Annotated in this window: 36 protein-coding genes, 1 tRNA gene and 3 riboswitches; of the genes, 16 read left to right on the forward strand and 21 right to left on the reverse strand. The window is 36.8% G+C overall.

Annotated elements, in window-relative coordinates:
- Positions 1–409: 409 nt before the first annotated feature.
- From ELS83_RS18530 to ELS83_RS18540, 3 genes are all read right to left on the reverse strand, one after another.
- A complete protein-coding gene (locus ELS83_RS18530) occupies positions 410–700 on the reverse strand; it encodes a hypothetical protein (protein WP_171597035.1) in 291 nt (96 codons plus the stop codon).
- A 336-nt stretch (positions 701–1,036) separates the two neighbouring features.
- Entirely contained in the window at positions 1,037–2,254 is a 1,218-nt protein-coding gene (locus ELS83_RS18535) for a site-specific integrase (RefSeq protein WP_171597036.1), read from the reverse strand.
- 310 nt (positions 2,255–2,564) lie between these two features.
- Positions 2,565–2,638: transfer RNA gene (locus ELS83_RS18540), tRNA-Arg, on the reverse strand.
- Between the two features lie 253 nt (positions 2,639–2,891).
- Here ELS83_RS18540 and ELS83_RS18545 point away from each other — a divergent pair.
- The 3 genes from ELS83_RS18545 to ELS83_RS18555 all read left to right on the forward strand — a co-directional run bounded on the left by ELS83_RS18545 (position 2,892) and on the right by ELS83_RS18555 (position 8,374).
- Positions 2,892–5,372, forward strand: coding sequence for an AsmA family protein (locus ELS83_RS18545; RefSeq protein WP_171597037.1), 2,481 nt, complete (start codon positions 2,892–2,894; stop codon positions 5,370–5,372).
- 154 nt (positions 5,373–5,526) lie between these two features.
- Complete coding sequence (locus tag ELS83_RS18550) at positions 5,527–7,635, forward strand: LruC domain-containing protein (RefSeq protein WP_171597038.1); 2,109 nt, start codon at positions 5,527–5,529, stop codon at positions 7,633–7,635.
- 106 nt (positions 7,636–7,741) lie between these two features.
- Complete coding sequence (locus ELS83_RS18555) at positions 7,742–8,374, forward strand: hypothetical protein (protein ID WP_171597039.1); 633 nt, start codon at positions 7,742–7,744, stop codon at positions 8,372–8,374.
- 350 nt (positions 8,375–8,724) lie between these two features.
- Here the strand turns inward: ELS83_RS18555 and ELS83_RS18560 are convergent, their stop codons facing one another.
- From ELS83_RS18560 to ELS83_RS18590, 7 genes are all read right to left on the reverse strand, one after another.
- Positions 8,725–9,903 carry a TolC family protein gene (locus ELS83_RS18560; protein WP_171597040.1) on the reverse strand — a complete coding sequence of 393 codons (1,179 nt, stop codon included), beginning with the start codon at positions 9,901–9,903 and terminating at the stop codon, positions 8,725–8,727.
- On the reverse strand, positions 9,893–12,985 hold the full coding sequence (locus ELS83_RS18565; RefSeq protein ID WP_171597041.1) for an efflux RND transporter permease subunit: 3,093 nt from the start codon (positions 12,983–12,985) through the stop codon (positions 9,893–9,895). Before ELS83_RS18565 ends, ELS83_RS18560 begins: the two co-directional genes overlap by 11 nt.
- A 46-nt stretch (positions 12,986–13,031) precedes the next feature.
- Positions 13,032–14,570, reverse strand: coding sequence for an efflux RND transporter periplasmic adaptor subunit (locus ELS83_RS18570; RefSeq protein WP_171597042.1), 1,539 nt, complete (start codon positions 14,568–14,570; stop codon positions 13,032–13,034).
- A gap of 79 nt (positions 14,571–14,649) precedes the next feature.
- Positions 14,650–14,991, reverse strand: a complete 342-nt coding sequence (locus tag ELS83_RS18575) for a hypothetical protein (protein ID WP_171597034.1) — start codon at positions 14,989–14,991, stop codon at positions 14,650–14,652.
- A gap of 690 nt (positions 14,992–15,681) precedes the next feature.
- Positions 15,682–16,341 carry an acetyltransferase gene (locus tag ELS83_RS18580; RefSeq protein WP_171597043.1) on the reverse strand — a complete coding sequence of 220 codons (660 nt, stop codon included), beginning with the start codon at positions 16,339–16,341 and terminating at the stop codon, positions 15,682–15,684.
- Between the two features lie 240 nt (positions 16,342–16,581).
- Positions 16,582–16,914: a hypothetical protein gene (locus tag ELS83_RS18585; protein ID WP_171597044.1), complete on the reverse strand. Its 333-nt coding sequence runs from the start codon at positions 16,912–16,914 to the stop codon at positions 16,582–16,584.
- A gap of 258 nt (positions 16,915–17,172) precedes the next feature.
- Positions 17,173–17,772, reverse strand: coding sequence for a T9SS type A sorting domain-containing protein (locus tag ELS83_RS18590; protein ID WP_171597045.1), 600 nt, complete (start codon positions 17,770–17,772; stop codon positions 17,173–17,175).
- A 406-nt stretch (positions 17,773–18,178) separates the two neighbouring features.
- Between ELS83_RS18590 and ELS83_RS18595 the strand changes: the two genes are divergently transcribed.
- Positions 18,179–19,177: a sugar phosphate isomerase gene (locus tag ELS83_RS18595; RefSeq protein WP_171597046.1), complete on the forward strand. Its 999-nt coding sequence runs from the start codon at positions 18,179–18,181 to the stop codon at positions 19,175–19,177.
- A 24-nt stretch (positions 19,178–19,201) separates the two neighbouring features.
- On the opposite strand, the gene ELS83_RS18600 is transcribed toward ELS83_RS18595, so the two are convergent.
- Complete coding sequence (locus ELS83_RS18600) at positions 19,202–19,726, reverse strand: hypothetical protein (protein ID WP_171597047.1); 525 nt, start codon at positions 19,724–19,726, stop codon at positions 19,202–19,204.
- Positions 19,727–19,865: 139 nt separating this feature from the next.
- Here ELS83_RS18600 and ELS83_RS18605 point away from each other — a divergent pair, with 139 nt between their 5' ends.
- The 8 genes from ELS83_RS18605 to ELS83_RS18640 all read left to right on the forward strand — a co-directional run bounded on the left by ELS83_RS18605 (position 19,866) and on the right by ELS83_RS18640 (position 32,260).
- The gene (locus tag ELS83_RS18605; RefSeq protein WP_171597048.1) at positions 19,866–20,225 is read left to right on the forward strand and encodes a group I truncated hemoglobin; all 360 of its coding nucleotides are present in this window, start codon (positions 19,866–19,868) and stop codon (positions 20,223–20,225) included.
- Between the two features lie 174 nt (positions 20,226–20,399).
- Positions 20,400–20,532: riboswitch (cobalamin riboswitch) on the forward strand.
- 88 nt (positions 20,533–20,620) lie between these two features.
- Positions 20,621–21,802: an ABC transporter substrate-binding protein gene (locus tag ELS83_RS18610; RefSeq protein WP_171597049.1), complete on the forward strand. Its 1,182-nt coding sequence runs from the start codon at positions 20,621–20,623 to the stop codon at positions 21,800–21,802.
- A 7-nt stretch (positions 21,803–21,809) separates the two neighbouring features.
- Positions 21,810–22,862: an iron ABC transporter permease gene (locus tag ELS83_RS18615; RefSeq protein ID WP_171597050.1), complete on the forward strand. Its 1,053-nt coding sequence runs from the start codon at positions 21,810–21,812 to the stop codon at positions 22,860–22,862.
- Between the two features lie 18 nt (positions 22,863–22,880).
- Positions 22,881–23,894, forward strand: a complete 1,014-nt coding sequence (locus ELS83_RS18620) for an ABC transporter ATP-binding protein (protein ID WP_171597051.1) — start codon at positions 22,881–22,883, stop codon at positions 23,892–23,894.
- A gap of 65 nt (positions 23,895–23,959) precedes the next feature.
- A riboswitch (cobalamin riboswitch) is annotated at positions 23,960–24,165 on the forward strand.
- A 162-nt stretch (positions 24,166–24,327) separates the two neighbouring features.
- Positions 24,328–26,481 carry a TonB-dependent receptor plug domain-containing protein gene (locus ELS83_RS18625; protein ID WP_171597052.1) on the forward strand — a complete coding sequence of 718 codons (2,154 nt, stop codon included), beginning with the start codon at positions 24,328–24,330 and terminating at the stop codon, positions 26,479–26,481.
- Positions 26,482–26,621: 140 nt separating this feature from the next.
- Positions 26,622–26,826, forward strand: a riboswitch (cobalamin riboswitch).
- 121 nt (positions 26,827–26,947) lie between these two features.
- Positions 26,948–28,786 carry a TonB-dependent receptor gene (locus tag ELS83_RS18630; RefSeq protein WP_171597053.1) on the forward strand — a complete coding sequence of 613 codons (1,839 nt, stop codon included), beginning with the start codon at positions 26,948–26,950 and terminating at the stop codon, positions 28,784–28,786.
- Positions 28,787–28,799: 13 nt separating this feature from the next.
- Positions 28,800–30,200, forward strand: a complete 1,401-nt coding sequence (locus tag ELS83_RS18635; protein ID WP_171597054.1) for a cadherin-like domain-containing protein — start codon at positions 28,800–28,802, stop codon at positions 30,198–30,200.
- 554 nt (positions 30,201–30,754) lie between these two features.
- Entirely contained in the window at positions 30,755–32,260 is a 1,506-nt protein-coding gene (locus ELS83_RS18640; RefSeq protein ID WP_171597055.1) for a hypothetical protein, read from the forward strand.
- Positions 32,261–32,359: 99 nt separating this feature from the next.
- On the opposite strand, the gene ELS83_RS18645 is transcribed toward ELS83_RS18640, so the two are convergent.
- The 5 genes from ELS83_RS18645 to ELS83_RS18665 form a co-directional block, all read right to left on the reverse strand.
- Positions 32,360–32,995, reverse strand: coding sequence for a YgjV family protein (locus ELS83_RS18645; RefSeq protein WP_171597056.1), 636 nt, complete (start codon positions 32,993–32,995; stop codon positions 32,360–32,362).
- A gap of 205 nt (positions 32,996–33,200) precedes the next feature.
- Complete coding sequence (locus tag ELS83_RS18650) at positions 33,201–34,403, reverse strand: 6-phosphofructokinase (protein WP_171597057.1); 1,203 nt, start codon at positions 34,401–34,403, stop codon at positions 33,201–33,203.
- 231 nt (positions 34,404–34,634) lie between these two features.
- Positions 34,635–35,297 carry a DUF4159 domain-containing protein gene (locus ELS83_RS18655; RefSeq protein WP_171597058.1) on the reverse strand — a complete coding sequence of 221 codons (663 nt, stop codon included), beginning with the start codon at positions 35,295–35,297 and terminating at the stop codon, positions 34,635–34,637.
- A gap of 1 nt (position 35,298) precedes the next feature.
- Positions 35,299–36,000: a 16S rRNA (uracil(1498)-N(3))-methyltransferase gene (locus tag ELS83_RS18660; RefSeq protein ID WP_171597059.1), complete on the reverse strand. Its 702-nt coding sequence runs from the start codon at positions 35,998–36,000 to the stop codon at positions 35,299–35,301.
- Positions 36,001–36,050: 50 nt separating this feature from the next.
- Positions 36,051–37,244 (reverse strand): Pycsar system effector family protein, encoded by a 1,194-nt coding sequence (locus ELS83_RS18665; RefSeq protein WP_171597060.1) that lies wholly within the window; start codon positions 37,242–37,244, stop codon positions 36,051–36,053.
- A gap of 171 nt (positions 37,245–37,415) precedes the next feature.
- On the opposite strand from ELS83_RS18665, the gene ELS83_RS18670 reads away from it, so the two are divergent.
- From ELS83_RS18670 to ELS83_RS18680, 3 genes are read left to right on the forward strand one after another with little or no spacing between them, the layout of a single operon-like run.
- Positions 37,416–38,348: an SdiA-regulated domain-containing protein gene (locus ELS83_RS18670; protein ID WP_171597061.1), complete on the forward strand. Its 933-nt coding sequence runs from the start codon at positions 37,416–37,418 to the stop codon at positions 38,346–38,348.
- 41 nt (positions 38,349–38,389) lie between these two features.
- Positions 38,390–42,004 (forward strand): BamA/TamA family outer membrane protein, encoded by a 3,615-nt coding sequence (locus ELS83_RS18675; RefSeq protein WP_171597062.1) that lies wholly within the window; start codon positions 38,390–38,392, stop codon positions 42,002–42,004.
- 50 nt (positions 42,005–42,054) lie between these two features.
- Complete coding sequence (locus ELS83_RS18680) at positions 42,055–44,418, forward strand: type IA DNA topoisomerase (protein WP_171597063.1); 2,364 nt, start codon at positions 42,055–42,057, stop codon at positions 44,416–44,418.
- A gap of 18 nt (positions 44,419–44,436) precedes the next feature.
- On the opposite strand, the gene ELS83_RS18685 is transcribed toward ELS83_RS18680, so the two are convergent.
- The 4 genes from ELS83_RS18685 to ELS83_RS18700 form a co-directional block, all read right to left on the reverse strand.
- Positions 44,437–44,937, reverse strand: a complete 501-nt coding sequence (locus ELS83_RS18685) for a SixA phosphatase family protein (RefSeq protein WP_171597064.1) — start codon at positions 44,935–44,937, stop codon at positions 44,437–44,439.
- A 33-nt stretch (positions 44,938–44,970) separates the two neighbouring features.
- Positions 44,971–47,073, reverse strand: a complete 2,103-nt coding sequence (gene ppk1, locus ELS83_RS18690; RefSeq protein WP_171597065.1) for a polyphosphate kinase 1 — start codon at positions 47,071–47,073, stop codon at positions 44,971–44,973.
- 258 nt (positions 47,074–47,331) lie between these two features.
- On the reverse strand, positions 47,332–47,790 hold the full coding sequence (locus ELS83_RS18695; RefSeq protein ID WP_171597066.1) for a hypothetical protein: 459 nt from the start codon (positions 47,788–47,790) through the stop codon (positions 47,332–47,334).
- A gap of 4 nt (positions 47,791–47,794) precedes the next feature.
- On the reverse strand, positions 47,795–48,034 hold the full coding sequence (locus tag ELS83_RS18700; RefSeq protein ID WP_171597067.1) for a putative signal transducing protein: 240 nt from the start codon (positions 48,032–48,034) through the stop codon (positions 47,795–47,797).
- Positions 48,035–48,444: 410 nt separating this feature from the next.
- On the opposite strand from ELS83_RS18700, the gene ELS83_RS18705 reads away from it, so the two are divergent.
- On the forward strand, positions 48,445–48,642 hold the full coding sequence (locus ELS83_RS18705) for a YwbE family protein (protein WP_171597068.1): 198 nt from the start codon (positions 48,445–48,447) through the stop codon (positions 48,640–48,642).
- Positions 48,643–48,718: 76 nt separating this feature from the next.
- Here the strand turns inward: ELS83_RS18705 and ELS83_RS18710 are convergent.
- The coding region (locus ELS83_RS18710) for an IS3 family transposase (RefSeq protein WP_171595199.1) at positions 48,719–48,828 on the reverse strand (110 nt) is incomplete at its 5' end.

Genomic DNA, 48,828 nt, shown 5'->3' on the forward strand with positions numbered 1-48,828 from the left:
TCATGATCATGGCTAATTCTCTAAAATAAGTATCCAAAAAAAGGATGCATAAGCCAATAGCTTGTTGTAGTCATGAAGCTATTGTAAGATCAAAAAGTATCTCTTAATTTTAGGTATCGATTTGTCCAATTGGTTTTGACGTCATACATTCTCCAACCCCTGTTTCTATTGTAATTTTTGCAAAGAATAGCTTTGAGTTCCTTTTGCCCAAAGAGATGACATTTTTAATGTATTTCTCTATTGTCTTATTCTCTGTATCTTCCTTTACTTCTTTCAAAAAATCAAGAAGAGAATTGATGTCTTCGTCATTTTTGTACCTAGTGAGTTCAGATAAGAATTTATTGCCGTGATTGTTTTTATTTGTAACTAATAAGAAATCAGTTTTCTTTATAAAATTGAGGCTATTACTCTATGATTTTATAATCTCAGTCCAATTGCTTAAGGTTTTCCAAAGGTCTATATCCATAAGTGTAAGGTTCTGAGTTTCTCCTTCGGAATTCTTTAAAACACTATTTTTGGTCTGATAAAGTATTTGTCCACTCGGAGTATCAATATGAATGTCGTCTTTAACTTCAAAACCGATCTTCTGACCAGGAATCAGTTGTAGTGATAAGTACATGAAGTAGTAAAATTGATAATCAAAACCAATTGCTTGTGGACCTGCGGTGTGTTGTTCAATAACTTTGTTTTTTTTTGTCATTGGCTATTAGTTAAGTTGAAACTTTTATGGAAAAGTAGGCAGAAACTGTGCTTTTCAATACAAGTTAGAAGTGCATGTTTAACCTTATTCTTTAATCCCTCCAAAACTATTAGATCCATTATTCTGTTGCTTTGACAGAGAAGGTCAATAAAATTAATTAAATGATATACAAAGTACAATTGTAATATTTTGTTTAGAAATGTTCTAATTAATCATGTAGGTCACGTATTAATAATTTGCTAGAGTGGGTTAGGCTGGGCTGGGCTTGGTCTTTTGAGATGCGAATTGATAAATTCTATCTGAATAAATATCAATGAATTAGTTTGGAAATTGTATTTATCTGAGTTTTAATTTCAATTTATTCATATCTCTACTGACTTTTTCATTCACAACTTTAGAATAAATTTGAGTAGTTCGAATATTCTTATGTCCCAGCATCGAGCTTATAGATTCGATAGGAACACCATTGGCTAAAGTCACTGTTGTTGCGAATGTATGTCTGGCAATATAAAAAGTTAAGTTTTTAGTAATTCCAGTTAGGTCAGCTAGTTCTTTTAAATAAGCATTTAGTTTTTGATTGCTGAGGTGGGGAAGTATATGGTTCTCAGACTTTTTGCCTGGTGATGATTTATATTTTTTTATTAATTGTTCGGGAATAGGAAGTAATGGAATATTTGAAGGAACTTTGGTTTTCTGTCGTTGTGAAATAATCCAATTATTACCATCGATTCCTTTTCTGATGTTTTCTGTAGTAAGGTTGGTAACATCAATATATGCCAAGCCAGAATAACAAGAGAATAAAAAGATGTCTCTTACAAAATCTAAACGTGGGATTGATAGATTTAGGATTTCAAGTTTTTTAAGTTCTTCTTTAGTAAGGCACTCTCTTTTAACTTCTACCAAAGTAGATTTGTATTTTGTAAATGGATCTTTTTTTATCCATTCATTTTTAATAGCAAGAATAATTATCTTTTTAAAGTTTTTAATGTATCTATTCGTTGTGTTATTATTGCATTTACCAACTGTTTTCAAATAGTGTTCAAAATCTACAATAAAAGAATACTTAATTCGGTTTAGAGGGATGTCTTTAAGATTATATTGGTATTTAAGAAAATTCTTAACGTGACCTAAAGCTGTATTATACCTCCCTAAGGTGCCAGGAGCGTAAGAAACTCCAACCAAGTCTGAAATTTGTTTATTGTGATATTCAAATACTTCCAGAAGCATTTTTCTATCTTCATCAGTGCCAAGAAAACGAGCTTTAAGCTTTTTTGCATTGATTTCTTCATCATTCTTTACCATTTCGGTATGATGATCGTAAATTCGGTTTTTTATAGCGTCCAGAAATTGATTTATTTGGACTCCACCTTTCTTTTTAGAAAAGGCTTTGCTCAATTTGCTATTCCATTTTAAAGGATGAATATATCTTCCTGTAGCTATTTCAACACGTTCTTGCTCAATAGATATGCGCATGTAAATAGGGGCTTCGCCATACTTATTGCTACGGTTTTTTCGTATTAAGAAGCTGATATTTAAGGTGGAAAAATTGCTCATGCTCTGTTGATTTTACAACAATTGATATCGGTTTTTACCAAAAGTTGCGTAAATTGATGAATGATGTTTAGTACAATTTACGAAAAAACAAGCACTTATAAAAATGAAAAATTAAAGTTGGTGTCGTTTAATATGTTTTAATACAGATTGTTATGTGGGTTACGGTGAACAGTTTAGGAGTGGGTGTTTGTTCACCTGTGAGTTCCCTTTCCCAATGGTATTATTTGAAATAGAATGAATGAAGGAAAAACAAAAACACCTGTAAATCAATGGATTTACAGGTGTTTGATTCTAAATGAATCCTAAGTTGTGAACACGGAGGGAGTCGAACCCCCAACCTCCACAGCCGTAATGTGGTGCACTATCCAGTTATGCTACGCGTCCGTTTCGCCTTAAAGACGCTGCAAATATAGGGAAAATTAGAGACGTAATGCAAGTGTTTTTACGCTTTTTTTTAGAAAAAAATAATTCCAAAAGCCCTGTCAAATCTTAAAAAACTCTAAATCTTTCACATAGGCCTGAACAATACTTTAAAAAAGATTAATTTTACCAATAATTGATTTTCTGATCATCGAAAGATAGAATTGGAACAGTATTTTTCTATTTTTGTTATGTAAAACCAAAATTCACTTTATATATGAAGAAGTTTCTTAAAATTTTTGGAGGAATATTTGTTTTCCTTTTGGCTTTGTTAATTGTGTTGCCATACTTTTTTAAAGATCAGATATTTGAAAAAGTAAAGCAGGAAGTTGACAATACCCTCGATGCAAAGGTAGAAATTGGAGATCTGTCTCTATCGATGCTAAAAAACTTCCCGAACCTTTATATCGAATTGCAGAATGTAAGTGTGGTTGGAAAAAATGAGTTCGAATCAGACAGTCTTGCTTTCGTGAGTAGATTATATACTGCGGTTGATTTGTCGTCTGCTTTATCGGGGTCGAAAATTGAGGTTGGAGCAATTGTACTGGAAGACTCTAAGGTGCTGGCTAAAGTGTTGGAGAATGGAAAAGCCAATTGGGATATCGTGAAATCTTCGGGAGAAGAGGTAGTTGAAGAGGAGAGCGGAGAAGCATCTGACTTTAAAGTGATATTCGATGAGGTAAGAATAGAGAACTTTGCAGTAGTTTACGATGATGCAAGTTTGCAAACGCTTTTTGCCATTGAGGACCTGGATTTGAATTTAAGTGGGGATTTTTCTGCCAAAGAAACCAACCTGGATGTTCATACGACCTTAAGTGGAATCAGCCTGGATTATGAAGGAACGCGCTACTTAAATAGAGCCAATATGAATCTAACGGCTGATATTGCAGCTGATTTAGAAAATATGGTTTTTAAATTCATGGAAAATCAGTTGGGCATTAACGACCTTCATTTTGGAATAGATGGACAGGTAGGCATGTTGGATGATGGTTACAGTATGGATTTGAAATTAAAGGCTGATAAGACCGATTTTAAATCGCTCCTGGCTATGGTTCCAGATGTTTTTAAATCGGACCTGGAAGGATTGGAAACAACCGGACAGTTTGACTTAAGCGCATTTGCAAAAGGGGAATACAGAGAAGAATCTTACCCTGCCTTTGGTGCCAATTTAAAAGTTGATAAAGCAAGCTTAAAATATGCCGATTTGCCTGAATCTGTTGAAAATATTCAGATTGATGCAAAAGTGAATCACCCGGGAGGTGAACTGGATTTACTGACTACAGATGTTAATAAATTCCATTTCGAGGTAGCCAATAACCCTTTCAATGCCGAACTGCATGTGAAAAACCCGATTTCAGATCCACTTTTAAGTGGTTTCTTTAAAGGAGTAATCGATTTTGAAAAAATCAAACATGCCATTCCGATGGATAGCATTAAAATTGCTGGTAAGGTGAATTCTGATGTTGTATTCAATGGACGTTATTCAGTCATCGAAAAAGAGGAATACGAGAAGTTTATGGCCAAAGGAAGCGTGGTGTTGAACGATTTTGTGTTTACCACTCCAGATTTCCCTCAAGGTGTAAAAATCCTGAAATCTGTTCTTGATTTTACCCCTCGATATATTAGCCTGAACTCTTTTGACTCAAGAATCGGTAAATCCGATATCCAATTGAAGGGGAAGATTGAGAATTACATTCCTTATGCCATGAAAGGGAAGGTATTGAAAGGGAATTTCAATATGAGCTCTAATATGATGGATTTGAATGAGTTCATGACTGAAGAAGTGGAGGAAACCGAAACTCCTACCGATACAGTACCTTTATCGGTAATCGAGGTACCGGCAAATTTGGATTTACGATTAAGCTCGAACTTTAAGACCATCCGTTTCGATAAAATGGATATTAAAGATGTGAAAGGATTAATTGTAGTAAAAAACGCGGCTGCTAAACTTACCAACCTTTCCATGAATATGCTAAAAGGGCAGATGACCATGAACGGCATGTACAAAACGCTTGATGTTAGCAAACCAGAAATCGATTTTGGCTTGGATATCAACAACTTTGATATCAACGACGCTTACCATTCTTTGAGCATGATTAAGCAAATGATGCCAATTGCGATGAATTGTGAAGGAAAGGTTTCTTCGGATATGAGTATTACGGGTTTACTTGATGCAGAAATGAATCCAATTCCTTCAAGTTTAAACGGGAAAGGTTCACTACACTCCCGTAAAATCCTGATAAAGGAAAACAAAGCCTTTGATGCATTGGCCGCGGCCCTTAAAAATGACGAGTACAAGAGAATTTCGGTAACCCAATTTGATATGGAATTCGTGATTACCAATGGGAATGTAGAGGTAAAGCCATTTACTGCAAATGTTGCAGGTAATCCGGCTACGATTTACGGTACACAGTCGGTCGATGGCAAACTTAATTTTACAATGGATATGAAATTGCCTAAAGAGGATTTGGGTAGTGATATTAATGCGATGTTTGCCCAGGTTCCTGGATTAGATAATGTTCCTGCATTTGATGTAGCAGTTAAAATTACAGGAACTGTAGATAATCCTGTGGTGAAACCAGATTTGAGTAAAGCCATTAAGCAAGCTCAAAAAGCAGTAGCAAAAGAATTGGAACGTAAAGCCAAGAAAGAACTGGAGAAAAAAGGTAAAGATCTTTTAAAGAAACTGTTCAAGTAGAACGATTAAAATAAATTGTAAAGCGGATAGCCTTGGTGGTTATCCGCTTTTCGTTTGTAATGGTTCTAAGTAATCCGGGAACAGTAACAATTTTGCTTGCCTGACGTATCAAAAGACTATTACAGTTTAATTTTAATAAAACTACTATTGACTTATGAGACTACTTAAATTTACCCTATGGTATTTTTTTGCCATATGCGTAAGCATTGGCTTTTATGCATGTTCTGATGATGGAACAGACGATAATGGTACTGTTGACCCACCTGAACAGCCTGGCAAATACGCTGGTTTCGATTTTAAAACTACACAGGAATACGATATTCGCTTAACTGCCTCGAGTGCAACCAATACTGCTATCGATGGCGTGTATATTGAATTGTTCACAGAAAAACCAATTGATACAGCTGGTTTATTTGTTCCCAATTACGAGAAAGTCAGATTTTTTAAAGGTTTAACCAATCCAAATGGATACCTGGAGTGTAAATTAAATCCGCCAGCAAGCGCCGATAGTTTGTATGTGCTGACCTATCATATTGGTTTGCCACAGCTAACAACAGTGGCTCTTGAAAGCGAAATTATTAATATTGAACTTGGCGGTGATATTGCCAGCAAATCAACAACGAAAACAAGTGTAAAAGTTGATGAAATTCCAGATGTAGATGAAGATAATGGATACTATATCCTTGGTGACTGGGGCAAGAAAGGAAAACCGGAATACCTGGAAGCTGAAGATGATGAAATTACAAATGATTTTCTCGAAAGAGTGAATGCATCTGTTCCTGAAACCAAACCTTTGACCGAAACACATCCGGAATACCTGGAAAACAGTGATGATGGAAACATTGTGATGGTGGAAAATGGTGAAGTATGGGTAACCTTTGTGCACGAAGGAGCAGGCTGGAAAAATGCTTTGGGATACTACACTTATCCAACAGAAAATCCACCGGCAAGTGTCGATGATATTGAAGACATGACCATTATATTCCCTAATGTTTCGATGGGTAATAAAGATGAAATTCAATCGGGAAACAAAGTACAATTATTGTATTTGAATCAGGAAGAAGAGGAGTATGAAAAACTATTCCCAGCAGGCAGAACCATTGGTTGGTTCCTGGTTGCACATGGCTGGCAAGATGGAAAACGAGAAGTTGATGAAGGTGTATACACCCACTATTCTAATATTTATTTAAATATAGAAGAGACGGAAGATCTACAAAAACACAATATTGTTTTATTCGACGACGATACTGAGCGATTTGTGTTGGCCTTTGAAGATGTTGCCAGAAATTCATCAGCTTGTGATAATGATTTTAACGATGCAGTATTCTATGCTACTTTTAATCCAATTACAGCAGTGCAAAAGGAAGATTACCAGGCAATTGATGATGAAAATGATGATACGGATAATGATGGAACCAGCGATGAGTTCGACGAATATCCGGAAGATCCGACAAAGGCATTTAATAACTATTATGTAGCTGAAAACGAGTTTGGAACACTTGCGTTTGAAGATCTTTGGCCGGCAAAAGGTGATTATGATTTTAACGATTTGGTGGTTGCATATAACTTCAATCAAATTACAAATTCGGATAATAATGTAGTTGAAATACAAGCTAAAATGCAGGTACGTGCTATTGGTGCATCAAAGAAAAATGCTTTTGGATTTTCATTGGATGTAGCGCCAAATGCGGTTGCTTCTGTCACAGGTCAGCAAATTACAGGCAATTATCTGAATATTGCTTCCAATGGTACCGAAAATGGTCAATCAAAAGCAACAATTATCTGTTTCGATGATCCTTATAATATCATTGAGCATCCTGGAGGTGGAAGTGGCGTAAATACATCTCCTTCGGCACCTTACGCAACGCCTGAAACCATGGAAATGGTGATTGTAATGAGCGAACCGGTTCAAATGGATAATATTGGAACGCCTCCGTTTAACCCATTTATTATTGTGGATCAGGAGAGAGCAATGGAGGTTCATTTGCCAAATCATGAACCAACTGATCTTGCAGATCAAAACATGTTTGGCTCCTATGATGATGATAGTAATGCAGGTGCTGCAAAATATTACGTTTCGGATCAGTTTCTTCCTTGGGCGATCAATTTACCAGTAACTTTTGATTATCCTGCTGAGAAGAAGAGTATACTAAATACCTATAACCATTTTGACAGCTGGGCAAGCAGCAATGGTGAGCTAAATAAAGATTGGTATATGGACGAGAGCGGATATAGAAACTCAAGTAATATTTATTCCAAATAATCTCAAAGTAAATAGTTGCAAATGAGAGGCCTTTTCGAGGCCTCTTTTTTTTTGACCATCCTTATGAGTTTTAGTATCTTGATATCTAAACCTCTATCACACATTCATGAAACTTAAAATTTTAATTGCTGTTCTTGGTCTTATGCTTATTGCTCGAACCCTTAATGCACAGGAAAGTAAAACTTCAAGCGACAATTTTTATATCGATTTATCGGCAACATTGGGAAATTTTTATGGTGGTGATATCTCCTTAAATTACATTCACAACAACAAAGTTTCCTTCCAGTTTTTCTATAACAGATTTGAACGAAAAGATCCATCCGTGCCTGCGGATTACAGTGGTGGTTTGGTCGACCTGTTTACATTTGGCGGAAAGTACCCTAACGAGCGCTTAGAATCGATAGGTATATTGGGAGGCCTGGTTTTACCATACAAGGGAAGTAAAAAGGGAAGGTGGAACCTAAGAGCTGGTTTTGCATATTCCAAGTTTAGAAAACCTATGAACTATGAGAAGTTGGATGCTGGTATTGTTGGGAGTTTATTTGTTGGTAATTATAGCTGGTTGTTTGAGGAAAGTGAAAGCATGAGTCTTGTTCTAAAGCCCGAATTGGAGATTGCATTTTTCAAACATGTGGGAACTGGATTTCATGCCAATCTTATTTATAATAAGCATGCATTTATTGTAGGGTTGGGACTTAGTATAAAGTTTGGTTTTGTGAGAGGAAAACTAGCAAATTAAAGGCACAAAAAAGGACGGCAACCACTCCGTCCTTCTTCATATTCACTTTAAAACCTGAACTTTCCACGGAAAATTCGTTGACAATATATGAATAAAATTATAATGGAACAATAAAAAGGTTAATAAAAATTAAACAAAACTAATTAAATAGATTCATTATCAATTAAATAGGTGTTTGATTACGGGAAAATAACAGGAGGGTGTAAAATACAAAAGAGGATGGTAACCACTCCATCCTCTTCTATCTATTCACTTTAAACCTTAAAAACGGAAATCGTTTTGCTTGTTCTACGCCGCTTGTTTCAAAAAGGTTTTAAAAAAAGTGGTATTTTAACTCATTCCAAATAATATTACAGTTTATATTTCAGTAATTCGGTAATGGTTTTGTAATATTCATGCTCTACTTCAAGGTAAGTGTCAACACTTTCGTAATAATAAATATTTTCGGTAAGATATTCAATTACAGATATTTCGCTATGATTTAGTGCTTTTTGAAGAAGCGTGTCATATCTTTTTTCTGTAAAAATACTTTCATACTCTTTCAGGCTTTTTTCAAGATTTAAAAAGTTTCGAAAAAGTTTCAAAAATTTATTTTCGAGCTCCATTTTTCCAATTAAAAATTCTTCTTTGCTAAATTGTTCAAGAAGTTTGGCGCGTTTCACCTTGTTCTTATTTTCCCATAAAGGTATACTTAATCCAAGTTTCATACCGTTGGCTTGTTTCATGATATCTGAATTCAGGTAACGATAGCCGATACTTAATTTAGGAAGCGAGTTGCTTTTCACAAGCGAAGTCTCTTTCGCGGCAATTTTTTCATTGGCACTTAAAAGCTTCATTTGTGGATCAGCTTGTAAGGATTCTAAGAGCAATTCCTGCATTTGCTTATCAATACTCATTAGAGGATACTCTAGCAGCCTAAGATCTATTTCCTTTCCGCCGTTTAGTGTAATCAAATCATCAGTAAGATTCGAAGTTTTACTTTCAATCATTTTTAACTGATTGGCAGTGTTCAAACGAAGCATCTTAATTTTATTGGCCTCAAGTATGGTTGCATCGCCCTCCTCCAGTCGTTTTTGAAAAAGTTCATTTAACTTTTCAGCATTGTTCAAACGTGCATTCAGCTCAACTTGTTGCTTGTTGTAGTAAATTAAGCGTATGCAAAGTAATTTTGCCTCAAGTAGAATCTCCTGCCTCGATTTTGCCTTGTAATTTTCAGTATTGGCAATTTGCTCTTTTTTTAACTGATTTTTATACAAGTAGCTTGTCGGAAAATCAAAAGATTGGCTAAGAAGTATTTCATAAGGTTTTCCTTCTTCAGATGAAAAGCTCTTTTCCCACTCGAATTCAGGGTTGGCCAAATTCGTTTGAGCCTTGAATGCCAGTTTTTGGGCTTCAAAAAACTGTTCATTTGCTTTTAGTGCAGGATTGTTTTTTTCAATAGTTGAAAGCACTTCTTGAACCGTGTTTTGAGCCCTTGCTGAAAGGCTCAAAACCAATATCATGCTTAGGAGTATTATTTTATTCATCATCTTTCTTTTTCTTGTTTAATACCAGGTAAACGATCGGAATAACATAGATATTCAGAAGGGTAGAGGTTAGCAATCCTCCAAGAATTACAATCGCCATAGGGCTTTGAATTTCATTTCCAGGCTGATCGCTGGCCAGAGCCATAGGAATCAAAGCCAGGGCCGCTGTTAAGGCTGTCATCAAAATTGGGCTCAATCGATTCACCGAACCACTTAATATGATCTCCTTAAGCTGTAAACCTTTTTCCTGTAAACTCTGATAGTTTGATATCAGTAGAATTCCATTTCTGGTCGCAATGCCAAATAAGGTTATGAAACCAATAATTGCAGGAATACTTAGCATACCAGAAGTAAAGAAAATGGTAAACACACCTCCAATTAAAGCCAAGGGTAGATTGAGCATGATGATTCCTGCCAACTGAGAACTTCTAAATTCCTGGAGCAGGAGAAGGAAGATAATCAGTAAACTAAATATGGATGCAATCATTAGAATTCTGGAAGCTTTTGCCTCACTTTCGAATTGTCCGCCATATTCAATGCGGTATCCTTCTGGCAGCTTGATGTTATCGTCCACACTTTTTTGAATATCGGCAACAATACCACTCAAATCTCTATCGGCAACATTGGCCGATACAACCAATTTTCGTTGTACATTTTCACGACTTATGGTATTTGGTCCCGATAAAGACTGAATATCGGCAACATAGCTGAATGGAACTTTCTTTCCATCCCAGGTGTCGATTAAAGCATTCCTGATGGCTTCAATACTTCCTCGATTTTCTTCGTTGTATTTTACAACCAAATCGAAGGCCCTGATTCCTTCAAATACATCAGAAACTTTTGCACCCCCAAAAGCTACATGAATAAACTCCGAAAACTGTGAGATTGAGATGCCATATTTTGCCAGCATATCTCTTCTTGGAGTAATTCTTACCTGTGGAATTTCTACCTGCTGTTCAACGTTCACATCAACCACACCTTCTATGGTTGAGATGGAAGCTTTAATTTGATTGGCAGTTTGAAACATCAGGTTCAAGTCGTCGCCAAACATTTTAATGGCTATATTGGCTTTGGTACCCGAAAGAATATGGTCTATTCTATGACTTAATGGTTGTCCGATGGCAAAATTAACGCCCTGAATCTGGTTTAGTTTCTCCCTAACTTCCTGTAAAAATTCCGATTTACTTCGATCCGTCAATATGAAAGGAACCTCAATTTCTGACGTATTCACACCAAAGGAATGCTCATCCAGCTCTGAACGACCCGTTCTTCTGGCTGTGAGTTTAACTTCGGGAATGGTTAGCAGTGCCTCTTCGGCCAATACCTTGGTTTTATTCGATTCCTCGAGAGCAATACCTGGTTTTGTAATCGCAGTAATCGTTAAAGATCCTTCATTAAAATCGGGCAGGAAGTTACGCCCAAGACTTGTTAATGTAATAATGGATGCAATAAACAAAACAGCGGCTCCTCCTAAGATTAACTTTTTATGATTTAGTGCTGCTTGTAATGAATTTCCATACCATTTATTTAATCGGGAAACCAACCAGCTTTCCTTACTTTTTTTATCGAGCATTTTATCGCCGGTAAGCATAAAACTGCACAGCACAGGAGTTAGTGTTATGGCCACGATTAAGGAGGCAAATAACGCTACAATAAATGCAATACCAAGAGGTTGAAGCATTCTTCCTTCCATCCCGCTAAGGAAGAAAAGAGGCAAAAATGCCGCGATAATAATAAAGGTTGCATTAATAATGGACGACCTGATTTCGCAAGAAGCATCGTAAACCACTTTGATAGGATTTGTTCGCTTTTCTTTTGGCAGAAGATGATTTTGCCTTAAACGCTTGTACACATTTTCAACATCAATAATGGCATCATCTACCAAATCTCCAATGGCAATGGCCATACCGCCAAGTGTCATGGTATTAATGGTAATTCCTAAAAATTTTAATGTAATTACGGTTACCAGCAAAGAAATTGGAATGGCCAATAGTGAGATCATAGTGGTCCTGTAATTCATCAGGAACAGGAACAGAATTACGATCACAAATACCGAACCTTCCAACAAGGCTTTTTGCACATTTCCAATGGAAGAGTTAATAAAATCCGCTTGACGGAATATGTGTGTATTTACATTGATTCCCTCTGGCAATGATTTGGATAGCTCTTCGATTGAAGCATCCAGTTTTTCTGTTAGCTTTAGCGTATTTACACCGGGCTGCTTTTTCACAGTAAGCAATACCGATTGCTTGGCATTGATTGTTGCAGCACCAATTTTGGGAGCCGCGGCAGCTTTCACTTCTGCAATATCGCTAATGCGGATCGGAACGTTATTGTACATCTTAACAACAGAGTTGCCAAGTTCTTCGAAGTCTGAAGTTCGCGCAATTCCCCTAATGTTATACTGATTTCCATATTCGTTAATGAAACCTCCGGCAGAATTCTGATTGGTTGCTTCGGCAGCTTTCATCAGCTCATCGATACTTACATGATAGTATCGCATTTTTTGAGGGTTCGCAAGGATTTGGTACTGTTTGTAATCTCCACCAATTACCACCACCTGGGCAACCCCATTAATAGCTAACAATTGTGGCCTGATGGTCCAATCGGCAATGGTTCGCAACTCCATCGGATCAACAGTATCCGATTGTAAGCCAATCATTAATACCTCGCCCATGATCGACGACTGAGGAGCAAGGGTTGGATTTCCTGCACCTTCGGGCAATAATTCAGACAATGGCATTAGTTTTTCACTAACAATTTGCCTGGCTCGATAGATATCTGTTCCCCATTCAAACTCAATCCAAACAATGGAAAATCCTGCTGAAGATGAAGAACGTAACCTTCTCACATCGGTGGCTCCATTTACGGCAGTTTCGATGGGAAAAGTAACTAACTTTTCCACTTCTTCCGGTGCCATACCATGAGCCTCGGTCATAACAACTACGGTTGGAGCTGTTAAATCCGGAAACACATCCACATCCATATTTACTGTAGTGTAGCTACCGCCTATAATAAGTAGGGCAGAAACAAACATTACAAGAATGCGGTTGTGCAATGCATATTGTATGATTTTATTTAGCACAATGTATCTTTTTAAATTTTTAAAATCGGTAAATAATTTCGAACCATTAATGTTCGTGAGAATGAGCTGGTAAGGATCCTGCCAAAGAAGCAAGTTTCACAAAGTAAGCTCCTTGTGTAACAACTCTGTCACCCTCATTTAATCCGTTAAGGATTTCCACTTCACGACCATTATCGGCTCCAATTTTGATAAATCTTTTTTCAAAACTTTCGCCACCAGTTTGAACAAAAACGTATTTCAATCCTTGATCTTCAAGAATTGCCGATTTTTCAATGTGCAATACGTTTTTGGCATTTTCCGATTTCAAATAGACCTCGACAAATGAGCCTGCGTAAAGTTCTGGTGTTAAATCCAACTCAAAATACAATGGTGTGGTATAATCTTCCTCATGGATATCCTTTCCGTAGGCAATGATTCTACCATTTAATTCTTCGGTACTAAACACCTTATCGCGATAAGGAAGCTTAAAATTGGCCGATTTAATATGAGTCAGTTCCTGCAAGTGCTTTTGGTATACATCAGCTTTCAGCATTAATTTCGATCCTTGATCTACTTTCGCTAATACACTTCCTTTTTCAACATATTGTCCTTCGTTAACGTAGATGTTACAAACAAATCCGTTTACCGGAGAAAGAATGGAAAGTCCGTTGGCGGTAAAATTCTTGTTGATACTGTTGAATTGAACCTTAGCATTTTCATAGGCCGATTTGGCCTCAAGGAAAGCTTTTTCAGTAACAATTTTATCTTCTCGCAAGCTTTTTGCCCTTTCAAATTCAGCTTCTGTTTTTTCGAGCTTTAGTTTTGCTTCGGTGTATTGTGTTGATAAGTTGCTGCCAGCCAATTCTTTACCAGAAATGGTGAACAATGGAGCATTTTTACGAATGGTTTTTCCTGCCACAATATCGGTCGAACTAAAGTGTACAACACCACTTGTTTTAGCAACTACCTGCTTCTCCATGTTTACAGCTGGTTGTAGTGTGCCAGTTGTCTTGATAATGTTTTGGAAGTTAGAATTTTTAACTTCAGCGGTAGCAAAATCAATTTTCCATGCCTGTTCTTTCAGGAAACTGATCTCATTATCCGTTCCTGATTCCTGAACTGCTGCATTGTCAGCTTCTGTATGATCCTTATAAACAGGGATGTTTTTGGCAACAAACTTTTCCTTTCCATACTTCGAATTCACTTCAAATACCAATGTTGCCGAACCTGCTTTTTTAGGCATTAGCGCAGGTGTAAAAATGCCATTTCTGCTTGGTGCATTTACAGTGTTTGCGTAGCCTTTTCCTTCTACCATAAGAATGACTTTTACACTTCCTTCTGTATAAGGTTTGTAGGTTTTTAAGTTGGTTAAGTGTGTGGTAAATTTCGATACATGATCTAACATGAGTTTAGGAAACTCTACAAATAACTCTGTGTTTTCGTTGTATAAAGTAAGGCTCATTGTAGAATGATCTTCTTCGCCATGAGCTGCGTGAGTATCAGGGCCATGCGCATGTCCACCATGATCGTGTCCGTGCGAATTGGTATTTGGCTTACATGCCATTAATAATGATAAGGCAAAACTTATCCAGATATATCGTTTCATTTTATTCATTTCTTGAATTTATAACTCATAATTTCAATAGCCGAGCCGGAGTTTAGGTTCCCCGACTCAGCTAATTTTTTTAATGCTTGTGCCCGTGATCGTGATCGTGATCGTGATCGTGGTCGTGATCATGGTCATGATCATGTCCCTCTTCATGTTTGGTGCTATCTACTTCAAACTCTTCCTGGTGATGCGCACTGTCATGATCATGAGAGTGAGCTCCTTCGCCATGGTCGTGTCCGTGATCATGGTCGTGACCTTCATGAGAATGGATTTCTTCTTTTTTCTCAGATTTTTTACCTGAATTAGCACATGATGTAAATAGCAGTCCACAAATGGACAGAACAAATAATAATTTTTTCATTGGATTGAAATTTGAGTTAGGTTGCAGAAAAACAGGCAAATACATATTATAGTACACAGTGTTTATCTACAACACTTGTTATAAATGATATTAATAATGAGTTTAAATGTATTGTGTAGTATGTATCATAATGTTGTAATGTATGACACAATGATTGCATGAGAGCAATATAAATACTACAAGCATATTCTTTAAGCTAAGAATGAACTGGGCGGACCTCTCCTAGGAGGCGTAAACCTGAGTGGTTCGGGAGTTAATTGTTGGTTGCGTAATTTAAAGCTATGTAGCTTTTTACTTTCCTCACAATCCAGTTGGACATGATCGGCCTGAAGGAAAACCTTATAAATATTTTCCTTTTGAACTCTGTTGTGAGTAAGAACGCAGCATGTTTCACCACTGGCTTCATGACTGTGACTCCAGTGCACACCATTATGACGATGAGCATTAGCATGAGAGTGCGAATGTCCATGATGATGGCTTTTTATTACCGAGACATGATGGTGATTATCGAATTGATGAATGTGGTGGTCATGAGGAACAATATCGTGTGCCAGCAATACCAACATTGGTATTACCATACTCAAACACATCAGATAGTTTTTAATCTTCCTCATTTACGCAATTGTTTGCGACAAATATAAATTATCAAAAATAGAAATCCAATACCTAAGATATGTGATTAATATTTCTCTAACAAAAAATCCATGAAAATGTATTCATGGATTTTTATAATAAATTGATTAATAGTTAATACAGCTCGTGGCTGATTTTTCCTTCCAGTTTTTTTGCAGGGTTGCCTACATAAACGCCCCATTCTTCCGTTTTTTGTTTTGTTAAACTTGCACCCATGGCTAGCAGGGTGCCTTTGGCCAAATGAGAATAATCGCGAATGGTTGCATTCACTCCAAAAAAGCAGTAGGATTCTATGGTACAATGACCCGACATGACTACATGGGAGGTGAAAAAAACGTGGTCTTTAATTTCGCCATGATGCCCAATGTGATTGCCACTCCATAGAACCACATTATTGCCAATTTTAGTAAATGGCTGCAAGGTATTATCTTCCAGTATGAAACAGTTCTCACCAATCTCGTTCCCACAAACCGTAGCTTTTGAACTGATGTATGAAATGTAATCGTAACCTTTTTCTTTTCCAGCCAGGTATACTTTTTCTCTTAACTGGTTCATTTTTTTACCAGTCATAGGTGCAAATAGTTTGTATTGGCTTGGTGGGTATTCATTTTCCACGCTTTCAAAAGCCACCACTGGCAGTCCTTTGAAAGAATCTTCTTTAATGTATTCCTGATTTACCGTGAATGCCACAACTTCGTGCTCACTGTCGTTTTCGAGGTACCAATGAGCCAGTTCAGCAGTGTCTAAAATTCCGAAAATAATTACCTTAGCCATACCATAAATTTGTTTGTGCTTAAAAAAGATCCGATTGAGTATTTTCCAATTGTTCGTAGGAAGTGAGGTAGATGTGCTTGTCTATCTATAAGATAATCAAGATCATAATGAAAAACAAATTTAATTGTACTCTAGTTTTATTTTTGATAAATAGATTTTGATTGTAAGATTACACTAACAGGTACAAAAAAAGGCCGCTCCTAAATAGTGCGACCTTATCAATATCTTTTAAAAAAAGTCTTATGACTCTTTGCTGCATTCTTTTTTGCAATCACCTTTGCATTCAGTTGCTGCAGTAGCTTCTGTTTTTTCTTTCGAACAACAAGATTTATTAGCTTCGGCTTTTTTGTCTTCGCAACAAGATTTTTTAGTTTCAGCAGTAGCTTCCTTTGAACATTCAGTTTTTGTACCGTGAGTACATCCTTGTGAACATCCTTTTTCTAAATCTGCACTAGCTTCAGTTTTTTCTTTTGAACAACAAGCTTTTTCTTCAGCTGAAGCCGTTTTGGTTTTGTTTCCACAAGAGCTTAATACGAATCCGCAGATTGCGATAGCAAATAATAGTTTTTTCATTTTTCTGATCTATTTAAATAAAATTAATTACCCCTTTATTTTAGAATCGTGAATATATCCTTTATAGCTATTATTTGCAAATCAATTATTATGATATCTGGATAGATAAATTAAATATCGAAAGGGTTTGGGTAGGACTATGATTTGGGAATGAATATCTTCTAAAAAAAATAAGTGTATCTCTGTTTTTAAAGGGATACACTTATTAAAAAAATGTGATTCTTAAGAATCATCTGGTCACTCGACCCACATTGGTCATTACTTTCTGAAGGCATAATTGTAAACTTTTTCGTTTGATGTTAGACGAACTTTATAATTTCCTTCAGGCAATGCAGTAACATTGAATTTCTTCGAAAATGTTGGTGCAGATAAATATGACTCTTCAAACACCTCGTTTCCATAAGCATCGATAATCGATAGATTGAATTTTTTGTTTTCGAAAGACAGGTAGCTAACAAACAGACTGTTATCTTCAGATCTGAATAAAGTTTTTTCAGCTAATTTTTTAGCAGTTTCAACTTTTAGTTTGCTGTCTTCTACCGAAAATTCTTTTTCTACTTTGTTATCGGCTCCTACAAGAACAATTTTGTAAACACCATCTTCCAGGTATGAAAAATCGAATAACTTCTGGTCGGTTGTAGTACTGTTTACTTTTTTAGAGTAGTACAAATTACCTTCTGCATCGTAAATTTTCATTTTCAATACCGACTCGGTTGGATTGATAATTGATACAATGGATAAATCGGTATCCAAATAAGGGTTGATTTTGATGTTACCTGTTGCAAATGCCGAACTTGCTCCCAAGAAAAGTATTACTCCCAATACGAATCCTTTTAGATTTAAATTTGCTTTTTTCATTTGATAAAAATTTAATAATTAAATGTTAATAAAATCAGCTCTTGTTTTTTCTCTTATGCTGATGTTGTAAATCTATGTATTCTTGCTAGAAATGATCTAAATAAAATCTCCCAAAATCGAAGAAATAACGAAAAAATGAACTTATAACGGTTTCGGAAAGCCCCGAAATTGTTTGCGTTACGTAGATTTAATAAAGAATTTTGTCATTATTAACATGATTCTTGCATTTAAGAGGTTTATGATAACGTTTACGGAATTTTGGAAAAAGGGGCAAAACGTCATTTTTTGACTGAACTGGAAAAAAAGTGATCAAAAAATGATGGAATTTTGAGTTTGAAAATGGTCAATTAGGACTATTTTTGATGCCGAAAATAGATTGCTATATATATTAAAGAAGCTTTTATAAATGAAATATCAGAACCTGATTGATTTTTCGGTTCATCCAAGCGATGTGAATCGATTTGAAAATGCCTGGGAAGGGTTGTCGGAATATATTGAGCAGAAAGATTTGGATGGAATTGAATTGTTGATTGGCTATGAAGATCAGTCGGATGAAATTCCAAAGGAGATTGTAAAATCGGTACACTTGCCTTTTTGGGTTACCTGGTTGAATGTTTGGAGAAAGGGAGAGGAAGCTGTAAAAAGTTATTTCCCGGAAATGTCGGAAGAGTACTTGAAATTTTGCTGTGGTGGGAAGAATCAAAAGGAAATGGTGGCGGCTCAAAGAAAACTTTGGGAGAATGCGGCTGCTTATGAACCCGCACATGCCGTTTTACATGCTGCACATGTTGAGTTGGAACATTCCTTTACCAGGGATTTTACCTATAAGAGTACAGAGGTACTTTCAGCTTTTGCCGAATTATTGAATCAAACAACAAAGGAGTTTAATGGAAGCGAACCACCTGTAAAGTTGGCAATTGAAAATTTGTGGTGGCCAGGTTTGGATTTATTGTTTCCTGCAGTTGCTGATGATTTTGCAGCCCAGCTTCATTTTTCGAATTGGGATTTACTGCTCGATACAGGACATTTAATGAATACCAATCCTGCACTGCGTTGCGAAGATGAAGCCGTTGATTTTGTTTTGGATCGAATCAGTCGTTTATCGAAAGAGATGCAGCATAAAATAAACAGTTTGCATCTAAACTTAAGCTTATCGGGAGAATATCAGTTAAAACAAGTAATGAATGGTTTACCTGAAGACTGGAGTCAATTGAGTCATTTGGATAAATATACCTGTGCAAGAAAACATGTTTTGCAAATCGATCAGCACATGCCATTTCAAACAGAAAGAGTAAAAGAGATTATCTCTGAAGTGAATCCTGAAATTGTGGTACACGAATTTATTACAAAAGATATTCAGGAATTTTCACAGAAATTGGAGATACAAAGAAATAATTTAGCCTAGGACACGTCTTTACGTGTCCTTTTTTTATTTCACCCGATGCCATGTATTGTAAATGCATCCCGAATAATCTTTACCTGGAGCAGCTAGCTCAAATCCTTCCTTAAAGCTGTTTTCATCAATTATTTCAAAAGTGATTCTGGCTCTGAAGCCGGCTGGAACATTCTCTACAGCTTCGGTTTCAAAAACAAATACTCCTTCCTTTGGTGTTGATAGTACGTATTGGTTTACGTAGCCTTCAATATTGAACTGTCGATAGATGATTTTCTTTCTAAAGGCATCAAAACTAATATATCCTTTATCGATATGTAATTCTCCTTCCGGATGTTTTTCACTTGGTTCAAATTTGGTTTCAACATCTAAGCCAATGTATTGCCCATTCATTTCTGTTGTAAAGCTTTGTTTGCCAATGCCTTTTCCAGCCTTTCCAGTGGTCTGGCTTTCCCAATTACCCATAAAATATTCTAATGCTGCAAATTTTTGAGCTAGGGGAGTTTGCTGTGAGTATCCTAAAAAAGGGATAAAAACGAGCAATAGTAATAGGTTTTTCATAGGTGTAAATTCATCTTATTTAGAATGGGAAAGATACCATTTTATAGGCATTTCAGAAGTTTTTGCTTGTTTAATTAATTGACATTGCTTGTAAATCTCCGTAAATTCCTGATTATTTTAATTTTAGGAGGATTTAAAAATGGATTTATCACTTTATGAACGATTAGGTGGTAGCGAGGGAATTACAAAGATAGCCAGTGATGCTGTTGATTTGCATCTAAATAATCCTGCAATTTCACCTCGTTATTTGAAAAGCGACGTGGCAGTTTTGAAAAAAGGAGCTGCTAATTTCTTTATTATGGGTACCGGAGGACCAAATGTTTACGAAGGAAAAGACATGCTGGCAACTCACAAAGGAATGAATATCAGCGATGTAGAATTTAATGCTGTGATTGATGACATCTTACAGGCATTGGAAATGAACAATGTAGGTCAGAAAGAAAAGGAGGAAGTCCTTTTTGTTTTGTATGGCATGAAGAAAGAAATTGTTGCTGTCTGAAAAAAGTTACAAAGAGCTATGCAAGAGATTGAATCCACCATGATTTGATCTCTTTTTTTTGCAGTTAACTGCTGCAATTGCTTTTTTAATGCTTTGAAAATCCACTCTTCAAACTCATTTCGAATGATGTTGTATAACCCAAAGCCAAAACTTCTTGTATTTCCAAAATATTACATAGCTTTGCAACAATTGGGTTTCTTAATAAAGAATGAAAAGGGAATTTGGTGAGAATCCAAAGCTGTCCCCGCAGCCGTGATCCTATCGTAAATAGGTAAGTCGGAATACCTGCCTGGTGAATAAACTATTTCGTGACTTCGGGGAACTGAGTAACGAGAGTATAATTTTTTAAGAATTGTATTTTCTTATCGTCCTTCCCCACAATATTTGTGGAAGAAATGAACTTATTTAAATCTTATTATTTGGGATTGTGTGCAGCAAGCATCTTGCTGTTTTCGTCCTGTAATTCTACCAGCTCCAAATCGCAAACTGAACAGCAAGCGGTACATTCTCTTGCAGATTCTGCCTTTTATTACAAGGCCAATGTTAAGTATGCCAAAGGTTTTCAGATTACCCATTTGCAAAAGGGTTTGAAAGAACTGATAGTTTGGGATCCGTGGAATCCTGGTAAGGTGTTTCAAAAATACTACCTAAAAAACAGGGGAGAGGAAGTGAAGAATATTCCTGGAGACGCTTTACTGGTTGAAGTTCCTGTAAAGAGTATTGCCGCCTTATCGAGTACACAAGTTGGAATTCTAAAATTTCTGGGGGTTGAGGATAAAATTGTTGCTGTCTCCTTGCCCGATCGCATTTACGATGAGGAAATCGATCAGAAATTTAAGGAAGGAAAGATTCAGGCCGTTGGACATTCGGAAACTTTAAATTTCGAGAAGATCGTTGAGATTGATCCTGATTTGGTGATGGTGGCAGGTTTTATGAAGATAACAGATCGTGAAACGAAACTAATGCAAGCAGGTTTGCCAGTTGCTTACAATATTGAGTGGATGGAATCATCGCCACTGGCAAGAGCCGAATGGGCTAAATTTATTGCAGCATTTTTTAATAAAGAAGCCGAAGCCAACCAACATTTCGACGAGGTTGAAGCCAAATATATCGATTTAAAAAAATTGGTAAAAGATGTAAAAACTGGACCAAGCATTTTATCGGGTTATAACTTTAAAGGAACCTGGTACATGCCAGGTGGACAATCGTATTTGGCTCAATTTTTAAGAGATGGTAAGGCCGATTATTGTTGGTTTTCGGACAGCACAAGTGGCAGTATGCCCTTAAGTTTCGAAACTGTATTCGACAAACAACATGATGCTGATATTTGGTTTGGTCCCGGGCAGTGTAAAACGATAAAAGATCTGGAGAATCTGGATGAGAGATATACCTTATTCGAAGCTTATAAAACAAAGCAGGTGTATTGCTACACAAAACGAATGAAGGAGAGTGGTGCAAATGACTGGTTCGAATCGGGCGTAATGCAGCCAGATATTGTATTCAAGGACATCATCAAGATTTTGCATCCGGACTTGCTGCCTGATTATGAATTGCATTTTTATCAGAAATTGAAGTAAGAGTATGATGATTTCGAATAAGGGTAAAGTTGTAACCCTGCTTTTTAGTTGCCTGGGGCTGATTATCATTGGTCTTTTATTGCTGGACCTGATCTTTGGTTCGGTGAGCATTCCTTTTGAAAAGGTATTTGCCATTCTAACGGGGAGCGAGGTAAAGACCTCCTGGAACTATATCGTACTTAACTTTAGGTTGCCAAAAGCATTGACTGCCATTTTTGTGGGTGCAGGATTATCCGTTACCGGATTAATGATGCAAACGCTTTTTCGAAATCCATTGGCAGGACCTTTCGTTTTGGGGATTAGCTCGGGAGCAAGTTTAGGCGTTGCATTAATGGTAATGGCTTCGGCCATTGTACCCGCTTTTTTTGGTGCTGTTTCGGCAGCTCTGGGAAACTGGGCTTTGGTAGTTGCTGCGGTGGCAGGTGCATCCCTTGTTTTTTTATTGGTGGCGCTGGCATCAATTCGTATTTCCGATTCTGTATCCCTATTAATTATAGGAATCATGTTTGGAAGTATAACCGGAGCCATCGTAAATATTCTTCAATATTTTAGTGAACCAGAACAGATTCAAAGTTTCATTGTCTGGACTTTTGGATCGTTGGCAGGAGTGACCTGGATGGAAATGCAGGTAATGGGGCCTATCGTTTTATCAGGATTGATTTTATCATTTTTCCTGATTAAGCCCATGGATGCTTTGCTACTTGGAGAGAATTATGCACGTGGAGTTGGCATATCGGTAAACAGAACCAGGATAGCGGTAATTATTTGTACGGCTTTAATTGCAGGAACTTTAACCGCATTTACTGGTCCGATAGCTTTTGTTGGAGTAGCTGTGCCGCATATTGCCCGATCCATTTTCAGAACAGCAAGCCATAAGGTCTTAATGCCTGCTGTTGTGCTTATAGGAGCAGCAATCATGCTAATATGTGATATCTTTTCTCAGTTGCCGGGAAACCAAAGTACTTTGCCAATTAATTCGGTAACAGCACTCTTTGGAGGCCCGGTTGTAATTTGGGTGATTATCAGGAGTAGAAATGTTAAAGCATCCTTTGGAGGATAGATGGTGATGAAAGAGGAAATGAATCAAAATATATTGGTTACCAAGAATTTGTCGATTGGATATAAACAATCCAAAAAGGAAGTCTTGTGTTTACTTTCTGATATTAACCTTACCATTCGAAGAGGTGAAATGGTATGTTTATTGGGGCCTAACGGGGCTGGTAAATCTACATTAATGCGTACCATTGCCGGCATACAAGCTCCATTGGCTGGTCGAACTTTGGTTGAAGATATTCCCATTCGAGACAGAAATTTTAAGGAGATTGCCCAGCTTTTAAGTATCGTACTTACCGAACGAATTAATGTGGGGAACCTAACTGTGTATCATATCGTTTCCCTGGGACGTCATCCGTATACTTCTTGGATGGGCAAATTGTCTGATGCCGATAATGAGAAAATAAAATGGGCGCTCGAACAGGTTGGTTTGTTGCATTATGCCAATCATTTTATCAATCAGTTGAGCGATGGAGAACGTCAACGAGTAATGATTGCGAAAGCCCTGGCACAGGATACTCCTTTAATCATGCTCGATGAGCCAACTGCACATCTTGACCTGCCAAATCGTGTAGAAATTATGCGCTTGCTTCATCGTTTGGCAAGGGAAACGAATAAAGCCATTCTGTTGTCAACCCATGAACTGGATTTGGCCTTGCAAGCTGCCGATTTAATTTGGCTGATGGCCAGAAACCAGCCCGTTAAGGTTGGCGCTCCCGAAGATTTGGTGCTGAATGGAAGCATAGAGGATACCTTTCAAAACAAATCTTTCAATTTTGATCGAAAAACCGGAAACTTCATCATGAATTATCAGAAAAAACAGATGATTCAACTCCTGGGTAATGATGTGATGGGATTTTGGACCCAACGAGCTTTATCGCGTGAAGGTTACCAGGTAACCTGTGAAAAAGCCGGCGATTGTTGCGTGCAATTGCTGGAGGATTGTATGGAGTGGGAAGTTCACCGAAATGGTGAAGTAACCCGATGTAAAAGCATACAGTCTTTATTGAGCCATCTTAAAGAATCATTCCAGTTATAATAAAATATTTTTTGTAAATCATTACAATAACTGTCATTTTCATGATTTCTATCGTGAAAATTTATATACATTTGCCTTGCATTTGGTTTTTGCTCCTCTAACAGGGGTAAAATGAAAAGGGAATTCGGTGAGAATCCGAAACTATACCCGTAGCTGTAAGTTCTAAAATCAGCTTTTTGAAATTCTCCTTGCCACTGTTCCAATACATCGGAATGGGAAGGCCTCAAAAAGTAGAACAAGTCAGAAGACCTGCCATTGCATTTTTTAAAAGTCATTGCTTTCGGGAAAAAGAGCAAGTGAACGGAAATACAATCAATCATTTGTAGAAGGATGTTAATGCCATAACTGGTCCTTGGGAATGTATTGTTTATTTTTCTTGAGCTCCCTGTTTGCATGCATGAGTTAAACTTATTTTCATTTAATTTTTTCAAACATGAAAAGAACATTTTTAACGGCTTTTGCATTGCTATCATTATTTAATTTTGCAGTTAAAGCTGATGAAATTCCAAATCCAACCGATGATAAAAAGGTTGTGAAGCATTTGAATTTGGAGGAGGTTGAAATCAATGCTTCGCGTGTAAATGTAAAAGTGAAAGATTTGCCCCAAAAAATTGAAGTCATCACAAAAAGAACCATCGAAGCTTCCCCTGCAAGCCATGTGGCTGGTTTATTAAAGAGATCTGCATCTATCGATATATTGCAGTACCCAGGAGTTTCTGCAGTAGTTAGTATGCGTGGTTTTACACCATCGCCGAGTGTAAAATATACAGTGATTTTGGTTGATGGAAAACCTTCAGGTACTGATAATATCGCCAGTATAAACTTGCAGAATGTTGAGCGAGTTGAGATTTTAAAAGGTCCATTTTCTGCCCAATATGGATCAGCTGCCATGGCCGGAGTGGTCAATATTGTAACAAAAAATAGCACGGGAAAAATTGGTGGCCGTGTTGATGTTGAATATGGCAGCTTTCAGACTTCAAACTTAAATTTAGCTACTGGTGGATCGATTTCTGAAGAGTTGGATTTTGACTTTGGTTTTTCTTATAAAAATCAGGCAAAAGACTATAAAACGGGTGATAAAAATTTATATGATGAAAGCTATGCAAAATCGATACTAGATGAAAGCAGCTATGGAGAGCGAATGGAAAATACACAATTCACAACCTACAATCTGAATGGTCGACTTGGTGTCAAAATCGCCAAGGATTGGAAAATTAACCTGAACGGTACGTACTATAAAGGCGATGATATTGAAACACCAGGTAATTTTTGGCATACCGAAGGAATGGATTCTAAGGATATTGAACGTTATTCTGCCGGAATTGATGTGTTAGGAAAAATTAAAAATCATCAACTTACATTTTCGCCTTACTACTCAAATGAGGAGAATAAAACTTTTGACGTAGGATCGGATGGTTATGGAGACTTTGAAAGCATTTATAAGAATTATGGTTTTCAGTTGTTGGATTCATATCAATTCGGAAGTCACAATCTTGGTTTGGGAATGGATCATAAAACGGAAGAATATGAAAGCACAAATTTTGCACCCAATGGTGATGTAGAGGCTCCATATCAGCCAGATTATAAGAATATTGCAACAGGGATGTTTGCGCAATTGCAATTTAAGCTTGTTGATGATCGATTAAACCTGATGCTTGGCGCAAGGGGAGATCATATCAAATTTAAACTGGAGGCCGACAATTTGCTGGGAAATGATAAAAGCAGCGAAGACTATTGGGAGTTTACTGGTAATTTTGGTGTGAAATACGAAATATGGGAAGGTTTATCGGCTCACACCAGCTATGGGAATGCATTTTTAGCACCAAAAGCTTACCAGGTTGCAGGTAAATATACCAGGGGAACTTCTACTACAGTTGGGAATCCAGAACTTGAACCTGAAACCTCTAAAACAGTTGATTTTGGATTGGCCTATAACAGTTACCAGAAGGGAATAGCTGTAGATCTAACTTATTTTAATACCCATCATAAGGACAAAATCATTAGAACTTATTTGCCTGATTACAGCACCACATATACCAATGCGCATAGTGCTGATATGGATGGATTGGAAGTAACTGCTTCTTATGATTTTGGAGCTTTAAAGCAATATGACTATTCTCTTCGTTTGTATTTGAACTACACGCATTTGTTTGATGCTAAAGTGAAATATGAAGATGCCTTGGGTAATAAGCTGGAAGGAGAAATGAGATTTGTACGTAACAATACTGCCTCATTTGGAATTGAATACGATAACCTGAAAGGATTCTCTACAAAATTAAACGGTAGATATATTGGCCACAGATATGAAAACAATTACATGTACCTGGCTGATTATTCGAACTGGCCCGATATCACCAAAGAGCCAATTGTATATCAGGGAAAAGAAGTACGTCCTAAATTGGTAAACGAAGAGTTGCTGTATCATCCGATATCATATGTATTTGATTATTCGGCTAGCTATACTTTTAAAGAGCATTATACACTTGGAATAAGCATTGCCAATTTGCTGAACGAAAACTACACAGAAAAGGATGGCTACAATATGCCGGGTAGAAGCATTATGGCAAAATTTTCATATCAGTTTTAGTTTGGATATTTTTTAATAGAAAAAGGGGAGGTCTTAAGGTGAAGGCTTCCCCTTAATTATTAATAAATGTATTGTTAACACCTGATATACAGCATGTTTTTTAAATTGATTTAATTAGTGGATTTATTGGTCTTTTTTTTTACATTTGCAGCGCAATTGGTTCTCAAATATTTGAATTTTTTCAAATGGAGATGAAAAGGGAATCCGGTTAAAATCCGGAGCTGTTCCCGTAGCTGTAAGTTCTATTAATGCTTTTATTCCACTATGCCACTGTTCCAATATCGGAATGGGAAGGCCGATAAAAGTTGAACAAGCCAGAAGACCTGCCAGTTAGCATTTGATTTTCAAAACATTCGGTGAAGGTGTTTGGAAAATGATGGTTGCCTTTAACTATTGTTATCCTTTCGTGTTCCCTGCTATATCAATTGGTAAGATGAAGTGGAGTTTATTTTTTTTCTTAATTTTCTTGAGTGTTAATATCCAGGCTCAAAACATTGGTAAGGATACTGTGCAATTAAATACGATTGATATTGTTGCACCCAGACTCAAACATTTTTCTTCAACCGAGAAAAAGATTAAAGTTGATTCTATTATCCTACAAAAGTACGAAGGCAAAGATTTGGCAGGGATATTACAAAAAGTTTCATTATTAAATGTTTCTTCTAATGGTTCTCAAGGAGCTCTATCCACGGTTAGCATTCGGGGAGCTTCTGCAACTCATACATCGGTAAATTGGAACGGAGTACCGGTAAATTCACTTACAACAGGATCGGCCGATTTGTCTTTGATTGGAGCTGGTAGTTTTGACGATGTGCAAATAGTTTATGGAGCGGTTGGTTCACTCTATGGAAGTGGAACAATGGGAGGAGCTATTGAATTGTCCAATACTCCAAATTGGAAAGATGAATCGTCGCTTGGTTTACAATCGGAATTTGGAAGTTTTTCGAATTACAAAACAAAATTGTACGGAAAGTATTCAAATAATTGGATTTCTTATACTGCACAGGCCTTTTTTCAATATGGTAAAAATGATTTTACTTATACAGATAAATATGATTTTGGATCTCCGACTGAACGTTTGACTCATAATGAAAACAGGGCATACGGAACCATTCATGATTTACATTTTAAATTTGATAAGCACTTTATTGATTTGGGTGCATGGTACCAGGCAAAGAAAAAGAATATTGCTGGCATAATGGGAATTGGTGAACCAAGAAGCAGTCAGCAACAAAGAGACTCTTCCCTCAAGGTATATTTGGGTTGGAAGACTCTAGTCGGAAAATTTCGTGTGGAGCTAAAATCAGCATATTTATACGATTACCTGAAGTATACCAATGGCTATTTGTCTGAAATATCTTCGGAAAGGATATTGAACGATGCAAACATACGCTATTACCATAATTCAAAGTTTAGTTTGGATATAAACGCCAAATATTCCTGGTTGAAAGGCCAAACCAACAATTATGAGAAAGAGGAGTATGAATCCAGAATAACGCTTGCCGGAAAATATACACCAAAATTCGGAACATTCATTATTACGATTGGCAAAGAGTGGAATACGGAGATCAATCCACCTGAAATGTATTCCTTTAGTAGTTTGTGGAATGTGATTCCTAAATTTTTGGATGTTAGAGCAAAATGGGGAACTCATTTTCGTAGACCTACTTTTAACGAAAGGTATTGGCAGCCAGGAGGTAATGAGGAAATAAAAGCAGAGGAAGGTTGGAATGCTGAGTTGGGATTGACTATATTATCCCTAGTAAGCAATTTTGGAAAAATTAGCACAGATGTAGCTGTCTACCAGTCCAAGAACAAGAATGCCATTTCGTGGCAACCAACAGGCTCACATTGGAGCCCCTTAAATACAGGGCAGATGATAAGTAAGGGATTGGAGATGGAAGTAAAGCATTCGTTAGCTGTTGGAAGTAAAAAATATATGCAAACCATGTTTAAGTATGCCTATAACGACGCCTATAATAATGATAAATCTAGTGCGGATTATAAGCAAACCATAGCCTATCGCCCTCACCATATCACTAAAATTTTGAATGATTTTATATCAGAGAAATGGAATGCTGGTGTTATTGCAACCTTCAGATCAAATACTAAAAACTGGGAAGAACAAAAAGTTGATGGAAATTTTCTACTTGATGTGAATGGAGGATATCAGTTTAAAACAGAGTATGCAAAGTTTAGTTTAACAGGTAGGATTGAGAATATTTTAGATAAATCGTATGAGCTGGTTAAGTATTACCCCATGCCGGGCCGAGCTTATTATTTAGGGGTGAATGTAATTTTTTAATACAATCATAATCATGAAAAAGTTTTTAAAATTTAGCCTGGGCTTGCTAATAGCAAGTGCTTTATTCGTTTCTTGTACAGACGACGATGATAATGCAATGCCAACATTGTCTGTAAACAAAGGTGTTGTTATTGAAAATGGTGCAAGCATAACAATTACTCCTTCAGAATTGGCTGTAGTTGATACGGATACGGAAGATGTAAATATTATTTACACTGTGACTACTGCAACCGAAAATGGTATTCTTGCCAATGCAGATGACCTTTCAACAGCTATTGATCAATTTACTCAAGCTGATGTGGCAGCTTCAAAAGTTGTGTACGTTCATAACGGAAGCCAAACCTTAACCGATGAGTTTTCATTTAAAGTTACCGATGGAGATAACGAACTTACAGGTACTTTTAATATTAGCATTGGTGAAAAACAGATCAGCTTTTTCTATATTTTGAACGAGGGGAGTTCTAATGGTAGTTTAAGTATGATCAACAGAAATGATGAGGTGACTAATAATTACTTCTCGACTGCAAATAATGGCGTTGCATTGGGACAGTACCCTCAATCTATGGCTGTAAATGATGATTATGCTTTTATTGTTGTAACTACAGCAAGCGGTGCAGGTTATGTTGAGGTTGCAAATAAAATTGATTTTACCCATAATGCAACAATAGATGGTTTCTCTTATCCTCGAGAAATTACCTTAGCTGGCGATAAAGCGTATGTTTCTAATGGAAATGGTCAGGATGCAAACTATGCAAAGGAAAACAACGAAATTTATATTATTGACCTAAATACTATGACAAAAACAGGAGAGATTGCAGTTGGTGCCGGTCCTGAAAAAATGGTAGTATCGAATGGTAAATTATATGTTGCTAATAGTGGTGGTTGGTCTAACGATGATAATACAGTATCAGTTATCGATATTGAGTCTGATCAGGTTTTAGAAACCATTACTGTGAAATCTTGCCCTAAAGATATGGTTGTTGATGCTAATGGCGACATTTGGGTGTATTGTTCAGGTGTTCCAGATTATTCTAACTGGCCAAATGTAACTTATACCAATTCTGGAATTTCTGTAATAACTGAATCAACCAGTGCAGTAACCTCATATGATTTGACGAACCTTTCGACAAGTGGGATCAAAAATATTGCAATAAACAAGGCGAAAGATGTTGTTTACTTCATGTCGGATGCAGTTTATGCAATGAATATATCTGATACGGCATTGCCAACAATTAAACTTATTGATACTACATTCTATGGTATGGATGTAAATCCTGTAAGTGATAACTTATGGTTGTGCGAAGCAATAGATGCTACAACTCCAGGTACCGTTCATGTTTACAATAGTGAAGGTGCAGAACTGAAAAGTTTTACCGTTGGTACTATGCCGAACTCGACTACTTTTAGCTATTAGATAGGATAGAGTTGCTCAAAAAAAAGCTTGACCCATTTGGGTCAAGCTTTTTTTTTGCAATCAAGTATAAATAAATTAAGATTCACGTAGGTTATTTAAAAATTCAATTTGTTGATAATGTAACCTGAGTATTAAGATTTTGAAAAATGGCAAACGTGAATAACATAACAATCGTTTGAATATGTTATTCAACATGAGAATACATAATAAATAACTAGTTTTATAGGCATTTATAATCTATATTTGTTATGTATATTATAATAGTGTGTAAGGATAGATATAAAATTACAAAAATATTGATTTTAAAAATATATGGAAGTAGATTTTGCATAATGACCCTTGAACTAAAGTTGCAGATATTGAAATGTATGTGTCGATATTAAATTGTTTTTGTCTATCGTTATAAATTATTGGACTGAAAATTAAATAATGTAAGCTTCATGTTTTACATGAAATTTACACTTAATATAATAAATCTTAAATAAAATGAAAAGTTATTTTTAATTATTGGAATCGTAGGGATTCTATTTTCTTCATGTTCGGATAATGATAAATTGGATGAAGATATTACAGATGTTTTGAATGATGAGGTTAGTGCAAAAACGAATGAGAAATATTTGTTGCAATTTGCGGAGATCTTATCCAAGGCTACATATGAAAGAGAAGATGTCAGAGAATTTCTTAAAACAGAATCCATAAAACAATTTGATAAGAACTATGATGTACTATACCTATTAGTAAAAAATAAGGAAATCAATGGGAATTCATTCCGAGATATATTAGTGTCGTACTCATCAAAAGAAATAATTACAGAAATTGAGTCAAATGTTCCATTGTTGAATATCTTGGTTCCAGAAATTATGATGTTTAATATTAAACCAGAAAACTTAAATATTAAGGATAATGAAGTTCCTGTCGTTGTATCTGAGGAGATTGAGACTTCATTGTATTTGAATGGAGAGAAGGAACTTAGTCTAGAAAAAGGTGAAGTGCCAAATTTCCATGTATTTGTGGTAAATGAAAATAGTAGAGTTATAGTTCCTATAGACGAAATCGGTGATACGAAAAATTTAAATGTCAGTTCTATTCAATTTAAGTCACCTAATTTTGATGGAACTAAGGAAGCTATAATTAAAACTGACACAAAATCAACTATGACCGACTTTAACTTTGTCGGGCCTAGAGCGCTGACAGCTTTTACTCATTTTAATAGAAACGATGGAAGTATTTATCAAAAAGCATTTCAAAGGGACTATTTATATTATGGTATTACACCAACACAAAGATCCGGGAGTCTAAATAGATCTATGTCAGAGTATTTAAGTTATATATCAATAAATCCTACTACTTATTTTAAAGTATCAGATCAAGTGGATACGGGATCAAATAGTGATGATCCGTATATACAAAATTATGAAACTACTCAAAAAAGTAGGGAGCTATCGCAAGAAGAGCTTATAGATAGAATGTGGACCAAAGGGGCTTATGAGTTTCGATTCGAGGTTATAACATCTACAAATCAGCATCCGCAGATTGTATATGTTCCACTAAAGCCATATGAAATATGGAATTTTAATATTACACACGAAAGGGAACACTCAACCTGGTTTAGTTCTTCAAAACATATTTATAAAATTAATCCTAATAATTTTACGGCTAAAAATATTTTCTTACAGAACAAAATATCTTTAGGAAAGTGGCATTTAGCTGAAGAATCTTTATATAGGTATGTTAATATCATTGAAGAAGATGAAAGTATTGATAAAACGATAACTATGACATATGAATCTACAAAAGTTCATACAAATAAGTTTAATGGAGATTTGAAGCTAGATGTTGGGATTGGAAAAGGAACAGTTACGGCGGATGTCACGGAGTCCAATACGATTAGAGAAAATAAAACAGTTAATATTATTCGAAAGGAAAAATCAGATGATTTAGGTAGTGTAAGAATATATTTTTATGAACCCATAATTGAAACTATAATAGGAGGTGGTCCACTTTGTGTTATGAAAACTTACAATACTGGTCATGTTACATTTGGGATCACTGTGGAGTAATTTCCATGATTGCGGTGGTTTAAAAATGAATAAGTACAAGATAAAACAAAAGCTTGACTCAAAAATGGGTCAAGCTTTTTTATTTGTTTCAAAAAGGAATTAGTTCAATTCCTTTCGCATGATCGATTTGCTGTTTTTGTTTTTCGATTCAAAACCCATTTTTTCCATGTATTTCAACATTTTGGTAGAAGAGCAATACACCGACTTAATATTGTGCTTGCCTAAAGTCTGTTTTAAGCTTTTGTACAAGTAATCTCCTACTTTAAAATCCCTGTATTGAGGAAGTGCATAATCCAATTCAATTCTTAATTCGCTCTCTTCCTGTGTACCGATAAAGATTCCTGCAACCGCCATATTTCTTAATACAAAAATGCCCATTTGCTTTTCTCTTTTCTCGAAATTAGGATAAAAGCCGGCGATATCTTTTTTATAGTAATCCAGAAAATGCATCAGCAGTTCGTCGTTTTCTTTAATTTCGATTACTTTGAAATCTTCTTTGCGTGCATACATCTTTTTTAGGTTATAGATATTGGCACACACAATTAAAAAGTTCATGATTCCTACGGGCAAAGATCCAATTAAAAATCCGTAGGTAGAAAACAGAATCGCTCCTGCCAGGTTGTACCATCGAAGTTTGATAATCGATGTCATACTTAAGGATACCAGTACCAGTACAGAGGCTGCGTAACCAATCCATTCCAATACAGAAATGCCTAAAATGTTAACTTCTAACATAGTTTTTTTTGATTTAAAAATTTAATTAAATACTGTTCCGGTTTGCCCAAAGCGATTTAATTATTACAAGAATCAACTTGTAAGTTACATTATCTGTAAATTAAATTACTTCGATCAAACAAATAAAAAGGAATGGTTGTGAAAGTAGAAACCTTTCAACGCAATGTCGAAAGGCTTCTCAAATGTACAAAAATATGTTGTGTTTTTACAAGCCTGTCATTAAAAACAATGGCTGTAATTCGAAACTGTTATACTTTGGTCGCAGCCTGTCTATATTATAATATCGATCTACATCAACCAGTTTTTTGGTGCTGGTTACAATATCGATAGGAGCGTTATCGTATCTACCGTTACGCAGGGTAATTAAGCGCCCGTGAATGCCCTTAATAATTAAATCGAGAGCCAAATTACCAAAGGCCATTGGCACAATAGAATCAATCGCATCAGGGTCGCCACAGCGAACCATATAACCTAACTTTTGATTGATTACATTAATTGGTTTGGAATTGTTGAATTTTGGGGATAGAAGCTTCATTTGATCAGAAACCATATCACCAATACCACCCAATTTTTTATGGCCATAATCATCTGTAACATCATCCTGGAAAATCATTTCTTCACCAGAGAATGCTGCACCTTCCGATATCAGAACCACCGAGTAGCGACTTGGATTCGAGAATCGATCCTGAATCATCAGTTCGGTTAATCTTTCGATATCGAAATTGTGTTCAGGAATAACGCACCTGTTGGCAGCTCCTGCCAGGGTTGGAAGAATGGCTGTAAAACCGGCATAGCGTCCAAATACTTCAAGAACCAGCAACCTTTCGTGCGATCCGGCCGAAGTTCTTAAACTGTGCGTAAGCGAAATGGTTCGGGTAATGCAGGTGCTAAATCCAATGCAATAATCCGTTCCCGGAACATCATTATCCATGGTTTTCGGAATGGCAATCACTTTAAAGCCTTCCTGGTACAAACGTACACCATAGCTCAAAGTATCATCTCCACCAATTGGAATCAGGTAATCAATATTTAAGAAATCCAGGTTCGAAAGAACCTCTTCAGTCAAATCATTTACATCCTTGTCGTACTTGTCTTTTAAATGATGCGGAACTCTTTCTCTTGAGGTTTTCGAAGGATTTACTCTTGAAGTATGGAGGAAGGTCCCACCAGTACGGCCAACTTTATTCACCAACTCTTCGGTTAGGACCTCGTAATTTTCACTATTGTCTGCTTTTTCATCTCTTACGATATCAATCAGGCCTCTCCAGCCTTTTCGAATACCGATAACTTTATAACCTTCTCGTAATGCTCTAATGGTTACGGCGCGAATTGCTGGATTCAATCCCGGAACATCACCGCCACCGGTTAGGATGCCTATTATCCCTCTGCAAGAATTATTATTTTTCATAGCAATAAACTTTAGTGATTGATATCAAATGTTATATCATTAAATTAAAATGGTTTTGATACAATACCGATATACATTAAAGTTCATTTAGAAACGAAGTGTAACAAATAATGCTTTCAAATGATCATCGGTATAAAATCACTATAAGTTATCATTTTGTTAATAAAAATTCAAGCTGTGTAGGAAGTATTAAAGTAGAATTAAAAGGGAATCAATCAATTAAGAATTGTTCTAATTACCAAATGCGAATGCAATGATGTTTGCGCCCATTTTTAGCGCCTCTAAATGTTTTTCTTCTGTGTTGTTATGAACAGATGTATCTTCCCAGCCATCGCCTAAATCGGTTTCGTAGCTATAAAAGCAAACCAACCTGCCTTTGTAGAACAAGCCAAAGCCCTGGGGTGCTTTTCCATCGTGCTCATGAATTTTTGGCAAACCAGTCGGGAATTCGTATACCTGGTGATAAATTGGATGAGAGTAGGGCAGTTCAACCAATTCTTCATCGGGAAACACTTTTTTAATCTCTCTTCTAAAATAAGCATTCAGACCATAATTATCGTCCACATGAAGAAACCCTCCGGCCATTAAATATTTTCTAAGGTTGATAACCTCCTGGTTGTTCAAAACAATATTCCCATGCCCTGTTACATGCAGAAAGGGGAGAGAAAAAATTTCTGGACTGCCAACTTCAACCGTAATCGGCTCCGCCTGAATGTTGGCAACTTTATTGTCTTTGCAAAATTGAATCAGGTTAGGCAATGATCCCGGATTTGCATACCAATCACCACCTCCATTGTATTTTAACAATCCAATTCGGGCTGTTGTATTTTGCGATTGGGCCATTAAGCCCAAAAACAATAGCGATGTTAATAGTATGTAATGCGGGATTTTCATTCTAATAATTTGCAAGGCTTACAATATTGCAGGCAACCACCCCGGCAGTTTCGGTACGCAAACGACTTTCGCCAAGCGATATTTCCTGGAAACCATTGGCCTTAGCCAATTCAACCTCCTCGGGACTAAAATCGCCTTCAGGGCCAACAAGAACCAAACATTTAGATTTTGGCTTGCACAATTGTTTCAAGTGAGTTTTTTCGCCCGGATTACAATGAGCAATGAACTTGTCACCATCGAAATCGGCGGTAACCAGATCTGCGAATTTTGTAAGCTCGTTTAATTTGGGATGATAAGCTTTTAGCGATTGCTTTACAGCCGATGTAATAACCTTAAACAAACGATCATGCTTTACCACTTTCCTTTCTGAATGTGCACTTAAAAGAGGCGTGAATTCACTAGTGCCGATTTCGGTGCACTTTTCAAGAAACCATTCGGTTCTGTCGATATTTTTGGTAGGAGCCAAAGCCAGGTGCAGGTCATAATCCAATTTGCCAAACTCCTCTTTCTTTTCGATGCATTCAACCGTACAGCGTTTGGGATGTGCATCAATTATTTTGGCGGTAAAAAGTGTTCCCTTTCCATCAATCAAATGGATTTCATCTTCTTCTTTTAGCCTTAAAACACGAACGCAATGTTTCGATTCAACTTCATCAAGCTGATAGTACTGGTCTTGTATATCCGGAGTGTAAAATAAATTCATAGTAAACTGCCCATTTTATTGGGCTGCAAATTTAGTTTTTGTTGAGCTATTTACCACATCAAAGGCTGATATATTGCAGCTAAAATAAATGCCACAACCGACAAAATCAGTCCATACATAAATATGGTATAGGAAATTCTCAAAAAGCGGTATTTTTTACCCAAAACCTTACCCAGGTAATACTGATCTTTAATCAGACTATCGTAAAGCTCATCGTAATCTGTCATCATCCCTTTTAATGCTTTTGAATATATACCCAAATCCATATTGTGGAAATTCCCAAAGAATAATAGATTCACTCTTTTTTGCTTCACATCTTCTTCCGAAAATTTCCCATCGGTTACAATAGGGCGTGTTGCCATTACCGAATAGGTGATGGTAACCAAACACACAATCAGCAAAATTATACATGGAATAATGAAGTGTGGAACCTCCATAATATTCTTGAAAATGAAAAAGATAGCCGAGATAATGATCGAGTTGACAGAAATCATTAAGTTGGCTTTGCTATCGGCAATCGAACTCAAATTGATCTGGTTTCTTGCCGTTACCTTAAACATGGTCTCGATTCCTCTCTGAGGCATTTTTAACTTGATGTTCTGACTCTCAAGCTTACTTACTTTTTCATTCAGTTTCTTGATTTCCTTATCGTGATAGCCCTTTATTTTTGCGACTACTTTCTGGTAGTTTACTTCTTTCTTCTTTCCAAATACCTTTTTTCCATATTTGGTTTTGTATTTGTGATTTTGCAAAAAGGCTAATGTATCCTCCCAATATAGTCTTGGCGGTATTTCACGCTTGTAAAGCGCCTCTTTTTCTTCGCGAAGTTGCTCAGAGCTTTTCATGTAGCTTTTCGATGCCAGGTGGTATAAATCGGCATCGCAAAGGGCATTGCAAACCGGGTTTTCGCAAGGTGGATGAGGAATTTTTGTATGTAGAATGGCTTGTGTTACCTGTGTAATTTTCTCTTCCGGATAATTTCTCTCCGCTAAAAATACCCTTGCATTTCGAGCGCTCAACTCTTCATGATTTGCATAATCTTCGTAATATCCCGAATCGTGGAACCAGGCGGCCAGAATTAAAATCTCCATCTGTTCTTCACTGAATTCCAGTGCAGCACCAATCTTATTGGCATGTTTTACTACATTCTGGGTATGTTCTAAATTGTGATAGGTATACAATGGTTTTATTGCATCTTCAATAAGCTTAGTAACATATTTTTCAGCTTCCTGGATCATATTCATAATTTGAATTTTTCAGTTCTTGAGGTTTTTTTTGACTGAATAAATATAGTCATTAAACATGAAATGCTTCTGTTAAAAAAATAGAAATGCCTCGATTGACCTTTTTTTATTGGTAATTGGGGCTTATTTATTAATTTTATGATTCCAATTGATAAAAGTTAAAACCTCCATATGATTAAAGTAATTCATACACTGATTAGTATTCTTGCTATTGTATTTTTTCTCGAAGCTTGCGCCCAAAAAAAGGAGCAGAAAATGATCTATTTGTCGGAGAACTACGAGAAATTCCCATATGATATTTATGAGCCGAATAAGAAGTTCGAAATGAAGGATGAGTTGAGAGAGATATCGGCTTTGACTTATTATAGCGAGAATTCTGTATTGTGTGTGAACGACGAAAAAGGTGTCATCTACAAATACAATCACAAAAAGAAAGAGGTAACTAAAAAATACGAATTCGATCACCCTGGAGATTATGAAGGCATTGAGCTGATAGATTCTATTGTTTATGTGCTTCGTTCGGATGGGAAAGTGTTTAAAGTGGAAAACTTTAAGGATAAAAAGAAGATCAATTCGGTAAAAAGATCAACTCACTTAAATGCGGGGAATGATACAGAAGGATTGGGTTACGATCCCAATACAAATGCATTATTGGTAGCCTGTAAAGGAAGCCCTGCCCACTCTAAAAAATACCATGGCAAACGTGCTATTTATGAATTTTCTATCGAAAAAAATGAATTGTCAAAAACGCCTAAATATTTGATCGATCAGGATCAGATCCGAAAGATTTTGGAATTTGATGCCTACTCCAGATTTTCGGTCCAATTAATGGAGAATATCAATCCTTCGCAAGGTGATATTACTTTTCAACCTTCGGCAGTGGCTGTTCATCCCATTACAAAAAATCTTTATGTGCTGGGGTCGGTGGGAAAAATATTGGTTGTGTTAAATCCAGCAGGAGAAATTCAGGCCATTGTTAAACTAAAGCGCAAAATTTTCCGCCAACCAGAAGGCATATGCTTTGCGCCCGATGGAACCATGTATATCTCCAACGAAGGAAGAGGGCAAAAAGCAAACATTTTAAAATATCGATTTAAACAATAATTAGAATTCATTTTTCGTATTTGATACAAAAAACAGAAAACATGAAAAAATTCTATACACTTCTTTGTCTGTTAAGTGTGGTACTTTGTGCCAATGCTCAAGACAATCAAATCAATAAGGCGCCCAATGCAAATTTGTTGGAGCATTCGCTATTCTTTATCGGAGATGTTGGAGAAGCCAATATTGTTGATGCCAATCTGGAAATGCTTCAGAATCAACTCATGCAAGTAGAGGACAAAGCCACTCTTGTATTTTTGGGGAACAGCATTTCGAAAGAGTATGCCAAACAGGAAATTGAAGACATTAGTTCGGGTGATCAGAATCTGATAAAGCTATTGGATTTGGTGAAAAAATTCAATGGTGAAAGTTTTTTCATCCCTGGCGAAAAAGAGTGGAACCAAGGACATAAGCATGGTTGGGAAGCCATTATGAATCTGGAAACCTTTATAGAAGATTATGTAGGAAAAGGCGATGTATTCCTGCCTACAGGTGGATGTCCTGGGCCAGTAGAAATTGAAATAGGCGATGATGTAGTTTTGCTCATTGTCGACTCTCAGTGGTGGCTTCATGCAGCCGATAAACCTGAGGCCGAATGTGGTCTTGAAAGTTCTACCGACTTTCTCATTCTTTTAAGCGATGCCTTAAAAAGAAATAAGGATAAAAAGATTGTATTTGCCAGTCACCATCCGATGTATAGTGCAGGAAAACATGGAGGGAATTTTCCATTTATCGGTCCTATTGAATTGTATCGCAAGCTGTTTGGAACGCCACAGGATTTTGCCTATCCATTCTACAAACAAATGAGGTATATGGGCAGAAAACTGGGAAGAGGCTATGAAAACATTATTACTGTTTCGGCTCACGATAATAGCCTTCAGTTTACCGAAAAAGATGAATCCTTTTATGTTGTTTCCGGATCGGGAAGTAAGGCCGAATATGTTTCGGAGAAGAAAATGGATGTGGCACTTCGTGAAATTGGTTTTACCAGGCTTAATTTTTATTCGAACGATGAGGTTTGGTTGGAAATGTGGTCGGTTGGAAGAAGTGGAGCAGAGGCGCCAAAACTTGCCTTCCAGAAAAAGCTCTTCACCAAAACAATGCCTAGTGCACAAGATCTGGCTGAAAAATACAAAGATTTAAACTTTTCAGATAGTACCATAACAATAGCTGCCAGCGATTTATATGCTACCGATAGTAAATCGAAACGAAATCTGCTTGGAAACAATTACCGTAAAGAATGGGAAACACCTGTTGAGGTTCCTGTATTTGATATCGGTACAGAAAAAGGAGGTTTAAAAATTTTGAAACGAGGTGGTGGACAGCAAACACGATCTCTGCGATTGGAAGCGAAAGATGGCAAGCAGTATGTGTTAAGATCGGTAGAAAAATATACCGAGAAGGCCATACCTCCAGGATTAAGAGGGACTTTTGCTGCAAGTATTGTTCAGGATGGAATTTCTTACTCTTATCCATATGCTGCAATAGCAGTACCAAAATTGGCCGATGCTGCAGGCGTATATCATACCAACCCTAAAATTGTATATGTGCCCGATGATCCTCGATTTGGAATCTACCAGGACGACTTCAAGAACGAACTCTACCTTTTTGAAGAAAGACCCAACGATGATATGTCTGATATGGACAATTTTGGCAACACGAAAGATGTTTTGGGAACCGATAAACTAATTGAGAAAAGATTTAAGAATTCAGATTTAGTGATTGATGAAACGGCTGTTTTACGTGCCCGACTTTTCGATATTTTCCTGAATGACTGGGATAGGCATGATGATCAGTGGAGATGGGCAACATTTAAAAAGGATGGGAAAACCATTGCCAAGCCAATTCCGCGCGATCGCGACCAGGTATTCTTTTACAGCGATGGGAAGGTGCCTTGGCTAATCAGAAGAAAATGGGCCATGCCTAAATTCCAGAGTTTCGATTCCATTGTAGAAAATGTTGTTGGGCTAGGTTTCAACGCAAGGTATTTCGATCGCAATTTCCTTCAATCTAAAAACAAGAAAGACTGGATTGCAATGGCAAAAGAACTGAAACAAAACCTTAGCGATGAGGTGATTGAAACAGCCATTAAAGACCTTCCAAAAGAGGTATATTCCATTTCGGCCAATGATATTGTTGCAAAACTAAAGGCCAGAAGAGATCAGTTGCCTGATTTGGCAGTAGAATTTTACGATTACCTGGCCAAAGAGGTTGATATTGTTGGTACCAATGATACGGAAGATTTTGATGCCGAATGGGATGAGCAAGGAAACCTGCACGTGAAGGTGCGCAGACTGAGTAAGAAAGGAAACAAGAAAGAAAAACTATATGATCGTAAATTCCTGGTTGGAGAAACTAAAGAAGTTCGGATTTATGGACTGGGTGGTAAGGATGAATTTGATATCGATGGTAAATACTCGAAAGGTGTGAAACTTAGAATTGTTGGGGGAACCGGTAAAGACAGGTTTAGAATCGATAGTACCCGAAAATCAAATCTTGCGATTTACGATAAGTCGAAAACAAAGGTGAAAGGTAATGGAGCTTTTCAAAATCGATTATCGAAAAACAAGAGTGTGAATGTTTACGATAGAAAATCGTTTAAATATGATATTGTTAGTCCGGGAGCCAATCTAAATTTTGTGAGTGATGATGGATTAACGCTTGGCGCTGGCTTTAACGTGAAAAAACAGAGCTTTAGAAAAGAGCCTTACGGATCCTTACACAAATTCCTGGTGAACTATGCCTTTATGTATCCATCGGCCCAGTTTAAGTATTCTGGTGAAATGATTGGAGTATTCTCATCATTGGATTTACTGGCCAATATCAGTTACAATACGCCGAATTTTCAGGGTTATTATTACGGGCTTGGAAATGAAACCGAAAACCCGGAGTTGGATGATAAAGAGTACAATAGAATTCGAATGGGAAGAACTGAGTTTGGCTTGCAGGTAAGAAAAAAACTATCGGCCAAGCAGAGTATTTCTTTCGGTCCATTCTACGAGCAGTTAGAACTTAAAGCAACTCCCGATCGATTTGTAACCGACTTTAGTAATCCGGATAACGATTTAGATTTACTTACTGATTTTAATACCAGAAAATACATTGGTTTAAAAATTAAACATGAGTGGGATACACGCGATAATAAAGTGATTCCATCGCGTGGGGTATACTGGACCAATTCATGGAGTTTCTATCGAGGGTTGGAAAAGAACGATCATAATTTCCAAAAAATGGAAACAGATTTAAGGTTTTATGCGAGTCTTGGTAGACCTCAACGTAGTATATTTGCAATTCGATTTGGGGCAGCTCACAATACCAGTGGTTACTCCTTTTACCAGGCCAATAAATTGGGTTTAAAATCGAACCTTAGAGGATACCGTCAGGATCGATTTGCGGGTGATGATATTGTATATCAGAATACCGATTTTCGATTTAGACTGGCAAGATTTAAATCGTATTTCCTTGGTGGAGAGCTGGGGGTTTTGGCCTTTAACGATTTTGGTCGTGTTTGGCTCAATGGCGAAGATTCCAATAAATGGCACCATGGGTACGGTGGAGGTTTTTGGCTATCGCCGTATAAATTAATGGTGCTGACTGCCAATTTTGGAATGTCGGAAGAAGAGAATATTTTCTCTTTAGAGTTTAAGTATATGTTTTAAATGCAGTTAGAAATTCTAAAATCTAATTGCTAACTACCTTATAGAATAGTATGAAAGTTTGTATTGCGGAGAAACCAAGTGTAGCGCGCGAAATCGCCTTAATATTAGGGGCAAAATCGAAAAGAGATGGATATTACGAAGGCAATGGATATCAAATATCCTGGACCTTTGGACACCTGTGCACCTTGAAAGAACCGCATGAATACGACATGAACTGGAAATACTGGCACATGAACGATTTGCCTATTATTCCGGCACGATTTGGAATTCGGGTAATTCCAGATGGAGGAGTTCAGAAACAGTTTGAAATTCTGGAGAAACTCATCTCGAAAGCTGAAGAAGTGATCAACTGTGGTGATGCGGGAATAGAAGGAGAGGTGATTCAACGATGGGTTTTGCACAAAGCCAAATGCAATGTGCCGGTAAAACGTTTATGGATTTCATCGCTAACCGAAGAGGCCATTCGCGAGGGATTTCAAAATTTGAGAGAAGGAAGCGATTTTGATAAGTTGTATGCTGCAGGTTCTTCGAGAGCGATTGGAGATTGGCTGCTGGGAATTAATGCAACTCGACTGTACACCTTGAAGTATGCAAACGGAAAGTCGGTTTTATCTATCGGTAGGGTGCAAACACCTACATTGGCGTTGATTGTAAATCGACAAAAGGAGATTGATAATTTTGTGCCACAAACTTATTGGGAGCTAAAAACCATTTACCGCGATGTAAGTTTTGCAGCAACCAGGGGACGATTCGATAAAAAAGAGGAAGGTGTGGCATTTTTAGATAAGATTAAATCTGAGCCTTTCGAAATTGTTTCTGTAGAAAAAAAGAGTGGGAAAGAGCAACCGCCAAGACTATACGATTTGACTTCTTTACAGGTTGATTGTAACCGAAAATTTAGCTTGTCGGCCGAAGATACCTTACGAATTATTCAGAGCTTATACGAGAAGAAATTGACTACTTATCCGAGGGTTGATACAACTTACTTGTCTGATGATATCTATAAAAAAGTCCCGGGAATTTTAAAGAAACTGACTCCATACAAAGATTTTATAGATCCACTTTTAAAGGAGAAAATCAGGAAATCGAAAAAAGTATTCGATGATAAAAAAGTAACCGATCACCATGCAATTATTCCAACAGGAGTAAATCCCTCGGGAATTAAATACGAAGAAAAACAGGTGTACGATTTGGTTACCCGACGTTTTATTTCGGTCTTTTATCCCGATTGTAAGGTGAGTAATACTACGGTAATGGGTAAAGTTACCGATATCGATTTTAAGGCAACAGGAAAGCAAATTATAGAGCCAGGTTGGCGTGTTTTGTATGCAAAAGACAGCAATGTTGGTGAAGGTGTTATTCTTCCGGCTTTTGTGAAGGGAGAAACAGGAGAACATCAGCCCGATTTGGCTGAAAAGCAAACTCAACCGCCAAAATACTATTCGGAGGCTACACTGCTGCGTGCCATGGAAACAGCCGGTAAACAAGTGGATGATGATGAATTGAGAGAGCTAATGAAGGAAAACGGGATTGGCCGTCCATCGACACGTGCAAATATCATTGAAACCTTGTTTAAGCGCAGGTACATTAAAAAGGAAAAGAAACGACTGGTGGCAACCATTACAGGCATACAGTTGATCGATACGATACAAAATGAGTTGCTAAAATCGGCCGAGCTAACCGGGCAATGGGAGAAGAAGCTGAAGGATATAGAATTGGGGAATTTTGAAGTAAACCAATTTATGGCCGAGCTAAAGAATATGGTTGTTGGTATTGTCTGGGATGTAAAATCAAGAAAAAATATCAATGCCATCGAGGTAATTGATGAGGAGAAGGAAAAGGAGAAAAAGAAAGCCGAAGCAAAGAAGAAAAAATCAGCTCCAGCTGAATTGCTTTGCCCGAAATGCAAAGAGGGAAAAATTGTAAAAGGAAAATCGGTGTGGGGATGTACCAATTGGAAAAACGGATGCGAGATGAGACTTCCTTTCGAATTTGGTGGCAAAAAAATTACCGACAAACAGGTTGAAGCATTGATACTAAAAGGCAAAACACCAAAAATTAAAGGTTTTACTGTAGATGGCAACAAGCTGAATGGAAACCTGGTTCTGGATCCCGATTTTAGCATCAGTATCCTCGAAGAGGAAAAAGAAATCCTGACTTGTCCGGTGTGTAAATCGGGTACATTGCTGAAAGGAAATGCTGCATTTGGTTGCTCTAACTATAAAAATGGCTGTAAGTTTATTGTTCCATTTGTGTTTATGGAGAAAAAACTAAGCGAAGCACAAATTAAATCGCTGGTAAAACAACAGAAAACCGGTTTGATAAAAGGGTTTACCGATCCTCAAAGCCAGGAAAAGGTAAATGGCAAACTGATATTGGATAATCAGGGCAAAATTGTGTTTGGAAAACAGTAATCTCGATAAAAGGTGAAATTACTGTTTGTATTTTTTAGGAAATTCGTACAAACAAATCTTGCCCGATCTGGCTTCAATGTCTTTCCAGTCGCTTACGTCAAACTCGATTCCAATAACCGTGCAAGTAGGAACGTATTCATAAAATTCAACACTTAAATTAAAGGCCAGGTATTCAATGCTTGGGTTGTGACCAAAAATCATCACCGAATCATTATTGTTTCCATGCTGGTCGAGCATGCCCAAAAATTCATGGGTGGTGAATCCATCATAGAGTTCATCTAACTGGACAATTGATTCTTGTTTGTACTCCAGGATATCAGCAAACAAACGAGCCGTTTGAATGGCTCTGTTTGCAGTGCTTGAAATCATAATATCTGGTTTGGCATCTTTTAACAGCAACTTTTTAGCAATCAAATTTGAATCGTTAATGCCTCTTTCTTTCAAATTTCTTTGAAAGTCGGTAATATCGTAACGAATTACCTCTGTTTTAGCGTGTCTGACTAAAAATAAACGTTTCATGGCTTTGGGTTTTTAAGTTACTGCTGTTCTGCTTTATTCTTCTATTGTTATTTTTTCTTTATGAGCTTTTTCTTTCTCTTTTAAGAAATCCATAATGGCCATTTGAGAACGCACTTCTGGTTCTCCTTCCTTTCTTTCGATAGGAACATTATCAAGTTTTCCGTTTAATATTCGGGCACTTACATTGTCGGCAAGCTGAAGCTGTAGGATGTGGATAATTTCATTTTTGATATCCACATCATGAATTGGGAATGCACATTCAATTCTTCTTTGAAGATTTCGGTTCATCCAATCGGCCGAAGAAAGGTAAAGCAATTCCTCTCCCTGGTTGTAAAAATAGAATGCCCTGGCATGTTCCAGGAACTGATCAACAATTCGAATAATACGAATGTTTTTCGAATACTTCTGATCTGGCTTTAAACAGCAAATACCACGAACAATTAAGTCGATTTCCACCCCATTTTCACTGGCTTCATATAACTTTTTAATCATTTCGCGCTCTTGTAAGCCATTCATTTTAAGTAGGATGTAGCCTTTTTTTCCATTTTTTACATTCTCAATTTCCTGATCAATCAGGCGAATCAACTCGCTCTTTAAATTGAATTGGCCAACTAACAGTTTGTTGAACTCATATCCAGGAGTTTTATTTTCCAGGTAATCGAAGAGTTGCTTCATTTCCTGTATCATCACTTTATCGGATGTCAGGAATCCATGATCGGCATATATTTTGGCTGTTTTTTCGTTAAAATTGCCTGTGCTTAAAAATGCGTAATCTCTTTTGTCATCCTTACGGATTACCAGGGCAATTTTCGCATGCACTTTTAATCCAGGAATACTATAGATAATTTTAATTCCGGCTTTGCGCATTTCACGCGCCGAGCGCAGGTTTGCTTCTTCGTCGAAACGAGCTTTTACCTCAACAAAAACAGTCACTTTTTTCCCATTATGAGCGGCATTGATCAGGGCATTTACAACGGCAGAATTATCAGCCACTCGATACTGAGTAGCCTTAATTTCTTCCACCTTAGGGTCTAGCGCTGCCTCGTTTAGGAAACGGATAACATATTTGTACGATTGATAAGGGAAGTGCAAAATGCGATCTTTCTTGCGAATGGTTTTAAAGATTGATTTTGTTCCTCCTTTCAATTCCTCTATGCTTAAGGGATGATAGGGTTCCAGCTCCAGATCAGGAAATTTTGGATTCGGAAAACCAAAGAAATCCTGGAAATTGTGATATCGGCCACCTTTTACCATATCGTTTGGCAATAAATCAAAGGAATCCTTCAGGAATCGAAGAAATTCTTTTGGAATCGATTCATCGTAAAGGAAACGGGAAGGAGAGCCGGTTTCGCGTTTTTTCAGGCTTCGTTCAATCATGTCAATCAAATCACCCGAATACTCATCTTCGATTAATAAATCGGCATCGCGACTCAATTTAAAACTGAAACTTGAAGCTATCTTATAACCCGGGAATAGCACCTTCATTCTTAGCTTCACGATATCGTCGAGGAACATGATATAATGTTTGCCATCAACTTCCGGAAGTTCTATAAATCTTGGGAAGTGATGACATGGAACTTTAATGATTGCGTAACGTGCCCTCTGATTTTTAGGGCTTGAATCTCCATCTTTTTTACTTCGGCGCTTAAATAGTTTTACCGCCAAATAGATGGAGTTGTTCTGCAAAAATGGTTTGATTTGCTGTTTTAAAAGCAGCATGGGTTGTGCATGCGGAAGAATATTCTCCAAAAAGAAATCTTTCACATACTGATGATGCTCATCGCTTAATGCTTCATCCTGAAGCAATATGATATTGTTTTCGCGAAGTTGCGGGATAATACTATCTCGAAATATCTTTCCAAATTCAACCTGCTGACGATCTACCTCAGCATTAATTTTTTTCAGAATGTTATCAGGATTCTCTCTTAGGTTTTTCTTGTCTTCGGGAGGTAATTCTGTAAATCTTTTATAGGTGCCAACACGTACACGATAGAATTCATCAAGGTTAGATGAATAAATTGCGAGGAACTTAATTCGTTCGTACAGAGGCAAATCTTCATTGGTTGCCACTTCCAACACCCTTTTGTTGAAAGATAACCAACTTAAATCTCGGTTAAGGAATTGATATTTTGACATGTAGTGATATTGCTAATTGTGAAAATCTGTGTCATTAAAAATAGTCAATTTTTTGCTTCTTTTTGTTACGAAATGGTGAAGGAAGTGTAGATTTTTTATGGAATTTGAATTTTAATAGAGATAGGCTAATGCCATGTTTCTGCAATCATCCTATTGGGATTCACCTCGGCCCGTTTTCATTCCTGATTTATTGACTATTATTCTGTTCTCTTGCATTTGATGCAGATTGCTTAATTAGCAATGATTTAAACCAGGTGTTTACCTGTATATAACATTAACATTGGAATCTTTTAAAAACTGTACCAGCCTGCCTGAATATCTATCCTGAACGCAACTAATCTTATAAGTTGAATTGTTGAGTAGCTTGAAACTTACTTTTAAGAATTTTGATTTTTTCTGAATTTCAACCGCTTCGATATCTGTTGTGCTGAAACGAAAAAGATTTTGCTTTTTAAACTTCAGGTATTTTATGGCTGAAAGCAAGGCGATTAGCATGGCAATAATGGCGATGATCAATACAGCAATGCCTGATGGACTTGTAATCTCACGCTCACTGCTAAACAGGTTGAATGCAGAGCTCAGAATAACAAGTATCATGGCCAGCGTATTAATCAAAGCTGCACCTGTATTACCTGTGAAAGAAATTGTTCGATCGTCGAATTGTAAATCCATGTCCATGATGCGCTGCCCATGGACTTTGGTTATTATTGAATTCATGGATTTACTCTGTTTTATTTTGCACAAACTCTTCGATAAGCGGTTTTGCACTCTCCATATCGCCGCTTAAAATACAAAGCTTAACTGCACCAATAGCACCACCCGAGTAATGTGGGGCAATGGTTCCAATGTATTCATCTTTTACAAAACTTTTAATCTGGTGATCGGCCAATATGGTTTTTAGCATTTCAACTTCCCATGCTAAGCCTGTGTAAACCTCTATAAGTGTGTTTTCTGCTGTCATAATAGTGTTGTGTTATTTCATTTATTTAAAAATATAAAAAAATAGGTAAAGTATAATAACCTGAGTTCGATTAAAAATATCTGCACAGTTTGAACTGTTTTTGAGTAGAAATTTTCTCAGATTATCGAAGTAATATCGGGATATTTCGAGGGAATTTGAGGAGATTTATGCCAAAAGCAGTCAAAAACTTATAAAAGCCCGCTTCATCCAATCTTTACATTAATAAATCTTCAAAATATCCCGATATTCTTTCAGTTTTTTTAATGTAAACCTTGAATAAATCTGACTTTCTGTGATTGATATTTTTAATCGAACTCAGGTTAATATGTTATAAAAGATTGTAGTTGGAATAGAAGATTTCTCCATAAAAGCACTTAAATTTGTATAAGGGACTAACAAAAACCAAGATTATGAAAGAAGGAGATAAAAGAGAGAACATAAAACCTGGTTTGAAGGTGAAAATTGTTTTGAAGGAAGATCAGAGGTCTGGAAAACTTACCGAAGGAGTGGTTAAGGATTTACTTACCAATTCGGCAGTTCACCCTCATGGCATTAAGGTGCGATTGGAAAGTGGGGAAGTTGGACGTGTTAAAGAGATTGTAGAATAATCTGATGCCAGCATAAATCAAAAGCCATACTTCTGTTGTGAAGTGAACCCCAAATATTGGACGGTTATAAAATAAGTTAATGATATTGAGTTCGGTATTTTACCGGACTCAATCCGTTTAAATGAGTCTTTATTCTAATATTATTGTAGTAATTTATATACTCCTCCAGTTCCTTTAGAAAGTGTT

Origin of the sequence: Marinifilum caeruleilacunae (genome assembly GCF_013141825.1) — a bacterium.
Taxonomy (GTDB): Bacteria; Bacteroidota; Bacteroidia; order Bacteroidales; family Marinifilaceae; genus Marinifilum; species Marinifilum caeruleilacunae.

Bases quoted from the DNA above. Each gene is read 5' to 3' on its own strand.
- ELS83_RS18685 (WP_171597064.1), bottom strand. From the start codon at position 44,937: ATGAAACGTTTATTTTTAGTCAGACACGCTAAAACAGAGGTAATTCGT.
- ELS83_RS18705 (WP_171597068.1), top strand. From the start codon at position 48,445: ATGAAAGAAGGAGATAAAAGAGAGAACATAAAACCTGGTTTGAAGGTG.
- ELS83_RS18530 (WP_171597035.1), bottom strand. From the start codon at position 700: ATGACAAAAAAAAACAAAGTTATTGAACAACACACCGCAGGTCCACAA.
- ELS83_RS18600 (WP_171597047.1), bottom strand. From the start codon at position 19,726: ATGAAAAACCTATTACTATTGCTCGTTTTTATCCCTTTTTTAGGATAC.
- ELS83_RS18665 (WP_171597060.1), bottom strand. From the start codon at position 37,244: ATGAATATGATCCAGGAAGCTGAAAAATATGTTACTAAGCTTATTGAA.
- ELS83_RS18585 (WP_171597044.1), bottom strand. From the start codon at position 16,914: ATGAAAAAACTATTATTTGCTATCGCAATCTGCGGATTCGTATTAAGC.
- ELS83_RS18570 (WP_171597042.1), bottom strand. From the start codon at position 14,570: ATGAAACGATATATCTGGATAAGTTTTGCCTTATCATTATTAATGGCA.
- ELS83_RS18620 (WP_171597051.1), top strand. From the start codon at position 22,881: ATGAATCAAAATATATTGGTTACCAAGAATTTGTCGATTGGATATAAA.
- ELS83_RS18595 (WP_171597046.1), top strand. From the start codon at position 18,179: ATGAAATATCAGAACCTGATTGATTTTTCGGTTCATCCAAGCGATGTG.
- ELS83_RS18700 (WP_171597067.1), bottom strand. From the start codon at position 48,034: ATGACAGCAGAAAACACACTTATAGAGGTTTACACAGGCTTAGCATGG.
- ELS83_RS18605 (WP_171597048.1), top strand. From the start codon at position 19,866: ATGGATTTATCACTTTATGAACGATTAGGTGGTAGCGAGGGAATTACA.
- ELS83_RS18580 (WP_171597043.1), bottom strand. From the start codon at position 16,341: ATGGCTAAGGTAATTATTTTCGGAATTTTAGACACTGCTGAACTGGCT.
- ELS83_RS18675 (WP_171597062.1), top strand. From the start codon at position 38,390: ATGAAAAAATTCTATACACTTCTTTGTCTGTTAAGTGTGGTACTTTGT.
- ELS83_RS18670 (WP_171597061.1), top strand. From the start codon at position 37,416: ATGATTAAAGTAATTCATACACTGATTAGTATTCTTGCTATTGTATTT.
- ELS83_RS18650 (WP_171597057.1), bottom strand. From the start codon at position 34,403: ATGAAAAATAATAATTCTTGCAGAGGGATAATAGGCATCCTAACCGGT.
- ELS83_RS18655 (WP_171597058.1), bottom strand. From the start codon at position 35,297: ATGAAAATCCCGCATTACATACTATTAACATCGCTATTGTTTTTGGGC.
- ELS83_RS18660 (WP_171597059.1), bottom strand. From the start codon at position 36,000: ATGAATTTATTTTACACTCCGGATATACAAGACCAGTACTATCAGCTT.
- ELS83_RS18615 (WP_171597050.1), top strand. From the start codon at position 21,810: ATGATTTCGAATAAGGGTAAAGTTGTAACCCTGCTTTTTAGTTGCCTG.
- ppk1 (WP_171597065.1), bottom strand. From the start codon at position 47,073: ATGTCAAAATATCAATTCCTTAACCGAGATTTAAGTTGGTTATCTTTC.
- ELS83_RS18625 (WP_171597052.1), top strand. From the start codon at position 24,328: ATGAAAAGAACATTTTTAACGGCTTTTGCATTGCTATCATTATTTAAT.
- ELS83_RS18635 (WP_171597054.1), top strand. From the start codon at position 28,800: ATGAAAAAGTTTTTAAAATTTAGCCTGGGCTTGCTAATAGCAAGTGCT.
- ELS83_RS18545 (WP_171597037.1), top strand. From the start codon at position 2,892: ATGAAGAAGTTTCTTAAAATTTTTGGAGGAATATTTGTTTTCCTTTTG.
- ELS83_RS18680 (WP_171597063.1), top strand. From the start codon at position 42,055: ATGAAAGTTTGTATTGCGGAGAAACCAAGTGTAGCGCGCGAAATCGCC.
- ELS83_RS18610 (WP_171597049.1), top strand. From the start codon at position 20,621: ATGAACTTATTTAAATCTTATTATTTGGGATTGTGTGCAGCAAGCATC.
- ELS83_RS18555 (WP_171597039.1), top strand. From the start codon at position 7,742: ATGAAACTTAAAATTTTAATTGCTGTTCTTGGTCTTATGCTTATTGCT.
- ELS83_RS18590 (WP_171597045.1), bottom strand. From the start codon at position 17,772: ATGAAAAAAGCAAATTTAAATCTAAAAGGATTCGTATTGGGAGTAATA.
- ELS83_RS18560 (WP_171597040.1), bottom strand. From the start codon at position 9,903: ATGATGAATAAAATAATACTCCTAAGCATGATATTGGTTTTGAGCCTT.
- ELS83_RS18645 (WP_171597056.1), bottom strand. From the start codon at position 32,995: ATGTTAGAAGTTAACATTTTAGGCATTTCTGTATTGGAATGGATTGGT.
- ELS83_RS18695 (WP_171597066.1), bottom strand. From the start codon at position 47,790: ATGAATTCAATAATAACCAAAGTCCATGGGCAGCGCATCATGGACATG.
- ELS83_RS18535 (WP_171597036.1), bottom strand. From the start codon at position 2,254: ATGAGCAATTTTTCCACCTTAAATATCAGCTTCTTAATACGAAAAAAC.
- ELS83_RS18550 (WP_171597038.1), top strand. From the start codon at position 5,527: ATGAGACTACTTAAATTTACCCTATGGTATTTTTTTGCCATATGCGTA.